The organism is Arenibaculum sp., from assembly GCF_035998295.1.
In the GTDB taxonomy this organism is placed as follows: domain Bacteria; phylum Pseudomonadota; class Alphaproteobacteria; order Azospirillales; family Azospirillaceae; genus DASYHS01.
Map to the genome: position 1 here is coordinate 1 of NZ_DASYHS010000135.1, position 54163 is coordinate 54163.

The window sequence follows — 54163 nt, forward strand, 5'->3', positions numbered from 1 at the left end:
GCCCGCGCCCATCTGCTCCAAGTCCCGTCTGCTCCAAGTCCCGTCACGCGTTGCGCGGCTGCCCGCTCGGACGCGCGATGCCTTCCTCGGCCCGGGCGACGGACCCGCCGTCATGGGACCGGTCCGCCACGTCGCCCAGCGAGACGACGCCGACCAGGCGCTTGTCGCGGTTCAGCACCGCCAGCCGCTTGATCTGCTTCTCGGCCATCAGCCGGGCCGCCTCGTCGTGCTCCTGGTCGTCGAAGCAGTAGACGACGTGCTCCGACATGGCGTCGCGCACCTTGGTCGCGTTGGGGTCGCGGCCCTCGGCGACGGCCCGGATCGCGATGTCGCGGTCGGTCAGCGTGCCGACCAGGCGGTCGTTCTCGCCGACCGGCAGGAAGCCGCTGTCGGTCTCGCGCATCTTCGCGGCCGCTTCCTTCAGCGACGTGTCCGGGGAAACCAGGACGACGTCGCGCGTCATGATGTCTCGAAGCTTCATTTCGTCCTCCGTTGCGGTCTCCAGACACCGACAACCGCGGACGCGGCGGACCATCACGGCCCGAAGTCCCGTTTCAGCCTACAAGACCCCGGCGCCTTCCGTTATCCTCTCCCGCGGCGGCAACCGCTCCGCGCCGGCCGGCCCTCCGGGCCATCGCCAGCAGGCCCTCCGGGCCGATCGATGAACACGAGCGAGGACCAGCGTGCCGTTCGAGGACACCGGACCCCCACCTTGCTGCGTCTGCGCCGCGTCCGCGGTCCAGCCCTTCCTGGTGCTGCAAGGGCTGCGGTACTGGCGCTGCGTCCGGTGCGAGGCCACCTTCCTCGACCGCGCGCACCGGCCGGCGCCGGCGCGCGAGCGCGCGCATTATCTCGGGCACGACAACGACGCCGCCGACGAGGGATACCGCCGCTTCCTGGGCAAGCTGGCGCGGCCCCTGCTCGCGCGCCTGGCGCCGGGGCGGGACGGCCTCGACTACGGCTGCGGCCCGGGCCCGGCGCTGGCCGGGATGCTGCGCGAGGCCGGCCATCGCGTCCGCCTGTACGACCCGTTCTTCTTTCCCGATCCGGAGGCGCTCGATCGCAGCTACGACTTCATCGCCTGCAGCGAGGCGGCGGAGCATTTCCACCGTCCGGCCGAGGAGTTCGTCACCCTGGACCGCCTGCTGCGGCCGGGCGGCTGGCTGGCGGTGATGACCTGCTTCCAGACCGACGACGCCCGGTTCGCCGACTGGCACTACCGGCGCGACCCGACCCATGTCGTCTTCTACCGGGCGGCGACCTTGCGGCGCATCGCCGACCGGCACGGCTGGCGGTGCGAGATCCCCGTCAAGGACGTGGCCCTGATGCGCAAGGCGCCGGCCGAGGAGCGGGACCATCAGCTTCCTTCATGAAGAGCGGATGGAGGCCGTGCTGGCGGCCTTGCGTGCATGCGGCGCCCGCTCGGTGCTCGACCTCGGCTGCGGCTCGGGGCTGCTGCTGGCGCGCCTCGTGCGCGAGCCCGATGTCCGGCGGATCGTCGGCCTCGACGCCTCGGGCGAGGCGATCCGGGCGGCCGGGGACCGGCTGAAGGCGGGCGGCGTCGGGCCGGGCGTGTCGGTGTCCCTGGTCCACGGCTCCTTCACCGAACCGGACCCGCGGCTGGTCGGGTTCGACGCGGCCGCGATGGTGGAGACGATCGAGCATGTCGACCCCGACCGGCTGTCGGCGGTCGAGAAGGCGGTGTTCGGCTGCTACCGTCCGGGAACCGTGGTCATCACCACGCCGAACCGGGAGTACAACGGCCTGCTCGGCGTGCCCGGCCACCGGCTGCGCCACCGCGACCACCGCTTCGAATGGACCCGCGCCAAGTTCCGCTCCTGGGCCGGCGGCATCGCCGCCCGGCACGGCTACGCGGCGTCCTTCCGCGACGTCGGCGACGTCCATCCCGCCCTGGGCGGGGCGACCCAGATGGCGGTGTTCGCGCGGGACGATCGGGATTCCGGGCTTGTACCGGGGGCCCCGGTCCGGTAGAACCCTCTTTATATTGCGTCGCAGCAATACCATCCCTAGGTCCTTCGAGATACCGTCCGATCCGATGTAAGCCCGGCTCACCGACATCGCTCTTCGCGTCCCGCTCCCCGACATGCCGTCGAGGGGGCTTCGCCGGCAAGCGTGCCCGGCCGTGAAGCCGGCCCCATCCGTTCCGCGACCCCTTTTCCCGTCCCGCAGCCTGCCGCGGCTTCTGCCACATGCGGCCGGCATGCGCCCGGAGCTCGTCCCTTCATGGATTTCACCCGACTGCGCGCCGAATGGTTCGGCAACGTCCGCGGCGACCTTCTCGCCGGCCTGGTCGTGGCGCTGGCCCTGATCCCCGAGGCGATCGCCTTCTCCATCATCGCCGGCGTCGATCCCAAGATCGGCCTCTACGCCTCCTTCTCGATCGCCGTCATCATCGCGTTCGCGGGCGGCCGGCCCGGCATGATCTCGGCCGCGACCGCCGCGATGGCGATCCTGATGATCGACCTCGTCAAGGAGCACGGGCTCGAATACCTGCTCGCCGCGACCGTGGTGACCGGCGTCCTTCAGGTGCTGGCGGGCTTCCTGCGCCTCGGCTTCGTGATGCGCTTCATCTCGCGCTCGGTGATGACCGGCTTCGTCAACGCGCTGGCGATCCTGATCTTCCTGGCCCAGGTGCCGGAGCTGATCGGTGTGCCGGAGCTGACCTACCTCATGGTCGCGGCCGGGCTCGCGATCATCTACCTGCTGCCGCGCCTGACGCGCGCCGTGCCCTCGCCGCTGGTGTGCATCGTGGTGCTGACCGCGGTCTCGATCGGCTTCGGCCTCGACCTGCGCACCGTCGGCGACATGGGCGAGCTGCCGTCCACCCTGCCGGTCTTCCTGCTGCCCGACGTGCCGCTCACCCTCGACACGCTGCTGATCGTGCTGCCCTACGCGGCGACCTTGACGGTGGTCGGGCTGCTGGAATCGCTGATGACGGCCTCGATCGTCGACGGCCTGACCGACACGCCGAGCGACAAGAACCGCGAATGCGTCGGCCAGGGCGTCGCCAACGTCGCGACCGGCTTCCTCGGCGGCATGGCCGGCTGCGCGATGATCGGCCAGTCCGTCATCAACGTGAAGTCCGGCGGCCGGGGGCGGCTGTCGACGCTGAGCGCCGGCCTGTTCCTGCTGTTCCTGATCCTCGTGCTCGGCGACTGGGTGCGCCAGATCCCGATGGCGGCGCTGGTCGCCGTGATGATCATGGTGTCGATCGGCACCTTCAGCTGGAGCTCGATCCGCAACCTCAAGGACCATCCCGCCAGCTCGAGCGTCGTGATGCTCGCCACCGTCGTCGTCGTCGTGGCGACGCACGACCTCGCGCAGGGCGTGCTGGTCGGCGTGCTGCTGTCGGGCCTCTTCTTCGCCTGGAAGGTCGCCCGCATCTTCCGCGTCACCTCCGCCCTGTCGCCGGACGGCCGCCACCGGACCTATGCCGTCGAGGGCGAGGTGTTCTTCGCGTCGTCCGAGGCTTTCGTCGCCGCCTTCGACTTCAGGGAATCGCTGGAGCGCGTCACGATCGACGTGACCCGCGCGCATATCTGGGACCTTTCGGGAGTGGCGGCGCTCGACACGGCCGTGCTGAAATTCCGGCGCGACGGTGCGGACGTCGATATCGTGGGCCTGAACGCGGCCAGCACGACGATCGTCGACAGGCTCGCCGTCCACGACAAGCCCGGCGCCCTCGAGCGCCTGATGGGGCACTGATGAGGGAGGCGTCGTTGACCGGGATACTCGCCTGCATCGACGGGTCGATCTATTCGCAAAGCGTGTGCGAGCACGCCGCCTGGGCCGGGCGGCGGACATCGAGGCCGGTGGAGGTCCTGCACGCGCTCGGGCGGCGCGAGGTGTCGTCGGTGCCGGCCAACCTCAGCGGCAACCTCGACGCGGGCGAAAGCGAGACGCTGCTGGCCGAGCTGTCGTCGCTCGACGCGCAGCGCGCGAAGCTCGCGCAAAAGCGCGGGCGGCTCCTTCTCGACGACGCGAAGGCGCGCATCGAGGCGGCCGGGGCGGGCGAGGTGACGGTGCGGCTGCGCAACGGCGACATCGTCGACGCGGTCGCGCAGACCGGGGCGGGGTCCCGCCTGGTCGTGATCGGCAAGCGGGGCGAGGCGGCGGACTTCGCCAGCCTCCATCTCGGCTCGAACCTGGAGCGGGTCGTGCGGGCCAGCTCGGAGCCGGTCCTGGTCGCGGCCCGCGCCTGGCGGCCGATCCGCCGCTTCCTGCTCGCCTATGACGGCGGGCCGAGCGCGTCCAGGGCGGTCGATCTCGCCCTCGGCGACCCGCTGCTGCACGGCCTGGAGTGCCACCTGCTGATGGCGGGGAACGGCGAGGGCGGCGCCGGCGCGCGGCTGGAGGCGGCGGCGGCGCGCCTGCGGGCCGGCGGCTTCGAGGTGCAGGCGCGCGTCGAGCCCGGCGATGCCGAGGACGTGATCGCGCGCGCCGTCGAGGAGCACGCGATCGACCTCCTGGTGATGGGGGCCTATGGCCACTCGCGCATCCGCGCCCTGATCATCGGCAGCACGACGACGGCGCTGGTCCGCTCCTGCAGGATCCCGGTGCTGCTGGTCCGGTGACGCGCAACCCCCGGGGGTGATTCCTGTTCTCCCGCTGGTTCGGTTGCGAACGCGAGGGGACATGCCCGACACCCCGCCCCCCGGCCGGCGCGTCATGGTCGTCGTCGCCCATCCCGACGACGAGACGATCGGCGCCGGCTCCCGGCTCGGCCGGTTCGCCGATGCGCTGGTCGTCCACGTGACCGACGGCGCGCCGCGCGCCGCCGGCTGCTCCGGCTGGAAGGACTACGCGGCGCTGCGCCGGCGCGAGCTGGAGGCCGCGATGGCCCTGGCCGGACTGGGCGCCGACCGGCTGGTCGCGCTGGGATATCCCGACCAGGCGGCGTCGCTGCACATGGAGGAGGCCGCGCGCCGGATCGCCGGGCTGGTCGCGGACTGGCGGCCCGACGCGGTGCTGACCCATCCCTACGAGGGCGGGCACCCCGACCACGACGCCACCGCCTTCGCGGTGCAGGCGGCCCTGGCGCTTCTGCGCCGTGACGGCGTTGCGCTCCTGCGCCGGGGGAGAGAGCCCGTGCCGCTCCTGACCGAGATGGCCTTCTACCACGGCGGCGGCGCGGACGGGGTCGCGACGTTCCAGGACTTCCTGCCGGGCGGGCCGGCCGTGCGCACGCGGCACCTCGATGCCGGCGCGCGGGCGCTGAAGCGGCGCATGTTCGACGCCCATGCCAGCCAGGCCGGCGTTCTGGCCCGGTTCCGCGACGACCTGGAGCGCGACCGCGAGGCGCCCGCCTACGACTTCACCCGCCCTCCGCATCCGGGCCGGCTGAACTACGAGCGCTTCGACTGGGGCATGACCGGCGCGCGCTGGCGCGCGCTGGCGGCCGCGGCCCTCGACGCCCTCGGCCTGCCCCCGGCTCCCCTTGCGGCTCCCCTTGCCGCCCCCTTCGCCGCTGACCGGCCGCCGCCGCCGTGATACGGTCCGTGCGAGAGAAGGGGGAACCTGCCGGATGCCGTCGTTCGATATCGTCTCAAAGACCGACGTCCACGAGGTGGACAACGCGCTCGCCGGCGTGCAGCGCGAGATGGCCCAGCGCTTCGACTTCAAGGGCTCGAAGAGCACGCTCGAGCGCGAGGGCGACACCATGACCCTGCTGGCCGACAACGCGGCCAAGATGAAGCAGCTCCACGAGCTGCTGACGGTGCACCTGACCCGCCGCAAGATCGACGCCGGCGCGCTGGAGTTCGGGACCGAGGAACGGGCCGCCGGCGACATGGTGCGCCAGCAGGTGACGATCCGCCAGGGCATCGACCGCGAGCTGTCGAAGCGGATCGTCAAGGCGATCAAGGACAGCAAGCTCAAGGTCCAGGCCGCGGTCCAGGGCGACGAGCTGCGGGTCAGCGGCAAGAAGCTCGACGACCTCCAGGCCGCGATCGCCCTGGTCAAGGGCCTGAAGATCGAGCAGCCGCTCCAGTACGTGAACTTCCGGGACTGAGCGCCCGGCGCCGCCCGCGCCCGCTCAGCGTTCCCCGCCCGCCGCCATGCCGAGGGGCCGGCCCCTGGTCTCGACGTCGATGCGGCTGGCGGCGACCGCCGCGGCCAGCAGCAGGACCGCGAACAGCCCGATGGCGGCCTCGAAGCCGGCGCCGACGATCAGCGCCACCGCCGACGGCGCCAGCAGGCCGCCGAAGCGCGCCGTTGCCCCGGCCAGCCCCATGCCGGTCGCGCGCAGCTCGGTCGGGTAGAGCTCGGGCGTGTAGGCGTAGAGCGCGCCCCAGGTGCCGAGCAGGGCGAAGCTCATCACCAGCAGGGCGGCGGCGATCAGCAGCGGCGGCTCGGCGACGATGAAGACGAGGCAGCCGGCGGCGCTGGCGACCAGGAAGCCGATCAGCGTGCGCCGGCGCCCGATCGTCTCGACGCCGACCGCGGCCAGCGCGTAGCCCGGCACCTGGGCCAGCGCCAGCAGGACCAGGAACCCGTAGCCGCGCACGAAGCCGTACCCCTCGGTGACGAGGCGGCTCGGCAGCCAGATGAAGATGCCGTAATAGGCGGCCGAGACCAGCAGCCACACCGTCAGCACCAGCAGGCTGCGCCGACCCAGCCCGGCCGCGAACAGGTCGCGCATCCGGCCGCGCCGGGGCGTGCTCCCGGCCAGCCGCATGTCCGGGGCCGGGCGGCCGTTGCCGTGCGCCACGCGCTCGAGCACCGCCCGCGCCTCCTCGCCCCGCCCGGCGTTGAGCAGGTAGTGCGGCGATTCCGGCAGCCAGAAGCGCAGCCAGAACCCGATCGCGGCGGGCAGCGCGGTCGCGACGAACAGCCAGCGCCAGGCACCCTCTCCGGCCCACTGCCCGGCCCCCCAGGCGGCGAGCGCGACCGCGACGGTGCCGACCGCCCAGAAGCCTTCCAGGGCGACCAGCCAGCGGCCGCGCCGCTCCGGCGGCAGGAACTCCGCCATCATCGCGTAGTCGACCGGCAGCGTGCCGCCGACCCCGATCCCGGTCAGCAGGCGCAGCACCAGCAGCATCTCGAAGCTCTGCGAGAACGCCGAGGCGAGGCCGAACACCGCGTCGATCAGCACCGTGACGATCAGCACCCGCCGCCGGCCGAAGCGGTCGGCCAGCCGGCCGCAGCCCCAGGCGCCGATCAGCATGCCCAGGAAGAAGGCGGTGCCCGCCTGCACCGCCACCGGGATCGACAGCCCGAACTCGGCCGCCAGCGACGGCGCAGCGAAGCCGATGGCCAGGACCTGCATGGCGTCGGCGGCCCAGACCAGCCCGAAGATGGCCAGCAGGCGGTAATGGAACGGCCCGATTCCGATCCGGCTCAGCGCTTGGTCGACGGTCACGATGGGTGTCCTGCTCCGTTCGTCGCGGGGAAACGACCGGTACCGCCCGGTGGATGCCCTCGGATGCGGCACAATCGATCACATTTTTCGCGGCCCGTCGACTTTCCACGGCTCACCGGCTGCCGATCCCGCTCCGGGACCGCCTTCGGGCGAGGCGCGACGGTCTTGCAAAGACCGCCGGACCGGATCTAGACCATTGGGGGTCCAATCCTGTGGAGGGCGGGGTAATGAAGTTCGTCGCCTTGCTGGTCGCGGCGGTGCTGTCCTGGGCGGCCGCGTCGGGGGCCGGCGCCGCCGAGGGGGGCGATCCCCTCTACACGTCCCAGGCCGTCATCACCGGCCAGGACAACATCCCGGAACGCGAGCGGGGCTTCCGGGAGACGCTGGCCGACGTCCTGGTCCGCCTGTCGGCGGACCCCGGCGCTCCCGAGTCGCCCGCCGGCAAGGCCCTGATCGCCGAGGCCGGGCGCTATGTCGCGGCCTTCGATCTCCTGGACCGCAAGAAGGGCATCCAGATCTCGGACGAGCAGGGGACCAGGGACCGGGCCTACATCCTCACCGTCCGTTTCGACCGCGACGCCCTGAAGCCCGCCATGGAGGCGGCCGGGATGCCGGTCTGGGAGGGCGCGCGGCCGACCACGGCCGTGTTCCTGGGCATCGACGACACGGTCCGGCGCTACGTCCTCAGCGAGACGTCGCGGCGCGGCTACGGCCAGCGCGAGACGCTGCAGTCCCTGTCCGGGCGGCTGTCGATGCCGATCGTGATCCCGCCCGAGCCGGTGCCGGTCGCCTTCGACGCCCTCGTCGACCCCGACCCGGCGGCGCTGGGCACGCTCGCCGCCGGCCTCGGCGCCGACGCGTCGCTCGCCGGCACGCTGGCGCTCGGCGAGGGGGGCTACTGGACACTGCGCTGGGTCGGCGTGCCCGGCCCCGGCGGGACGCCGGTCGAAGGCCGCGTCGAGGGCGTCACCTTCGACGTGGCACTGCGCGACGCGATGGTCTCGGCGATGCGGGCCGCCCGGCAGGCGGCGCCGTAGGGGCGGCGGGCCCTACGCCGCCCACCCTTCCGCGGCCTGCCGGACCGAGGCCATGAACAGGCGGACCAGGGGGGACGGCTCGATGTCGGCCGGCGTCGTCAGGCCGACCGGGCCGCTGGTGTCGGTGGTGTCGACCGGCAGCTCGGCCAGGGTGCCCTCCCGCAGGTCCGGTTCCGCCACCCCGCGCGAGATGATCCATACCGCGTCGGTCGAGCGCGTGAAGCTCCGCCCGAAGGCGGTCGAGACCGTCTCGACCCGGTCCGGGACGTCGCCGATGCCGTTCGAGACCAGGAACCGGTCCACCGCCGGCCGGATCAGGGCGTCGCGGTCGGGCAGGACGACGGTGAACGCCGTGATCCCCGCCGGGTCGGGCGGGGTCTCGGCCAGCAGCGGGTGCCCGGGCCGCACGACCAGCGCCACCCGCTCGGAATAGAGGTGGACGAAGGAGAAGCCGCGCATCTCGTCCGGCGGGCCGAGCCGGCCGACGACGACGTCCAGCTCGCCCAGGCGCAGCCGGTCCGTCAGGTACCGGTTCGGCCCGGTCACGAGCTGCACCACCGCGCCGGGCGCGCTCTTCTTGAAGCGCGAGACCGCGTCCGGCGCCAGCCTCGAGGCGACCGTCGGCAGCACGCCGACCCGGATCGGCATCCCCGATCCCCTGCGCGCCTGCGCGACGCCGTCGAGGCCCTGCCCGAGGGCGGCCATGCTCGCCCCGGCATGGCGCAGGAACACCTCGCCGACCCCGGTCAGGAACACCCCGCTCCGGCTGCGCTCCATCAGCGAAACCCCGAGCACGTCCTCCAGCTCCTTCAGCGTCTTCGACACCGCCGGCTGGCTCAGCGCCAGCGCCTGCGCCGCCTTGCCCACGCTGCGCCGCCGCGCGACCTCGACGAAGCACTGGACGTGGCGCCATTTGATCCTGGGATCGATCAAGGCCCGCCCTTTCATGACCAAAGGTAATGAATAGCGCATGAAAAGCCATTTTTCATAGCCGTTGAGCGAGATTAGAAAGATTGGGACGGCACAGGTGGCGGCGCGGCGGCGGCACGGGGGGCGGCATGAAGGCGGCGAGCAGCGGCGGCATCGCGATCCGCTACCGCGAGGACGGGCGCCCCGACGCGCCGGCGATGGTCTTCGCCAACTCCCTCGGGACGGACCTCCAGGTCTGGGACGCGGTCGCCGCCGTCTTCGCCGGCCGGTTCCGCGTCCTGCGCTACGACAAGCGCGGCCACGGCCTGTCGGACGCCCCCGCGGGGCCGTACTCGCTCGACGACCATGTCGGCGACCTCGCGGCGGTGATGGACGCGGCCGGGGCCCGCGACGCGGTCGTCGTCGGCGTGTCCGTCGGCGGGATGATCGCCCAGGCCCTGTCCGCCGCCCGGCCCGACCTCGTGCGCGCGCTGGTGCTCAGCAACACCGCGCACCGGATCGGCCCGCCGGACATGTGGGAGCGGCGCATCGACGCGGTGCGCGCCGCCGGCATCGCCCCGCTGGCGGACGCGATCCTGGAGCGCTGGTTCTCCCTCGCGTTCCGCGCCGCCGGCGACCTCGCGGTGGCGCCCTGGCGCAACATGCTCGTGCGCACGCCGGCGGAAGGCTACGCCGGCACCTGTGCCGCGATCCGCGACGCCGACCTGACCGCGGTCGCGGCGGCGATCGCCGTCCCGACCCTGGCGGTTGCGGGCGCGCACGACGCCGCCACGCCGCCCGACCTCGTGCGCTCGACCGCCGACCTGATCCCCGGGGCGGCCTTCGTGTCGCTGCCGGGCCTGGGCCATCTGCCCTGCGTCGAGGACCCGGGCGCGGTCGCCCGCGTCGTCGACGCCTTCCTGAAGGAGCGGCACCTTGGTTGATGATGACCGGACCGACCGGCGGCGCGACCAGGGGGAGCGGACCCGCCGCGCCGTGCTGGGCGACGCCCATGTCGACCGGGCGGCGGCGAACGTCACCGACTTCGACGCCGACTTCCAGGACTTCATCGTCGAGGGCGCCTGGGGCTCGGTGTGGAGCCGGCCGGGCCTGAGCCCGCGCGAGCGCAGCCTGATCACGATCGCGCTGCTCGCGGCCGGCGGGCACCACGACGAGGTGGCGATGCATGTCCGCGCGTGCCGCAACACCGGCGCCACGCCGGCCGACGTGAAGGAGGCGCTGCTCCACGTCGCCGTCTATGCGGGGGTGCCGGCCGCGAACCATGCGTTCAAGGTCGCCAAGGAGACCTACGCGGCCCTGGCCGCCGCCGACCGAGAGGGGGAGACCCGATGAGCGTGACGCCGCGGGACTGGACGTCCCATCCGCCCTACCTGTTCCCGGACTACAAGTCGACGGCCCTGCGCGCGCCGGCGAAGCCGCTGGTCCCGTTGCCCCACACCCTGTCCGAGCGCACCGGCCCGGTGTTCGGCCACGACGATCTGGGCGAGCTCGACGACGACCTGACGCGCAACGGCCGGCGCAACGGCGAGCCGCTGGGCGAGCGCATCGTCGTGACCGGGCGCGTCACCGACGAGGCCGGGCGTCCCGTGCGCGACACCCTGGTCGAGGTATGGCAGGCCAACGCCGCCGGCCGCTACGTCCACAAGGCCGACCGGCACGACGCGCCGCTGGACCCGAACTTCTCCGGCGGCGGGCGCTGCGTCACCGACGCCGACGGGCGCTACTGCTTCACCACGATCAGGCCCGGCGCCTATCCCTGGGGCAACCACCACAACGCCTGGCGGCCGGCCCACATCCATTTCTCGCTGTTCGGGCCGACCATCGCGACCCGGCTGGTGACCCAGATGTATTTCCCGGGCGACCCGCTGCTGGACCTCGACCCGATCTTCCTCGGCGCGCCGGAACCGGCCCGCCGGCGCCAGGTCGCCGCCTTCTCGATCGAGGCCACGCAGCCGATGTTCGCGCTCGGCTACGCGTTCGACATCGTGCTGCGCGGCGCGTCCGCCACCGCGATGGAGACCGAGCCATGAGCCGCGCACCCGGGGGGCAGACCCCGTCCTCGACCGTCGGCCCGTTCTTCGCCTACGGCCTGACGCCCCGGCAATACGGCTACGACCTCGCCAGCATCGCCCATCCCGTGATCGCGGACGACACCGTCGAGGGCGAGCGCATCCGCATCGTCGGCCGCGTGTTCGACGGCGCCGGCGCGCCGGTCTCCGACGCCATGGTCGAGCTGTGGCAGGCCGACGCGCAGGGCCGCTACCCGGGGCCGAACCCAGGAACCAACGGGGCGCCGAACACCGGCTTCCGCGGCTTCGGCCGTTGCGGCACCGGCACCGATCCCCACAGCCGGTTCGTCTTCGAGACCGTGAAGCCGGGGGCGCCGGGCGACGGCCAGGCGCCGCATGTCAGCGTGATCCTGTTCATGCGCGGCCTGCTGACGCACGCATACACCCGCCTGTACTTCTCGGACGAGGCGGAGGCGAACGGCCGCGACCCCGTCCTGGCCGGCGTGCCGGAGGAACGGCGCGCGACCCTGATCGCGACGCGCGAGGAGACGGACACCGGCATCGCCTACCTGTTCGACATCCACATGCAGGGCGAGCGCGAGACGGTATTCTTCGACGTCTGACCCGCCGGCCGGGTCCCTCCGGGAGCGACGCGCCATGTCACTGAACGTCTTCGACCGCGGCCTGTACGGCTTGCTGTTCTCCGACCCCGAGACGGCCGCGCTGCTCGACGAGGAGGCCGACATCCGGGCGATGCTCGCGGTCGAGGCGGCCCTCGCCCGGGCGGCGGCGCGTGCGGGCGCCATCCCGCTCGATGCCGGCGAGCGGATCGCGGCGGCGGCGCTCGCGTTCCGGCCCGACCCGCGGGAGCTTGCCGCCGGCACCGCCGCCGACGGCGTTCCGGTCCCGGCGCTTGTCGCCGGGCTGCGCCGCGCCGTCGGCGGGGAGGCGGCGGCCTACGTCCACTGGGGCGCCACCAGCCAGGACGTCGTCGACACGGCGCTGGTGCTGAACCTGCGCGACGCCCTCGGCGTGATGGAGCGCCGGCTGGACGCGCTCGCCGCGTCCCTGCTCGACCTCGCCGACCGCCACCGCGCGACGCCGATGGCCGCGCGCACCCGCATGCGCCAGGCGGTCGTGACCAGCTTCGGCCTCAAGGCCGCGGGCTGGGCGGCGCCGCTGCTGCGCCACCGCCGGCGCCTGGACGAGCTGCGGCCGCGCGTGCTGGCGCTGTCCTTCGGCGGGGCCGGCGGGACGCTGGACGCCCTGGGCGCGCACGCATTCGCGGTCGAGGCGGAACTGGCGGCCGAGCTTGGTCTGGCGGTGCCGCCCGTGCCCTGGCACGGCCAGCGCGACGGCATCGTCGAGTTGGGCGGCTGGCTCGCCATGCTGGCCGGCAGCCTCGGAAAGATCGGGCTCGACCTCGTCCTGCTCGCCCAGTCCGAGGTCGGCGAGGTGGCCCCGCCCGGGGGCGGCGGCTCCTCGACCATGCCCAACAAGGTCAACCCCGTCGGCCCGGAGGCGCTGGTGGCGCTGGCGCGCCATGCCGGCGCGCAGGCCGGGGCGCTGCACCAGGCCGCGCTGCAGGAGCACGAGCGCGGCGGCGCCGGCTGGCAGCTCGAATGGATGGCGCTGCCCGTCCTGACCGTGGGGACGGCCGCCGCACTGCGGATCGCGCACGCGACGGTGGACGGGCTCGCGGTCGACGCCGGCCGGATGCTGGCGAACATCGAGGCGTCGCAAGGCCTGCTCCTGGCCGAGGCGGCGGCCTTCGCGCTGTCCCGCCACATGCCGCCGCCGGACGCGCGCGGCCTGGTCGCCGACGCCTGCCGCGACGCCGTGCGCACGGGCGGGAACCTCGTCGACCTGCTCGCTGCCCGCACGCAGGCACCGGTCGACTGGGCGGCGCTGCGCGACCCGGCGCTGCGCACGGGGGCGGCGGACGCGCTGATCGACAGGTTGCTGGCCGCGGCCGGCCGGGACGGAGGAAAACGATGAGCGGAACGGGGAGGGCGCCGGGATGAGCCGGTTCGTGTCGTTGGCCGAAGCCGTCGGGACCTGCGTCGCCGACGGCGACACCGTCGCGATGGAGGGCTTCACCCACCTGATCCCCTACGCCGCCGGGCACGAGGTGATCCGCCAGGGCCGGCGCGACCTGACCCTGGTCCGCATGACCCCGGACATCCTGTACGACCAGCTGATCGGCATGGGCTGCGCGCGCAGGCTCGTGTTCTCCTGGGGCGGCAATCCCGGCGTCGGCTCCCTCCACCGCTTCCGCGACGCGGTCGAGAACGGCTGGCCGCATCCCCTGGAGGTCGAGGAGCACTCGCACGCCGCCATGGCCAACGCCTACGAGGCCGGGGCCGCCAACCTGCCCTTCGCGGTGCTGCGCGGCTACCGCGGCGTCGGCCTGCCGGCGGTGAACCCGAACATCTGCGCCATCGCCTGCCCCTTCACCGGCGAGGAGCTGGCGGCGGTCCCGGCCATCCGGCCCGACGTCGCCATCATCCACGCCCAGAGGGCCGACCGCGCCGGCAACGTCCTGATCGAGGGCATCGTCGGCGTCCAGAAGGAGGCCGTGCTGGCGGCCCGGCGCTCGATCGTCACCGTGGAGGAGGTGGTCGAGAGCTTCGCCGGCGTCCATCCCAACGCCTGCATCCTGCCGCACTGGACGGTGAGCGCGGTCGTCGAGGTGCCCGGCGGCGCGCATCCCTCCTACGCCCACGGCTACTATCCCCGCGACAACCGCTTCTACAAGGACTGGGACGCGATCGGCCGCGACCGCGACACCTTCCTCGCCTGGATGCGCGACACCGTCCTGTCCGGCGGCCCCGGGGACTTCGCCGTCCACGCCCAGCCCCGCCCGAGGTGACGCCCATGCCCGACCCTTCCGCCGCCGCACCCGCGACCCCGATCGAGACGATGACGGTGGCGGCGGCGCGCGCGCTCGGCAACGACGACGTCTGCTTCGTCGGCATCGGCGCCCCGTCCGCGGCCTGCAACCTCGCGCGCCTGACGCACGCGCCCGGCATCACGCTGATCTACGAATCCGGGACGATCGGCACCGCGCCCGCGGTCCTGCCGCTGTCGATCGGCGACGGCGAGCTGTGCGAGACGGCGCTGACGACGGTGTCGGTGCCGGAGATGTTCCGCTACTGGCTCCAGGGCGGGCGCATCACGATCGGCTTCCTGGGCGGCGCCCAGATCGACCGCTTCGCGAACCTCAACACCACGGTGGTCGGCCCCTACGACCGCCCCAAGGTCCGCCTGCCCGGCGGCGGCGGCGCGCCCGAGATCGCGACCTGCTGCGGCGAGATCTTCGTCACCATGGCGCTGGGCCTGCGCGCCTTCGTGGACACGCTCGACTTCGTGACCTCGCTCGGCCACGGCAGCGGCCCGGGCTCGCGGGCCCGGCTCGGGGTGACGACCCGGGGGCCGACGCGGGTGATCACCGACTACTGCATCCTGGAGCCGGACCCCGCCACGGCCGAGCTGACGGTCACCTCCCTGCATGCCGGCGCCACCCGCGACGACGTCGCCTCCCGGATCGCCTGGCCCGTCCGCTTCGCCGAACGCCTCGCCGAGACGCCGCCCCCCACCCCCCTCGAGCTGGAGACGCTGCGCGCGCTGCACGCCCGCACCCGGCGCGCCCACGGCGACCAGGGCTGAGGCGAGCCGTTGAAAATCTCCTCTCCCATTGCACGCCAGAGGACGCGTTCCCGCCGGTGGCGTTCCCCTCCCGCCCGAATGCGATAGCGTTGCTCCCTTGCGACGGTCCGGCAAAATGCCCATAATCACGGTGCAAGATTGCACCGGAGCGCGACGGAGGATGAGATGGCAGGCGTGACGTCGGCAGGCACGGCACCGCGCCCGGAGGGCTGGATGGGGCGCGCCGCGGCTCGGCTCGGCGGGGATTCGGCTTTCTCTACGCCGATCCGCATTCCGGCCGATCTGGTCCGCCTCGTCACGTCCGGTTTTCCGCTCGCCTCGGTCGAAGCGCTGTGCCGGACGACGCTGAGCGTGGAAGAGTTGCACCGGCTCGTCATCCCGAAGCGTACGCTGGCCCACCGCAAGGCGCGCGGCGAACCTCTCTCGCCGGAAGAGAGCGACCGCGCCCTGCGGATCGCCCGCATCGCCGCGCTCGCCGACGACGTATTCGCCGATGTGGGCGCCGCGACGCAATGGCTGCGCCGGCCGACCCGGGCGCTCGACGGGCGCGCGCCGCTCGACCTGCTGGCGAGCGAGGCGGGAGCGGCCATCGTCGAGGACCTGCTGATGCGGATCGCCCACGGCATCGCCGCCTGAACCATGCGGGCCTTCCGCATCACCAAGCGTGCCTTCGCCGATCTCCAGGGTCTCGGCGGCCGGCACGCGGACGGGCGCTGGCACGCGCGGCCGCGGCGTGTGGTCTATCTCGGCTCATCGCTCGCCCTGGCCACGCTCGAGATCCTGGTCAACCTCGACCTGACCGGCCATCTGCTGCCGCGCGACATGGTGGCCATGGGCGTCGACCTGCCGGACGACATGACCATGACGGAGGTGGCGCGCGCGGCGCTCCCGGCCGACTGGCGCTTGAAGGAGCGGTGGCCGGATTGCCAGGCGATCGGCAATGCGTGGCTGGAGGCGGGCGGGACGGCGCTGCTGAAGGTGCCCTCGGCCGTGGTCCCGCTGGAACACAACCTGTTGCTCAACCCGCTCCATCCCGAGGCGCACCGGATCCCGCCGCCGGTCGTCGAGAGCTTCTCCCTCGACCCGCGCATCCTCGCCCTGCTCGACGCGGCTTTCGGCTGAAGCGGCCCGTCAAGCCGTGCGCAGGCGGGCGCGCTCGGGCCGGTAGGAGGGCATCAGCGCCAGTGCGCCGTCGCCCAGCAGGATCAGGCTGACCTGCGCGGCCGCCAGGAAGGCCGGGTATTCCCAACCGCCGCCGGGATTGCCGAAGCCCCAGCCGTTGCCGGCATGCACGACCGTGGCGCCGAGCAGGATCGGCAGCTGCGCCAGCGCCACCCAGCGGACCTGGACGCCCAGGATCAGCAGCAGCCCGCCGCCCACCTCGGCCAGCATCGTCAGATAGGCCAGGAACGGCGGCAGCCCGAGCGAGGCGAAGAACGCCTCGGTGCCGGCGGGCGTGAACACCAGGACCTTGGTCAGGCCGTGGGCCAGGAACATGACGCCGAGCGCCAGGCGCAGCACGAGGGCGGCATAGGAAGCCGCCTGGATTTCGGGCCGGGTTTCGGACATGGGTGGGCTCCTGCTGGAGAGTGTCTGTTCCGCCGAACATCGCATATCCCCGTTCGGATATAATCGGCGTATTCTGCAACTGATTGTCGACGTAGTGTGGACAAAGGGGGGCGGGATGGACCGGCTGGGCGCGATGGAGCTGTTCGTGCGCATCGTCGACGGCGGCAGCTTCTCCGCGGCGGCGGAGCAGCTCGGCATGTCGCGCGCGCTGGCCAGCCGGGTCATCCTGCGGCTGGAGGAACGGCTGGGCACGCGCCTGCTGAACCGGACGACGCGCCGCCTCAGCCCGACCGCGGCGGGCGCCGCCTATTACCGCCGCGCCCAGCGCATCCTGAACGACGTCGCCGAGGCCGACGAGGAGGCGGCGGCCCTGCACGAGCGGCTGCGCGGCACGCTGCGGATCGCGGCGCCGATGACCTTCGGCGTGCTGCACGTGGTGCCGGTGCTCGCGGACTTCCTCGACCGCCATCCCGACGTCTCGGCCGAGCTGGCGCTCAACGACCGCCAGGTCGATCTGGTCGAGGAGGGGTTCGACGTCGCGGTGCGCGTCGGCCGGCTCGGCGATTCGGCGCTGGTCGCGCGGCGGCTCGCGACGTGCCGGGTGCTCGCCTGCGCGGCCCCGTCCTACCTGGAGGCGCGCGGGACCCCGGCCCACCCCGCGGATCTGGCCCGCCATTCCTGCCTCGGCTACGCCTACGACTCCCTGCGCGGGACCTGGAGCTTCGAGCCGGCAGGCGGGGAGGGCGGCACGGCGACGGTGCAGGTGGCCGCCCGCCTGTCCGCGAACAACGGCGACGCGCTGATGGCGGCCGTGCGGGCGGGGCTCGGCATCGCGGTCCAGCCCGACTTCATCGCCGCCGAAGACCTGCGCGCCGGCCGCGCGGTCGAGATCCTGGCGGACTGGCGCCTGCCGGACCTGCCGGTCCACGCGATCTACCCGCCGACGCGCAGCCTCTCGGCCAAGGTCCGCAGCTTCGTCGACTTCCTCGTCGAGCGCCTGCGTACCCCCGCCTGGGCGGCGTGATCGCCGGTGCCGGTGCCGGCGCCGGACCGTCCGCGCCCTCACTCCGCCCAGATCACCTCGAGGTCTTCCGGCATGCTGCCGGTCATCGAGAAGCCGCGCCTCGGGGCGAGCCGCTGGTCGAACGTGATCATGGCCATGATGTGGTCGGCCTCGCCGCCGGACGCGCTGACCGGCAGCAGCAGCCGCTCGAAGGGCATCTTGCGCCCGCTGTCGCCGAGATTGTAGATGCCCCGGTAGTAGGCGGGCATGCTCCTGGTCAGCACCGCCCGGAACATCTCGTGCCGCTGCTCGGCCATCTCCGGCGGCAGGATGTCCTCCAGGAAGCGGCCGGTCGGGTTGAGGCCGTCGATATCGACCACGTAGGTGCCGACGAGGCGGATCAGGAACTTCTCGCCCAGCCACTGGTAGATGGTGATCCGCGGCAGCCAGGCGGGCGGCATCGACGTCGGGTCGAAGGACCGCTTCAGCGGCACTCCGGAGGCGCATCTCCGCGCCTTCCAGAAATGGTAGAAATCCTTGATCCGGGGTTCTGAAATTCTTTCGACGAAAGCCGCCGGCATCGCTCGGTCCCAGGAATGGAGATCGCCAGATATATACAAAACAAGTTAAATTTTCATGAATGGAACTTGCGCCGGATCATAGGCGCGCGGAAACTATTGATCCATGTCAACTGGCGGCCGGGCCCTCTTCCGGCGTATTCGGCCGGTTCTCGTCTCGCTTCACGCGTACCAGGCCCAGCGCCTCGCGCCGGCTCCAGCGGCCGACCATCAGCGCCGCGACGGTGCCGAGCCCGGCGGCGAGCCCGATCCAGATGCCGAGGCCGCCGAGCCCGAGCGGGAAGCCCAGCACGACCCCCAGCCCGATGCCGATGCCCCAGTAGCCGATGCCGGCGAACACCATCGGCACCCGCGTGTCCTCGAGCCCGCGCAGCGCGCCGGCGCCGATCGTCTGCGCGCCGTCGACGATCTGGAACAGCCCGGCGACGGCGAGGAAGACCACCGCCAGCCGCACGACGCCGGCGTTCGCCGGGTCGGAGAGGTCGAGGAAGGCGCCGACGAGGGGCAGGGGGGCCGCGATCAGCAGCATCGCCATCGCCGCCATGAACGCGAAGCCGAGCGCCAGCGCGGTCCAGCCCGCGCGCCCCACGCCCGCCCGGTCGCCCCGGCCGGCCGCGAGGCCGACCCGTACCGTCGCCGCCTGGCCCAGCCCCATCGGCACCATGAAGGTGATCGAGGCGAGCTGGATCGCGATCGCGTGCGCGGCCAGCGCCTCGGCCCCGAGCAGGCCCATCAGGAAGGCGGCGCAGTTGAACACCGTGATCTCGAAGCCGAGCGTGACGCCGATCGGCAGGCCGACCGCCAGCAGCGTGCGGAAGCGCGGCCAGTCCGGGCGCCAGAACCGGCCCAGCAGGTGGAAGCGGCGGAACCGGCGGTCGCGGTAGACGACGGCCAGCAGGCAGCCGGCCATGAAGGCGTTCGCGGCCGTGCTCGCGATCCCGGCGCCGACCAGGCCGAGCGCCGGGAAGCCGAGCTTGCCGAAGATCAGAACCCAGTTGGCGGCGACGTTGACCGCGATGGCGATCCCGGTCACGACCAGCGCCGGTTTCGGCCGCTCCAGCGCGCCGACGAAGCAGCGCAGGACCACGAACCACAGCGCCGGCAGCAGCCCCCATTGCATCGCCCGGACGTAGCCGCCCGCCGCTTCCGCGAGGTCCGGGCGCTGCCCCATCGCCAGCAGGATCTGCTCGCCGTTCCACAGCAGCACCCAGCCCGGCACGACGAAGGCGAGCGATACCCAGAAGCCCTGGCGGATCGTGCGGCGCACCTCGCGCACGGCGTGCCGGCGCCGCCCCAGGGCCTGTGCCGCCATCGGTGCCGCCGCGAGCGCCAGGCCGAGGCCGATGATGAACAGCGCGTGGTACAGGTTCACGCCCAGCGTGCCCGCGGCCAGCGCCTCGGGGCCGAGGCGCCCGATCATCACGACGTCGGTCGTCGCGATCGCGACCTGCGCGAGGTTGGTCAGCGCCATCGGCCAGCCGAGCGCCAGCATCTCGCGGGCTTCGGCCATCCAGGGGCGCCGGCCCGGGGCGTGGAGCGTCTGGACCGTCATGGCGCCGTGGATAGCATGCGGCCGGAGGGCTGGCGACCGGCGCGGACCGCGGGGCCGTCATGCGGGGCGGGACCGTTTCCGATTCCCGGGGTTGAAGCGCTGACGAGGAGGTCGCCATGACCAGGATCGTGATCGTCCAGGGCCATCCGACGCCGGGCGGCGGGCATTACTGCCACGCGCTCGCCGACGCCTATGCCGAGGGGGCGGCCGCCGCCGGGCACGAGCTGCGCCGGATCGAGGTCGCGGAGCTCGATTTCCCGCTGCTGCGCAGCCGCCAGGAATGGGAGGCGGGCACGCCCCCGCCCGCGATCGCCCAGGCGCAGGACGCGATCGGCTGGGCCGGGCACCTGGTGATCGTCTATCCGCTCTGGCTCGGCACGATGCCGGCGCTGCTCAAGGGCTTCCTGGAGCAGACGATGCGGCCGGGCTTCGCCGTCGGCGGCGGCCGCGGCCCCGCGGGCACGGGCTGGCGCAAGGGCCTCGCCGGCCGCTCGGCCAGGATCGTCGTGACCATGGGCATGCCGGCCTTCGTCTACCGCTGGTATTTCGGCGCCCACAGCCTGCGCAGCCTGGAGCGCAACGTGCTCGCCTTCGCCGGTATCCGCCCCTGCCGCCACAGCCTCGTCGGCATGGTCGAGGGCATGGGCGACGCGAAGCGCCGCCGCTGGCTCGACCGCATGCGCGCCCTGGGCCGGGCGGCGAGGTAGGGCATCCGTCCCGGCCGCGCCCTGCCCGGCGTCCGGGCTCTTGCCCGTCACCAGCCGCCGAAGCGCGGCCACTGCGCAAGCGGTGCGCCCGGCGCGGCGGGCAGCACGCGGTAGGCTTCATGCTGGGCCGCCGTGGCGCAGGCGTGGTTCGGCAGGATGCGCAGCCGCGTGCCCACATGCAGGTCCGGCATCGCCGCCGACGTCCCGGGGCGCCGCTCGACGATGCCGTGCTCCTGGTTCGCCTGCGTGACGATCAGGTCGGGCAGGATCGTGCCCGCCTCGTCGCAGACCATCCCGTAGCCCTGGTCGACTGCCTGCGCGGCCGTGCCGCGATCGCGCGACAGCGCGGCTGTGCCGCGATCACGCGACAGCGCCATCCAGCCCGCGTCGATCAGCACCCGGCCGCGGGCCGCCTGATGCCCGATGACCGTGGTCAGGACCGACAGGGCGACGTCCTCGGGACGGCAGACGCCGATCCCCGCCATGACGAGGTCGAAGAAGACGTAGACCCCGGCGCGCAGCTCGGTGACGCCGGTCAGGTCGCGCGCCGCATGGGCGGTGGGGGTGGAGCCCACGCTGACCACCGGGCACGGCAGGTCGGCGGCGCGCAGGGCCGCGGCCGCCGCGACGGCGGCGGCGCGCTCCGTCTCGGCGAAGGCGGCGTGCGCCTCGCCTCCCGTCACGCCGTAGCTTTCGCCGGCATGGGTCATGACCCCGCGCAGTTCCGCCCCGCCGTCCCGCAGGATGCGCCCGACCGCGACGAGAGCGGGATCGTCGGGGGACAGGCCGCCCCTGTGGCCGTCGCAGTCGATCTCGATCAGCGCCGGGATCGGCCGGCCGGCCCGGCGGGAGGCGGCGGCCACCGCTTCGGCCTGCGCTGCGGAGTCGAGGATGACCGACAGGTCGCAGCCCGTGCGCCGCAGCGCGAGAACGCGGTCCAGCTTCTGCGGTGCGATGCCCACGGCATAGAGGATGTCGCGCACGCCGGCGGCGGCGAAGACTTCCGCCTCGGCGAGGGTCGAGACCGTGGCCGGGCCGTCGCCCCCCGTCAGGACGCGATGCGCGACCTCGACGGACTTCGCGGTCTTGAGGTGCGGCCGCAGGGCGACGCCCAGCCCGGCCGCGCGGGCGGCGAGGCGCCCGACGTTCTTCGTCATCTTCGCCTCGTCCAGGACGAGGCAGGGCGTCGGCAGGGCGGCAAGGCGCGGGTCCGGTGTCGGCATGGCGATCTCCTTCGGGACGGCGACGCGACGATAGGCCGGCGGGCGGAAACCCGCTATTCATGTGATCTGCATTTTCCGTTGAGGCTGGACTTAATGCTCGGCACCTCGGACCTGCGCTTCTTCGCGGCCATAGCCGCCGTCCCCTCGCTCGCCGCCGCGGCGCGGGCGCTGGACGTGACCCCGCCCGCCGTCTCGCAGCGGCTGGCGCAGATCGAGCAGCGCCTCGGCCTGCGCCTGGTGGAGCGCGACGGGAGGGGGCTCCGCCTCACCTCGGAAGGTGAGATGCTGGCCGGCCGCGCCGGCGCCATCCTCGGCGACCTCGACGCGCTGGCCGAGGATCTGGTCCAGCGCCGCGGAACGGTCGCGGGCCCGTTGCGCGTGGTCGCGCCTTTCGGCTTCGGGCGCCGGCACGTCGCACCCCTCATGGCCGTCTTCGCCCGGCTGCACCCGTCGGTGACCCTGGACCTGGTCCTGACCGAGGATCCGCGGGGCGCGATGCGGACGGACAGATGGGACATGCTGGTCCATGTGGGCCGCCTGCCGGACCTGGACGTGGTGCGGCGCAAGCTCGCCGCGAACCGCCGCCTGCTCTGCGCCGCCCCCGCCTATGCCGACCGGCACGGCTTGCCGGACGAGCCGAAGGGCCTGCGGGACCATCGCTGCGGCGTCGTGCGCGAGGACCAGGCGGACGTGTCGCTCTGGTCGCTGACCGGACGCGGCGGCGTGCGCCGGTCCATCCGCATTCGGCCGTCCTTCGCCGGCAACGACGGCGAGGTCGTTCGCGCCTGGGCGCTGGACGGGCTCGGGATCGTCGAGCGGTCGGAGTGGAGCGTGGCCGACGACCTTCGTGCCGGGCGGCTGATCGAGGTCCTGCCGGGCTGGAAGCTGCCCGACGCCGACGTGGCCGTCCTGATGAACCCGCGCACCGTCCGGGCGGCGCGGATCGAGGCCTTCGTGGAGCATCTCGCAGGCGCGCTGTCGCCGCCGCCGTGGGCGGCCCCCTGAGGGATCGGCGAAGGACGGCGCGCCCGGCACGAAAAAGGCCGCCCCGCCGGAGCGGGGCGGCCCTTTCGCCGTGCGGGTCAGACCAGCAGGTCGCCGACCGGCGCGAGGTCGGCGGGCTGGTGCCCGGCCAGCAGCGCCAGCTCGTGCTCGGCGCCGCCGGAGGTGACGATCAGCGCGGTGCCGCCGTCGCGCGCCGCGAGCGACACCGTCGCCTCGTCGAGCGTGGCGATCAGGCCGGTCAGGTCCAGCCGGTCCTCGCCGGGCACGAAGTCCAGGATCAGGTCGCCGCCATGGGTGACGTCCCCGTAGACGAACGTGTCCCGCCCGGCTCCGCCGGCCAGCAGGTCCTCGCCGGCCGCACCCTCGATCGTGTCGCCGCCCTTGCCGCCGATGATGACGTTGTCGAGCGCGTTGCCGCGGATCGCCACGTCCTCGGGCAGCCGGATCACGACGTTCTCGATGTGCTCGCCGAGCTGCGGGTAGTGCTTGGTCCAGAGATGGATCGTGTCGACGCCCTCGCCGGCGTCCTCGTCGACCGTGACGCCGCGCGACACGATGTAGAGGTCGTCGCCCTCGCCGCCGGCCAGCACGTCCTTGCCGCCGTGCCCGATCATCTCGTCGTTGCGCGCGGTCCCGGCCAGCCGCTGGCCGGCCGAGCTGCCCTCGCGCACGTCCTGGACGGCGCCGCTCAGCGCCCAGGGGCCCGCGGGGATCGACACGCCCTCCAGGACGCCGGCCGCCGGCTGCCCGCGCGCGGTGTCCGGAACGGGCACGGAGGCTTCCTCGGCCGGCGCCGGCTCGGCCTGCTCCTTGGCCGCCTGCTCATGGGCCGCGGCCTTGTTGGCGGCGCCGGGCCCGGTCTTGTTGGTCCAGCTGCCGCCGGGCTCGTTCCTGTTGAAGTCGATGTTGTTGTTGTTGCCGGACTCGACGATCAGCATCTTCTTCGCGTTCGAGATGATGTTGTCGTGGATGTCGACGTTCTTGGAGACCGGCCGCTTGGACAGGTAGGGGCTGCCGGATCCGACGTTGACCGCCGCCGAGTAGCCGGGATTGGCCTTGAAGTGGTTGCCGGTCACCTCGACGTCCTGGCCGCCCAGCACATTGAGCGCCCGCCGGGCGACGCCCTCGACGAGGTTGCCGATCACGCTGACGTCGCGGGCCTCCCAGCCATGGGTCCCGGGCCGGAAATAGGCGCTTTCCGTCCAGCCGCCGACCACGATGCCGTCGGCCTTCGAGCTCTTGACGTGGTTGTCGACGATGTCGATCCCGGTCGAGCCGCCCTTGGCGAAGATCGCGCCCGAGCTGCCGGTGATACCGGAGACGACGTTGCGCGCGATGACGCTGCCGTTCACCGCCACGAAGTCGATGCCCTGATCGCCCGCCCCGGCGATCGTGTTGTCGATGATGTGGACGTTGTTGCCCTGGCTGATCTTCACGCCGTCGGCGCGTGCGTTCACGATCGTGTTGCCCTGGACCACGAGGTTCTGGGTCAGGTCCTTGAAGCCGGATCCGGCCTGCGAGAACTGGATGCCGTTCTTGCCGCCCTCGATCCGGAAGCCCTCGACGACGATGTTGTCCTCGCCATGGGCATAGACCGTCGAGCGGCCGTTGCTCGCGGCCTTGATGACCGCCTTCTCGGCCCCGTCGGCCGAGATCAGCCAGACCGGCTTCTGCGACGTGCCTTGAACCCCTTGGAATTCGACGTTCTCGACGTAGCGCCCGGCCTTGACCATGACGGCCGTTCCCGGCCCGGCTTTGTCGACCGCGGCCTGTATGGTCCGCATCGGTGCGTCCGCACTGCCGCTGTTGCCGTCGCGCCCGTTCTGGGAGACCCAGATCAGGCGGCTCGGCTCGGCGTCGGTGAAAGGCGTTGCAACCATTTTCTTTCTTCTCCGTCGGTGTTCGACGGTGCCGCCTCTCGGGGGATGCGGCACCGTCTGCCCGCGGGAAGGTCGCAAGATGATGGTTAACGAGATATTACCAAGGGGGTGACAAGGATCGGGCACGGCACCGGCGGGCCGGACCGGGAATCCAGGGTTTCCGCGGGCTCCGGCCGGGCTGGCGGCGGGCTGTGATGGTTTTGGGCCGGGCCCTCATTCCGTCTCGCGGACGGCGACCGGGCCTTGTCGCCGCATCGCCGGGCGTCCCCGTTCCTCTTGGGCGGCCCGCATGAAGTAGCTCGCGACGAACACCCGCACCGCTGCGGCGAAGGGGGCCTCGCCCCTCTGCCGCTCGATCCGCGCGCACAGCTCGTCCACGCTCATCTCCTCGCGCGCGCAGACCTCCTCCAGCGCGGCCCAGGCCTCCTTTCCCAGGCGGACGGTGACGGGGCGTCCGGAGACGGCGACCCGGCGGGACACGGGCTCGTCGTTGGCGGGCTGTGGGCCGATTGGGCTGGCGGTGCTCGCCGCGGCCCTCGCCCCGTGCTTCGAGGTGTCGGTCATCTCGCTGGTCTCCAGGAACGGGGCCGTTCGCCGGCCATCTCGGCGGCCGGCCGCGCCGCGCAGGTCCGGCATCGGCCGGTTTCCCCTGCTTTGCATTCTAAGTATATCCACGAATAAACCTTCGCCGGTGATCGTGAGATCATATTAGTTCCGAGAGGAAATGTCATTACGGCAAAGAATCACAAGGGAAGTGACGTCGGAGTCTATGCGAATGCATGTGTACTCCTGGCGCCGGGGCGAGCACATCGATCGGATACCGGAATCTTCCGACACGCATGCTGCAATTATTGAAAATTATTCCAAGTTCCGACGAATGCAAGAGGGCATCCGAATGGAATTTGCGGACCCCGCCCGGAAATCTTCTTGCGTCCGCTGCGCCGTCAGGCGGCCGGCCGGGCTCTTTGCCGCCACTTCGCCGCGTGCCGGGCCGCATCGACGATCGTGCGGATGTCCTCCGGCCGGATCGGCTTGCGCAGGAAGCGGGCGCCGGCCGCCTCGACCTGGGCCTGGATGTTCGCCTGGACGTCGCCGGTCAGGACGCAGGCGGAGAACTCGGGACCGAAGCGGGTGCGCAGCACGGCGATGGCGCGCAGCCCGTCGGCGCCCCCGGGCAGCCGGTAGTCGGCCAGCACGAGGTGCGGCGCCACGCCCTCGGCGTCGAGCGCGGCCAGCGCCTCGACCAGCGACGGGGCGGCAAGGACGCGGCATCCCAGGTCCTCCAGCGTCATGCGCATCGCGGACTGGACCAGGGGGTCGTCCTCGATCAGCAGCACGGGGAAGCCGGGCTTGCCGGCTTCCCCGGCCTGGCCCGTGCCCGGCGCCTCGGTCTCTGCGCCGCCGGGCATGGGGCAGGCCGGCACCTCGATCGCGAAGCGCGAGCCGCGGCCGACGGCCGAGGCGACGTCCAGGCGGTGGCCGAGCAGGTCCATCGCCCGGCGCACGATCGCGAGGCCGAGCCCATGCCCTTCCCGGCGCTCGCGGGCGGGATTGCCGACCTGGTAGAACTCCTCGAAGATGTCGTCGAGCCGGTCGGCCGGGATGCCCGGCCCGCTGTCGTGGACCTCGATCCGGGCGAGGGCGCCGCGGCGCCGGCACCCCAGCAGGACGCGGCCGTGCTCGGTGTAGCGGATCGCGTTGGAGACGAGGTTGCGCAACGCGCGCTCGATCAGGGTCGGGTCGCTCCACACCGTCATGCCCGACCCCACGACCCGCAGCTCCAGCCCCTTGCTCGCCGCCGCCGCCCGGAAGTCGGTCTCGATCCGGGCGAACAGCGTCGCCGTATCGACGGGTTCGTGCCGGACGGTCGCGGCCCCCATGTCGAGGCGCGAGATGTCGAGCAGCGCGTTGAACAGCTCGACCATGGCGTCGAGCGACTGCTGCATCTGCGCGGCGACGGCGGTCGCGCGCGGATCGGTGATCTGGGGCCGCAGCACGCCCAGCAGCAGGCTCATCGCGTTCAGCGGCTGGCGCAGGTCGTGGCTCGCCGCCGCGAGGAAGCGGGACTTGGCGTCGTCGGCCCGCTCGGCCGCCTCCTTCGCCCGCCGCAGCTCCGCCTCGATCCGCTTGGTCTCGGTGATGTCGTTCACCAGGCCGAAATAGCCGGCGACCCGGCCGCCCTCGACGATGTGGGGCACGTAGAAGATCTGGCAGTGCCGCGTGCCGAGCGGGTCGTAGTCGACCGTGCCCTCGAACCGCGCGCTCTGGCCGCGCAGCGCCAGCTCCTGGAACGGCCGCAGCATCCGGGTCGCCTCCTCGCCCAGCAGGTCGGCCAGGCGCCTGCCGACGATGTCGTCGCGCCCGGAGTCGAAGCGGCGCGCATAGGCGAGGTTGGCGTAGCGGATCACGTCCTCGGTGTCGATATAGGCGATCGGCGCGGGCACGGTCTCGATGATCATGCGTATCCGCTCCCGGTTCAGCTCCAGCTCCTCCTGGGCGCGCTTGCGGTCGGTGATGTCGAGGCAGACGCCGATGATGCTGCGGTGCCGGCCCCGCCGGTCGCGCAGCGGCTGGCCCCGGTTCAGCCGCCAGCGGTAGCTGCCGTCGGCCGTGAGCGCACGGTACTCGTGCTCGAACGCCGTCCCCTCGCGCGCCGCGCGCCTCATCTTGTCGAGCAGGCCGGGACGGTCCTCGGGATGGATCACCTCCTGCCAGCGGTCGCCCTGCATGTCGTCGAAGCTGCGGCCGGTGAACTCCAGGGTGGGGCGGTTGACGAAGGTGGTCCGGCCCAGCTCGTCCATCAGGTAGACCATCGCCGGCAGGGCGTCGGCGATGTGGCGCAGGCGCCGTTCCCGCGTCTCCAGCGCCTGTTCGGCGCTCTTGCGCTCGGTGATGTCCTGGAACACGCACAGCAGGCCCCGGGCGCCGCCGAGATCGAGGGCGCGGCACGACACCAGCGCCCACAGCGAGGTCCCGTCGCTGCGCTCGATGCGGATCTCGATGCCCGCGGCCGCGCCGTCCCGGCCCACCGCCTCCACGAGCCGTGCCCGGTCGGCCGGATCGGCGTAGAGCTGCGAGCCGTGCATGGCGAGCAGCGCGTCGAGGTCGTATCCGACCGCGTCCCGCAGCAGCCGGTTGGCCGCCAGGATGCGCCCTTCCGCGGGCAGGGAGATCAGCGCCGGCACCGGCATCGCCTCGACGAAGGCGGCGAGGCCGGCCGGCGCTCCCGGAAGCTCCGGCGCCGCCCGCCGGCGGGCGAGCATGCCCAGGCGCAGCCTCAGCTCGCCCGGGTCGGCCGCGGCCGAGACGACGTCGTCCGCCCCGGCCGCGACGGCCGCCTCCATCGCGGCGGCATCCCCTGCGAGCGCCAGCACCGGGACCCCGGCGGCGCGCAGCGCCCGCACGGCCTCGATCCCCTCCCCGCAGGCTTCCCCCGGGACCCGCGCGACCGGGACGACGAAGACGCACGGCCCGGCCCCCGACGCGGCGAGCGCGTCGGTCCAGGCCGCCACCGTCCGGACCGATGCCGGCGGCGGTGCGGCGAGTTCGACCAGTTGCCGTCCGCGGTGCTCCCGTTCGGCGACGACGAGGATGTTCATGGCGGGCGCGGTTCCTGCAGCGAAGCGCCGGGATTGTAGCCGCCGGGACTGTAGCCCTTGTCGGGGGTCCGGTTCATCGGCCATCCCACCTATCCTGACGGCATAAGCCGGTCGGGGCGGAGCGAAAGGGGGCGGTGGCGCCGCTGGACCAGATAGAGGGCCGGCCGTTCGGTCATGTCCGTGACCACGAAGTCCAGCGTCGCCCGCCCGCCGGGCGGCACGTCGCCCAGCGCGAAGACCACGCTGTCGATGGGCTCGACGGTGATCGTCGCGCGCTCGAAGGCGTCGCTGCCGGTCTGCGCCTGCGCCTGGCTGCCCTGGCCGAAGCTGAGCCCGTCGCGCCATGGGCTCGGCACCCCCGGCAGCGCCTGGAGCTCGAGGTCGAAGCCGGGCCAGATCTGGTCCGTCGCGTTGATCGCGACCTTGCGCATGGCGAAGCCGACGACATGGCCGCTGAGGATGCGGTTGGTGCGCGGGTTGCGGGGCGTCGGATCGGGGCGGCCGCGGATCACCAGCACCGCGTCGGCGGGATCGGTGATCTCCTCGACGACGACGAACGGGTCGTCCTCGGTGCCGCTGCCGCTGGCCGACAGGATGCGGAACCCGCCGAGCTCGTCGCTGAACGTGACGCCGCCGACCGTCACAGGCTCGGCGAGGGCAGCCGGCGCGGCGGCCGGCTGGGCCGCCAGCGCCGCCGCGAGCCAACTGATCCGGAGAAGGCCGATCCGGAGAAGGCCGATCCGGAGAAGGCCGGCCCGGAGAATGAACGAGCGCATGTCCATTCGTTACCGGTCCGGCCGCTCCGACGCCAGTGATCATAGGAGGGCGCGGTCGGGGCAGGGCCGCGCGCGGCTCGTCAGGCGGCGCGAATCGAGGCGAGGAACCTGTCGATCTCGGTGCCGAGCGTCCCGGCCTCATGCGACAGCTCGCGCGCCGCTCCCAGCACCTGGGCGGATGCCGCTCCGGTATGGCCGGCGGCCTGCATCACCTGGGCCACGTTCCTCGACACTTCCTGCGTTCCCGCCGCGGCCTGCTGCACGTTGCGGGAGATTTCGCCGGTCGCGGCACCCTGCTCCTCGATGGCGGCGGCGATCGCGGCCGCGACTTCGTTGATCGAGGAGATCGTCCCCCCGATTCCCTGGATCGCGGCCACGGCCGTACCGGTGGCTGCCTGGATGGAGGCGATCTGGGCCGAAATCTCCTCCGTGGCTCTCGCGGTCTGGTTGGCGAGCGACTTGACCTCGCTGGCGACGACCGTGAAGCCCTTGCCCGCCTCGCCCGCGCGCGCGGCCTCGATCGTCGCGTTCAACGCCAGCAGGTTGGTCTGCCCCGCGATGCTCTGGATCATCTGCACCACGTCGCCGACCCGCCGGGCGGCTTCGGCCAGGCCGGACACGGTGGCGTTGGTCTGTTCCGCTTCCCGGACCGCCTGGGTCGCGACGGCGGTGGACGTGGCGACCTGCCGCGAGATCTCCTGGAGGGACGCGGCCATTTCCTCCGAGGCGGCGGCGACCGTCTGCACGTTGGCCGAGGTCTGCTCGGCGGCCGCGGCGGACGAGCCGGCTTCCCGGGTCGTCTCTTCGGCGATCTGGGACATGTCCTGCGCCGTCGCGTCCAGCTGCGTCGCGGCCGAGGTCACGGTGCGCAGGCTCTGGGAGACTGCCGTCTCGAAGGAGCGGACGAGCTGTTCGATGGTTTCCGCACGCCGCTCCCTGACGGCGCGCGCCTCGGCCTGCTCAGCCTCCATCCGTCGGCGGGCGATCGCGCCGTCCTTGAGGATCTGTACGGCGTCGGCGATGCCGCCGATCTCGTCGGCGCGGCCCCGGTCGGGCACCTCGACGTCGTAGTCCTGACCCGCCAGACGGGTCACCACGCCGCTCATGCGCAAGAGGGGGGTGACGATGCGTCGGCTGAGCACGCCGTAGAGGATCGCGAGGAAGGCCAGCGCCATGGCTGCGATGGCCGCGTGGGCGAAAAGGGTCATGGCGTCTGCCCGTTCGCGCGCGGACTCGACGAGACCCGAGGTCCGTTCGGCCAGCATCTCCTGGAAGCGCGCGACGGGCGCCGTGACCTCCGCCTTGCCCCGGTCGTAGTCGGGACCATACATGAGGCCCCGGGCCTGTTCGAGATCGCCCGCGGCGACGGCGTCCATCGCCGCCTCCTCGATCGCGATCAGCGTGTCCGACTTCCGCTTGGCCTCCTCGATCAGGTCGAGTTCCTGCCGGGGCGCCCCCAGTTCGGCAAGGCGTGCGACCACGCGGTCACGCGTCGCCGTCTCCTTCACCTCGCGCCAATAGTTGTCGAAGTGCTGCCTGTCACCGAAGATCGTGTAGCGTCGCGCCTCGTTCGTCAGGTGGTCGGAGGCGCTGGCGAGGTCGAGGGCCAGTTGCTGATATTCGGTGCGCTCCCGTTCCGCCTGCCGCTCGGCCTCGATCGCCCGATCGGCCAGGATCAGGCACGAGGCGGACAGGCAACTCAGCCCGATGGTGGCCGCATAAGCCGACTTGGTGATGGTGGATATCCGCATTTCTTGACCGATCATTGCTCAATTGCGCTTTGCAGAGACATGATCAGTCTCGGACGGACTAGGTTGTCATGACGTTAAGGGCCATCGCGACCATGCGGCCGGGCTGCCGTCCAGCCGGTCGCGCGGTGGCGGCGAGGGAGCCCAGGGAATGTCGAGGCTCTCGACGCCGGCTGCGAGCGCGCCCTGCGGGCCGCTCGCCCGGCGCGTCTCGGCGGTGCGGACCATGCCGCCCAGGATCATGTTGACGGTGTGCCCGTCGGACGCGAGCGGCAGGAACGCGATCTCGACCCGCCGGCCGCGATGGCCGGTCCAGGCCATGTCGCGCCGCTGGGCGACCGGCGTCGACGTCCGCGCCACCTCGCCCAGCGTGTCCAGGATCCAGTCGACATCGGCGCCGTAGTGTTCCTGCGAGACGGTCTCGCCGGTCAGGTCGCGCCCGCTCAGCTCCGCCAGCGCCGTTCCGATCAGGCGGTAGCGGTAGGCGAGGCCGCCGCCGCCGTAGCGCACCACGTCGAGCAGGAACAGGTGCGGCAGCAGGGCCCGCAGCTCCATCGGGTCGACGTCGCCCCGGCCGGGAAGCGCTCCGCCCCGGCGCTTGGCCGCCCAGTAGCGGCACAGCTCGACCAGCCTTCGATCCTTAAGAAAGTCCATCCCCCGCGACCTCTCTTCCAGACCGGCGGTCCGGCCCCACCGCTCCCGGCGGGCACGGCTCCCCCGATAGTGTGAGGTAATTAGATCGAGAACGAAATTGTTTTCGGCACGCGGCCTGCGGGACGGCCCGTCCGGGCTCCGGAAACGGTTGCGGGCGGCACGTTGGCCGCCCGCTCCAGATCAATCCAGTTCTGGATTCCGTTGGTCTTCGGTCAATGAAATTTATGTTCTGATTGCGTCATTCGTAGTGACGCGCTAGTCCTGCGCCGGTGGAGTCATGGATTTTACTCACCCTCCTGCTGCAAGGCTCTGGAGCCTTTCCTGCGGTGTTCCGCCTTTTGGGGCGGTGGCGTGCAGCGATCTATCCGGCTTACCTCCCTCGTTACTGGAGATGACTTCAGCATGCGCTCGCCTAACTGGGCTGTCAAGCGCCCCTATGACGAAAGGCGGGGCCGAAAATCGACGCGGACCGTCGCGAAAAGGCTGGACAAGGTCCCTCGCTCCGGCGTATCAAGCCGCTCCCTGAGACGCGGGTGTAGCTCAGTTGGTTAGAGCGCCGGCCTGTCACGCCGGAGGCCGCGGGTTCAAGTCCCGTCACTCGCGCCATTCTCCCTAGTCATAACGACCCTCGTTCGAGGGCCGCGTTCACCAGGAACAGCCCGGTCCCGACCAGGGCTGCGACCAGCGTGCCCGAGATGCGCACGTATTGCAGGTCGCTGCCGACGGCGAGTTCCAGGCGTTCGGTGACCGTGCGCGCGTCCCAGCTCCTCACGACGTCGGAAATGAAGCGGCCGATGCCGCGCCGCCAGGGCACGACCATGCGGACCGCCAGCGCCTCGACCGCGACGTTGAGCCGGGTGCGCATCACCGGGTCGGCCTCCAGGCTCGGCCCGAAGGAGCGCAGCGCGGCGGCCGCCGCCGCGCGCATGCGGCCGTCCGGCGCGCCGAGGTCGGCGAGGATCGCGCCGCGCATCTCGTCCCACAGCCGGCCGAGCCAGGCCTGGATCTCGGGCTGCTCGAGGAGCTGGCGCTTCGCCGCCTCGACCTTCGCCCGCATCGCGGGGTCGGAGCGCAGGTCCGTGGCCAGCTCCTCGACCGCCATCTCCAGGCGGATGCGCGCGTGGCTGGCGGGGTCGAGCAGTTCGGCCAGCAGGTCGCGCACGCCCTGCGTCACCGCCTTGGCCATGCGCCGGTCGACCGTGCGCGGGATCCACCAGCCGCTCCGCTCGCCGACCAGGGCCTCGAGCCGGCCCTCGTTGCGCTCCACGTAGTCCAGGGCCGCCGCGACCATCCGCTCGATCGCGGTCTGGTGGTGGCCGCCGGCCAGCAGCACGTCGAGGACGCGGCCGAGCAGCGGCGCCACCTCGACCGAACGCAGCTTTTCGCCCTGCGCCTGGACGAAGAAGTTCCGCAGCTCCCGGTCCTCGACCGAGCGGATCAGCCCGGGCAGGCTCGCGACCAGCCGGTCGGCGACGGCCTCGGCGTTGCCGGGCCGCGCCAGCCACGCCGCGAGCCGGGACGCCGGGTCGAGCGCGCGCAGCCGCGCGACCACCAGGTCGGGGTCGAGGAAGTTGCGCTCGACGAACCGGCCCAGGCCGTCGCCGATGCGGTCCTTGTTGCGCGGCACGATCGCCGTGTGCGGGATCGGCAGCCCCAGGGGGTGCCGGAACAGCGCCGTCACCGCGAACCAGTCGGCGAGCGCGCCGACCACCGCGGCTTCCGCCGCCGCGCGCAGCAGCAGGACCCAGAACCCGGGTTGGGGAACGAATTTCAAGGCGACGAACAGCAGCGCCATCAGCACCAGCAGCCCGGTCGCCAGCGCCCGGTTGCGATACAGCGCCCGCCGTGCGCCCGCGTCCGAATCGAGATCGAAGCTCATCCACCACCCGGCGCGTCGGCGCTCCACTACTGACGCGTCGGCGCCTCGCTACCGACGCGTCAGCGACCCACGGTCTCCAGTTGCGCGGCGATGGCCGGCCGGGCGGTTCGGTGCGCCGCGGCCACGTGGGTGGTTCCGTTCACGGCCCAATGGACCGCCTCGTCCAGCCGGTCGCCTTCGAGCACTCTCAACAGGCGAACCTCGCGCCGGTCGCGCCCGGTGCCCGCTTCTATCGCATAGACATGGGTCCAGGTTCCGTGGCGGCGATGGACCACCACGTAGAGCGCCTCGCACGCGTCGGCGCAGCGCCGGGTCGGCCGGAGCCGGGTCGCGGCGTGGACGGCGACGTCCCCGGGTTCGAGGACGAGTGCGGCGGGAGTGTTGGTTATCGATACGTCCGGCATGTTTATCGTTACCCTCCAAGGCCCTTGCCGAAGAGGGTTGACGCAGCAGGCACTGTCCCGTTTTGTTGCCGGAACGGCCACATCGTCTTCGCTGTCCGCGGAGACCACCACCTTGCCCGGGATGGCAGGTTGGTGTTGGGCGTCAACCCAAACTCAGGATGCGCTTAGACGTCTACACGCTTCCCGCCCGGCCCGCAAGCGATCTCGCCGGGGTGCATGCGACCGTCGGCGGCGTGCGGGGAGGGGTAGACCAATCCGTCTGGAACTTTCCCCGCGCGGGTGCGTTTCGGGACTGGCCCGACCGGGTTACCGCCGCCGGCCGCGCTACTCCGATGGAAGAATTGCGCCTCCATGCGTCCGTTCCGCCGCCTCGTTTCCCTCCGCCCCGGGGGCGCTCCCGGCCTCCTGCTCTTCGTCGCCGGCGGCCTCGGCCGGCTGCTGCGCCCGCGCGCGCGCTCCGCTGCCGCCGCCGGGCCGGGCTTGGCGGAGGTCGCAGACAACCTGCCCGGGCTGATGTACCGTCACGTGCTCCATGAAGACGGCAGCTCGTCATACCCGTTCCTGGCCGGCTGCCTGCCCGGCGTCGCGCCGGACCCCGGGGCCGGCGCGACGATGCCGGAGGCGCTGATGCGGCACATCGGCACGGCCCAGGCCGCCGCCTGGCAGTCCCTGGCCAGGGCCGGGACGGCGGCGCCGTTCCGACTGGAGCTGCCGGTCGGCGGGCGCTGGCTGCGCAGCGTGGCGCGGCTTCGCCGCCGCGGCGCCGGGCCGGCCGGTGCCGCGGAACTGGTCTGGGACGGGCTCGTCCTCGACGTCACCGACCTCAAGCAGGCCGAGGCGCGCCTGGCCGCCTCGGTGACCGAGAAGGAGGTCCTGCTCGGCGAGATCCATCACCGCGTCTACAACAACCTCCAGGTCGTCTGGAGCCTGCTGAAGCTCGAGGCGCGCGACGCCGGGCACGAGGAGGCGCGCACCCGGCTCGACCGCATCGCCAACCTGATCGCGGTGCTCGGCCGCATCCACCACCAGCTCTACGCCTCGCGGGACTTCACCCGGATCGACGTCGCGACGGAGCTGCGCCGGATCGCCGAGACGCTCGCCCTGGAGGCGGGCCGGCCGCCGCTTCCGGTCGAGGCGGAGCCGCTGCATTGCGACATCGACACGGCGGTGCCCCTCCTGCTCGTGGCCTGCGAGCTGGTCTCGGCGGCGCTGCGTTGCGCGCCGGAGGTCCTGCCGGGCGCGCCGCCGGAGATTGCCGCGGTCCGCTTCGCGCGCGCGGCCGGGGGCGAGGTCCGCCTGGTCGTCCGGTCCGCCGGCACGGTGTCGGAGTCGCTGTCGGCGCTCGGGCGCAACCTCGTCGAAGCTCTGTGCATGCAGATCGACGCCGTCGCCGTGTTCCGGCGCGGCGGCGAAGGTGGTGGCGAAGGCGGCGGTGAAGGCGGTGACGGTGGCGGCGACGGCGAAGTCGCCGCGGTCGCGATACCCGGTCAAAGGTTTGTCGACTGAGGGGGGTCTTCTGGCCTATTGTCTTTGGCGAAACGGGCAGACGTCCCCATCTTCGAGCGCATACGCCATGTCCGACAGAAATCCGAGGGAAGAGATGCCTTCACGCCTCGAGCAGCTATGCGTCGAGAAGGGTCTCAAGATGACCGAGCAGCGCCGCGTGATCTCGCGCGTCCTCTCGGATGCGACCGACCATCCCGATGTCGAGCAGGTGTATCGCCGGGCGGTCGAGATCGATCCGAAGATCAGCATCGCGACGGTGTACCGGACCATGCGCCTCTTCGAGGAGGCCAACGTGATCGAGCGGCTGGACTTCGGCGACGGGCGCGCGCGGTACGAGGAAAGCCGCGAGGAACACCATCACCATCTGATCGACCTCGAATCCGGCGAGGTGATCGAGTTCGCCAACGACGAGATCGAGCTGCTGAAGGAGAAGATCGCCCGGCAGCTCGGCTACGAACTGATCGGCCACCGGCTGGAGCTCTACGGCGTCAAGGTCAACCGCGCCAAGAAGGGCCCGGGCGGCGCCTGATCGGGGCGCCCGGGCCGGCCGGCCTCAGTCCTCGTCCCCGCCGTCTTCCGCGTCGGCCTCGATCTGGTCCGCGAGGTCGCGCAGCATGCCGATGACGTCCTCGTGGCTGGTGACTTCGACCGCCTGGTTGACCGCGGCCTCGATCATCGCCACCGAGACGTAGGCGGAGATCGGCCCGCCTTCCTGCATCGCCTGCTCCAGGTGCTTCTCGGCGATGTCGAGCGCCTTGTCGAACATGGCGGTAGCGGGGCTGTTGGACTGGTCGGACATGGAATATTCCATCGCAGAAGTTCGTGTCGGACAGCTATAACACCCCAACCGCGCCTACGGGTGCCAAATCACGTTCCAGCCCGAGGGAAAACCCGCATTGGACGACCCGACCGATCCCGCGGCCTACCGTTTCTGGACCGAGGAGCACGTGCGTTTCGCCGACCTCGACCCGCTGGGCCACGCCAACAACAACGCGATCGGGACCTTCTTCGAGGCGGCGCGCGTCGACCTGTTCGCGCGCTCGGGCAACCCCGTCTCGGGCGGCCCGCTCGGCGTCGTGCTCGCGCGCATCACGATCGATTTCCGGGCCGAGCTGCATTACGGCGCGCCGATCCGCATCGGCACCCGCGTCGTCCGGTTCGGCCGGACCTCGCTCGACGTGCGCAGCGCGATCTTCCGCGGCGACCTGTGCGCCGCGACCAGCGAGGGCGTGTGCGTGCTGATCGACATGGAGGGGCGCCGCCCCACCCCGTTCCCCGACGCGCTGCGCGCCCGGCTGGCCGAGATCGCGGGATGAGGCGCCAGGGACGGGGCCAGGGGCAGCGGCAGGGGCAGGGGCAGGGGCAGGGGCAGGGGCGGAGCGCGTCTCCCCACGGCACGCCGCACGGCGGCAAGCGGCAGGTCGAGCTGACGGTGGAGCGCATCGGCGGGCGCGGCGACGGGCTGGCGACGCTCGACGGCCGGCCGGTCTTCGTGCCCCAGACGGTGCCGGGCGACCGCGTGCGGGTGCGCGTCGAGGGCGAGCGCGCCGGCGGCCTCGCAGCCGAGGTGCTGGAACTGATCGAGCCGGGGCCCGAGCGGGTCGAGGCGCCGTGCGGGCTGTTCGGCCGCTGCGGCGGCTGCGCGCTCCAGCACCTGGACGACACCTCCTATGCGCGCCTCAAGCGCGGGCAGGTCGCGACCGCGCTCTCCAGGGCCGGGCTCGGCGACGTCCCGGTCGGCGAGGTGCTGCGCACCGCCCCGGCGACGCGCCGGCGCGCCACCTTCGCCGCGAAGCGGGCGGGCGGGCGGGTCGTGCTCGGCTTCAACGAGCGCCAGAGCGCCTGGATCGTCGACGTCGCGGACTGCCTGGTCGTCGCCCCCGCGATCCTGGCCGTGCTGGAGCCGCTGCGCGCCGTGCTGGACGCGGTCCTGGCCGACGGCCCGCCGCTGGACGTCTCGGTGACGGCGCTGGACGGCGGGCTGGACGTCCTCGTCACCGGCGGCGCCGAGCCGGGCCTCGCCGCGCGCGAGGCCTGGGCCGCCTTCGCCGACGCCGCCGACCTGGGCCGGCTGTCCTGGCGCGCGCAGGAGCGCTCGCCCGTGGAGCCGCTCGCCCATCGCCGGCCCCTGGCGGCGCGTTTCGGCGCCGTGGCGGTGCCGGTGCCGCCGGGCGTCTTCCTCCAGCCCAGCGCCGAGGGCGAGGCGGCGCTGGTCGCGGCCGCGCTGGCGGCGCTGGAGGGGTGCGGCCACGTCGTGGACCTGTTCGCCGGGGCGGGCACCTTCACCTTCCCCCTGGCACTCGCCTCCCGCGTCCACGCGGTCGAGGGCGACGAGGCGGCGTTCGGCGCGCTGGCGGCGGCCGCGCGCGGCGTGCCGGCCGTCAGCGCGCAGCGGCGCGACCTGTTCCGCGACCCCCTGACCGCGGCGGAGCTGCACCGCTTCGACGGCCTCCTGTTCGACCCGCCGCGCGCCGGCGCCGCCGCCCAGGCGGCGGAGATCGCGGGATCGCGCGTCCCGGTCGTGGTCGGCGTCTCCTGCAACCCCGGCACCTTCGCCCGCGACGCCCGCACCCTGGTCGACGGCGGCTACGCCCTGGAGGCCGTGACGCCGGTCGACCAGTTCCTGTGGTCGTCCCATGTCGAGCTGGTGGCGGTGTTCCGGAAGTAGCGCGCGGCCCGCTCAGGCGGCCGCGGTCGCACCGGGGCTGCTGCGGAACATCCCCTCGATCTCGGTCTGCGCCGCCTCCATCGCTTGGCTGCGCGCCTCCGGCCCGATGTTCAGGCCTTCGGCGCGGACGACCGAGACGTCGGTGATGCCGAGGAAGCCGAGGAACGCGCGCAGATAGGCCTCCTGGTGGTCCAGCGCCGCCTCGTGGGGCTGGCCGGCGTAGAAGCCGCCGCGGGTCGAGACGATCACGACCTGCTTGCCGCCGGCGAGCCCGACCGGCCCCTGCTCGGTGTAGCGGAACGTCCGGCCCGCCTGCGCGATGCGGTCCATCCACGCCTTGAGCTGGGTCGGGATCGAGAAGTTCTGCATCGGCGCCCCGATCACCACGGCGTCGGCCGCCAGGAACTCGTCGAGCAGCGCGTCGGTGAGCGCGAGTTCCCGCCGCTGCTCCTCGTTCAGCCCGTCGGTCTCGCGGGACCTGACGACCTTGAGCAGGTCGCCGGTGAGATGGCCGGGCGGGGCGGCGGCGAGGTCGCGCCGGACCACCTCGACGGCCGGCTCGGCGCGGCGCCATGCGTCGACGGCGGCGGCGGTCAGCGCGCGCGACGCCGAGGCGTCGCCGAGAGGGCTCGAGTCCAGGTGCAGCAGCTTCATGGTCTCTCTTCCGTGCAGGGAATGAAGGCGGCCGGGGCCGCGAAGGCTGCATTGAAGATATGAGAGGAACGACCTTCCGATTAGGTGGCCTGCATGGCACTCTGCGTTCCATTGATGGAACGATGCCGGAGACGGGCGATGCAGGACCTGAACGACCTCTACTACTTCGCCCAGGTCGTCGGGCATGGCGGGTTCGCGGCGGCCGGGCGCGCCCTGGGCATCCCGAAATCGACCTTGAGCCGGCGGGTCTCCGACCTCGAGCGGCGCCTGGGCGTGCGCCTGCTCCAGCGCTCGACCCGCCGCTTCGCCGTGACGGAGATCGGCAGCGAGTACCACCGCCATTGCCTGGCCGTGATCGCCGAGGCCGAGGCGGCGCAAGACGCGGTCGACCGGACCACCACCGAGCCGCGGGGCACGGTGCGGGTAAGCTGCCCGGTGCCCCTGCTGCACGGCCACGTCGCCGCCATGGTGTCGCGCTACCTGGCGGCCACTCCCCGGGTGCGGGTCGTGATCGAGCCGACGAACCGGCGAGTCGACGTCATCGAGGAAGGCTTCGACGTCGCGTTGCGGGTCCGGCTGCCGCCGATCGAGGACGAGGGCCTGGTGATGCGCGTGCTGGCGGAGAACCGCCAGGCGCTGGTGGCGAGCCCGGCCCTCCTGGACCGCGTCGGCCGGCCCGCCGCCCCCGAGGACCTGTCGCGGTTCGACAGCCTCGCCATGGCGCATCCCGACCACGCCTGGCACCTGTCCGGCCCCCCGGGGGAGGTCCGGGTGCCGCACCGGCCGCGGCTGGTGGTGGACGACATGGCGACGCTCCGCCAGGCGGCGCTGGACGGGGTCGGCGTGGTGCAGCTTCCCGGCTTCGTCGTCGCCGGCGACATCGCGCGCGGGACGCTGGAGATGCTGCTGCCGGACTGGTCGTCGCCGAGCGGCATCGTCCACGCGGTCTTCCCCTCGCGCCGGGGGCTGCTCCCCTCGGTGCGCGGGTTCATCGACTTCCTGGCGCACGAGTTCCGGATCGCGCCCACCTGCTGAGGCGGGCGCAGCCGGGCGTCAGTCCACCTGCAGCACCCAGGCCTTCAGGTAGGCGCTTTCCGGGAGCTGGGGGTGGACGGGGTGGTCGGGGGCGGCGCCGGCCATGCGCAGGATGCGCCCGGTGCGCCTGGCATCCGCCAGCCCGGCCGCGACCTGCTCGCCGAACAGCTCCGGGTTCATGTGGTGGCTGCACGAGGCCAGCAGCAGGAAGCCGCCCGGTGCCGTGACCGCCGCCGACAGGCGGGCGAGCTTGCGGTAGCCGCGCGCGCCGGCCGCCAGGTCCTTCTTCGACTTCACGAAGGCCGGCGGGTCCGAGATCACGACGTCGAAGCGCTCGCCGGCCTCGACCATGCGCTCCAGCTCGACGAAGGCGTCGGCCTTGCGGAACTCGCAGCGCCCCGCCACCCCGTTCGCCTCGGCGGCACGGCGCCCGTTGTCGAGCGCTCCCTCGCTGCGGTCGACCGCCACCACCGAGGCGGCGCCGCGCGCCGCACAGGTGACCGCGAAGCCGCCGTTGTAGGAATAGACGTCGAGCACGCGCGCACCCGCCGCCAGCCCGGCGACGAAGGCGCGGTTGTCGCGCTGGTCGTAGAACCAGCCGGTCTTCTGGCCGCCGGCGGGATCGGCGAAGAAGGCGAGCCCGTTCTCCTCCACCGCGACCGGTCCCTCGACCTCGCCCTTGGCGACCCGGACCTCCGAGGGCAGCCCCTCCAGCCCGCGGGCCGGCGTGTCATGGCGCAGCACGACCGCGCGCGGGTCCAGCACGTCGTCCAGCGCGCCCAGCAGCTCCGGCAGCAGCCGGTCCATGCCGGCGGAGTTCGCCTGGACGACCACGACGTCGCCGAAGCGGTCGACGACGAGCGCCGGCAGCCCGTCCGCCTCGGCATGGACGAGGCGGTGGAACGGCCGGCCGACCACGCGCTCGCGCAGCGCGGCCGCCCGCGCCAGCCGCCCGGCCAGGAACGCCCGGTCGACCGTCGCGTCCGGGTCCTGGTCCAGCACGCGGGCCGCGATCAGGGTGTGCGGGTTGAAGGTCGCGCAGCCCAGCGGCGCCCCGTTGTGCGTCACCAGGCGCACCACGCTGCCCGGCGGCACCGCCTTCGTCGTGGCGTCCATCTGGATCTCGTTGGAATAGGCCCAGGGATGGCCGTGCGCCACGCGCTTGTGGCGCGACGGCTGCATGCGGACGGTCGGTCGTTTCGGGGTGTCGTTCATGGCGGCGCAGCATAGCGGCTTGGCCGTGCCGCGCAATGGCGACGCGGCCCGGATACGCAGGGCACCGACTTGCGGTTTCGCCGCTCTCACCCTAAGGTGGTAACACTTTCCGGCTTTTACACAACGCCGTAATTTATCAATTGATAAGAACGCGGGTTATGGCTACATATGCTTCTGTAAAGGCCTATCTCGTTACGGTCCGCAGGTGCCTGGATGCCGGGCGCGTGGAACTGCTGTCGCGGCGGGAGAAGAATAGGGCCACCCTCCTGCGGCTGGAGTTCACGACCCGGTCCGCCGTTGCGGAACTCGCGCATCTTCGGCCGGAAGACTACATCGGCGGCCCGAAGGCGTCGGAGATCAACCCCAGGGGCGTCGTTTGGGAGTTCGTGCGGTCGATCAAGGATATTCCCGTCTACATCAAGCTGACGGTGAAGGAGTACGGCCCGAACGAGAACGTGCTGTGCATCTCGTTCCACGAGCCGGAGCGCGAATACGAGAAGCCCTATGCACGGCCCGACGCCGCGGACGGCGGGGAGGAGGAGTGAGGACATGACGCGGTCGCAGTGCCCGGTATGCGACTCGACCACGGGGTTCGACCGCCACGAAGCGTCGGAGACGGTGAGCGTCCGCGGCGAGGACTTCGAGGTGCGCTCGACGGCCTGGCGGTGCCGGGGCTGCGGCGAAGTCCTGGACGGGGAGGACGATCCCCTGGAACTCGCCTACGACCGGTACAGGGATGGTCACGGCATTCCCCGGGCGGCCGCGATCCGGCGGCGCCGCGAAGCGCTGGGCCTGACCCAGAAGGAGCTGGGCGACCTTCTCGGCTGGGGCAGCGTGACGCTCAGCCGCTACGAGAACGGCGCCCTTCCGAGCGAGGCGCACGGTCGGGCCCTGGCCCGGATGATGAGCGCGGCCGGCGTCGCCGACGCCATGGACGCCGCCCAGGACGCCGTTCCCGCCGAGAAGCGGCAGGCGCTCATGGACATGATCCACGACGACCTCGTCGCCGAAAGGGCCCGCAAGATGCTGGAGGCGGTGGCCGGCGGGTTTCCCGCGGGCATCGCTACCGGCCTGCGCGCCTTCTCGTCGGACAGGGCCGTAGCCGCGATGGTCGCCCTCACCGAAGGCGGTGAGTTCAAGACCAAGCTGAACAAGCTCCTGTTCTACGCGGACTTCAAGGCGTTCAAGGAACTCGGCACCTCCATCACCGGCATGAGGTATGCGCGGCTGGACTACGGGCCGGTCCCCAACAACTACAAGGACGTCCTCTCTTCCATGGAGATCATGGGCGTGATCTCCTGCGAGCCGCGAGAGGCCGGCTCGGTCGGCGGAGAGGTCGTGAAGCCCGCGCGCGCCGCCGATCCGTCCGTCCTGAGCGCCGGGGAGCGAGAGGTCATCCGGCAGGTCAAGGCCCGCTTCCGCGGCATGTCCGCCACCGAGATAGCGGCATTCTCGCACCGGGAGCGCGCCTGGAAGGAAGTCCCCAATTCCGGGCTCATCTCCTACGCCTACGCGCAGGACCTGCTGATCTGAACCGTCGGTCCGTTCCCGGTTCCGGGGCCGGTCCGGGCTTGACGCAGATCAATGCCGGCCCGTCCGGCCCGGCGCCATAGTCGCCCCGTTCGGCGAGGGTGCGTGCCCGCCCCCGAGCCTCGGGGAGACACACAATGACAGCAGCGACCCTGACCCTCGGCGAGGCCGCGGGTAGCGTGCGGCCGGCCGGCGAGGCCGTCGCCTATGACGAGCGGATCGTCCGCCAGTTCGCGATCGCCACCGTGTTCTGGGGCGTCGTCGGCTTCGCCGCCGGCGTCCTGATCGCGTTCCAGCTCGCCTTTCCGGCCCTGAACCTCGGCCTGGAATGGACGAGCTTCGGCCGGCTGCGGCCGCTCCACACCTCGGCCGTGGTCTTCGCCTTCGGCGGCTGCGCGCTGCTGGGCACGTCCCTCTACGTCGTGCAGCGCACCTGCCGCGCGCCGCTGTGGGGCGGCCCGGCGCTGGCGCAGTTCGTGTTCTGGGGCTACCAGTTCTTCATCGTGCTGGCGGCCAGCGGCTACGTGCTGGGCGTGACCCAGGGCAAGGAATACGCCGAGCCGGAATGGTACGTCGACCTGTGGCTGACCGTCGTCTGGGTCGCCTATCTGCTGGTCTATGTCGGCACGATCATCCGCCGCCGCGAGCCGCACATCTACGTCGCGAACTGGTTCTACCTCGCCTTCATCGTGACGATCGCGCTGCTGCACATCGTCAACAACCTGAACGTCCCGGTGTCGGTCTTCGGCACGGCGAGCTACCCGCTGTTCGGCGGCGTCCAGGGCGCGATGGTGCAGTGGTGGTACGGGCACAACGCCGTCGGCTTCTTCCTGACCGCCGGCTTCCTGGGCATGATGTACTACTTCGTGCCCAAGCGCGCCGGGCGGCCGGTCTATTCCTACCGGCTCTCGATCATCCATTTCTGGGCGCTGATCTTCCTCTACATCTGGGCCGGCCCGCACCACCTCCACTACACCGCGCTGCCGGACTGGGCGCAGACGCTGGGCATGACCTTCTCGGTGATGCTGTGGATGCCGTCGTGGGGCGGGATGATCAACGGGCTCATGACCCTGTCGGGGGCCTGGGACAAGCTGCGCACCGACCCCGTGCTGCGCTTCCTCGTCACCTCGGTCGCCTTCTACGGCATGAGCACCTTCGAAGGCCCGCTGATGTCGGTGAAGGCCGTGAACGCGCTGTCCCACTACACCGACTGGACGATCGGGCACGTCCATTCCGGCGCGCTCGGCTGGGTCGCCTTCGTCAGCTTCGGCGCGATGTACCACCTGTTCCCGGTGCTCTGGAAGCGCGAGCGGCTCTACTCGCTGCGCCTCGTCAACCTGCACTTCTGGATCTCGACGATCGGCATCGTCCTCTACATCACCTCGATGTGGGTCTCCGGGATCATGCAGGGGCTGATGTGGCGCGCCTACGACGAGCTGGGCTTCCTGCAGTACTCCTTCGTCGAGACGGTGGCCGCGATGCATCCCTTCTACGTGATCCGGGCGACGGGCGGCGTGCTGTTCCTCGCCGGCTCCCTGGTCATGGTCTACAACCTGTGGCGGACGGTCCGGGGCGACGTGCGCGTCGAGAAGCCCTACGCCCCGATGCCGATGCCCGCGGCCGCCGCGGCGGCCCGCTGAGCGCCGGGCAGTGGAGAGACATCCCATGGCGAACCACCCCGAGACCGGCCCCGCTCCCACCGGGCACGCCCGGATCGAGCGCAACGTGCTGCTGATGATGGTCCTGGTCCTGGTGACCGTGTCCATCGGCGGCCTGGTCCAGATCATCCCGCTGTTCACGATCGAGAGCACGATCGAGCGGGTCGAGGGCATGCGTCCCTACACCCCGCTGGAGCAGATGGGCCGCAACATCTACGTCCGCGAGGGCTGCTACAACTGCCACAGCCAGCAGGTGCGGCCGTTCCGCGACGAGGTCGAGCGCTACGGCCATTACAGCCTCGCGGCCGAGAGCATGTTCGACCATCCCTTCCAGTGGAGCTCCAAGCGCACCGGCCCCGACCTGGCGCGCGTCGGCGGCAAGTACTCGAACGAGTGGCACGTCGCCCATCTGGCCGAGCCACGCGCCCTCGTGCCCGAGACGGTGATGCCCGCGTATCCCTTCCTCGACCGGCCGCTCGACTACGACGACGTCGCGGCGCATCTGACGGCGCTGCGCCGGGCGGGCGTGCCCTACACCGACGACATGGTCGCCAACGCCGCCGCCGACCTGGAGGCCCAGGCCAGCCCGGACGCCGACCCGTCCGGCGTCGCCGCGCGCTACCCCAAGGCCCTGGTCGGGGACTTCGACGGCGACCCGTCCCGGGTCACGGAGATGGACGCGCTGGTGGCCTATCTCCAGATGCTCGGCACGCTGGTCGACTTCACCAGGCACCAGCCGTCCGACCTGCGGCAGTAGGAGGGGGAAATGGATCTCCAGGAAGTCCTAGGTTTCCTGCGCTCGTTCTGGGTCGTCTGGATGGTGCTGCTGTTCGCCGGCGTCCTCGCCTACGCGCTGTGGCCCAGGAACAAGGCCAAGTTCGACGCCGCATCCCGCATCCCGTTGCGCGACGGCGACGGTCACGAGAGGTAAGGCCATGCCGACCAAGATCGAGAAGGACGCCGTCTCCGGCGTCGGCAGCACGAGGGACGCCGTCTCCGGCGCCACGAAGGACGCCGTCACCGGCGTCGGCACCACCGGGCACGAATGGGACGGCATCGAGGAGCTGAACAACCCGCTGCCGAAGTGGTGGCTCTACGTCTTCTACGCCACCATCGTGTGGTCGATCGGCTACTGGGTCCTCTACCCGGCCTGGCCGACCGGCAGCGGCTACACCGCGGGCCTGCTCGGCTACGACCAGCGCCAGGTGCTGGCCGGCGACGTCGCTGCCGCGCGCGAGGCCCAGGCCGGCCTGCGCGCCCGCATCCAGGAGGCCTCCCTCGACGAGATCGAGGGCGACGCCGACCTGCTGAACTTCGCGATCACCGGCGGCCGCTTCGCCTTCGCGGAGAACTGCGCGGGCTGCCACGGCGCCGGCGGCGCCGGGGCCGAGGGCTACCCGGCGCTGGCCGACGACGACTGGCTGTGGGGCGGCACGGTTGACGACATCGCCCTGACGATCGCCCACGGCATCCGCTCGGGCACCGACGAGGCGCGCTTCTCGCAGATGCCGCGCTTCGGGGCCGACGGCATCCTCGACCGGGCCCAGATCTCCGCGGTCGCCGACCACGTGCTGTCCCTCTCGGCCCCCTCGGCCGCGACCGGCGGCGATGCGCCCGGTGCTGCGATCTACGCCGAGAACTGCGCCGCCTGCCACGGCGACGCGGGCGAGGGATCGCGCGAGATGGGCGCGCCCCGCTTCGACGACCTGATCTGGCTCTACGGCGGCGACAAGGCGGCGGTGGTCGAGAGCATCTCCAACGCCCGTTTCGGCGTGATGCCGGCCTGGGCGCAGCGCCTCGACCCGGTGACGATCAAGCAGCTCTCGGTCTACGTCCACACGCTGGGCGGCGGCGAGCGGTAGGCGGGCTCGATCTGGCGCGCCCCTTGATCCAGCGCCCCTTGATCTAGCGCAATGCGCGGCTGCGGCCGGCGGGACATCCTCGTCCCGTCGGCCGCAGCCTTTCGTGCGGCCGGTCCGCGGCATCGGGACCGAACCGGACATGACCACCGCCCAGACGACCATAGCCCAGATGACTGCCACCCAGACGGAAGCCGGGGAGCGCCCCGGCAGGACCGCCCTGTTCAAGGCCCGCGACAAGGTCTACCCGAAGGCCGTGCAGGGCCGGTTCCGGCGGCTGAAATGGACGGCGCTGTTCGTCCTGCTCGCGATCTACTACGTCGTGCCCTGGCTGCGCTGGGACCGCGGGCCCGACGCCCCGGACCAGGCGGTGCTGATCGACATGGCCGGGCAGCGCGCCTACTTCTTCTTCATCGAGATCTGGCCGCAGGAGGTCTACTACCTGACCGGCCTGCTGGTGATGGCGGCCATCGGCCTGTTCCTCGTCACCTCGCTGGCCGGGCGGCTGTGGTGCGGCTACGCCTGCCCGCAGACGGTGTGGACCGACCTCTTCATGTGGGTCGAGCGCAGGATCGAGGGCGACCGCTCCGCGCGCATCCGCCTCGATCGCAGCCCGATGTCCGCGCGCAAGGCCGCGCGCAAGCTGGCCAAGCACGCGGCCTGGCTGCTGATCGCGCTGCTGACCGGCGGCTCCTGGGTGCTCTACTTCGGCGACGCGCCGACCCTGGTCGCGGACGCCGCCCGCTTCCAGCTCTCGGGCACGGTCGTCTTCTTCGTCGGCCTGTTCACGGCGACCACGTATCTGCTGGCCGGCTGGGCGCGCGAGCAGGTCTGCACCTACATGTGCCCCTGGCCGCGCATACAGGCCGCGATGATCGACGAGGACAGCCTGATCGTGACCTATCAGGCCCATCGCGGCGAACCGCGCGGCGCCAAGCGCAAGGACCAGTCCTGGGATGCGCGCGGCGACTGCATCGACTGCGGGGAATGCGTCAAGGTCTGCCCGGTCGGCATCGACATCCGCGACGGCCAGCAGCTCGAATGCATCGGCTGCGGCCTGTGCATCGACGCCTGCGACACGATCATGGACCGCATCGGGCGGCCCGATGACCTGATCCGCTTCGACACCCTGGCCAACCAGGTCGCGCGCGCGGCGGGCCGGCCGCCCCGCGTCCGCCTGATGCGGCCGCGCACCGTCGTCTACGCCCTGCTGCTGCTGGTGGTGGCGGCGCTGATGGTGGGCATGCTGGTCCTGCGCCCGCGCCTGGAGATCGGCGTGCTGCGCGACCGCGCGCCGCTCTACGTCACGCTCGCCGACGGCTCGGTGCGCAACGCCTACACGCTCAAGATCTCCAACATGACGCGCGAGGCCAGGACCTACGCGCTCGGCGCAGGCGGCGTGCCCGCGGGCGCGCTGGAGGTGGTCGGCGCCGACCCGTCGGCCCTGTCCGCCCGGCCCGACCGGGTGTCCACATACCGCGTCTTCGTGACCGCGCCCGGCACCGGCCTGGCGCCCTCGACCCCGGTCGTGTTCGAGCTGCGCGACGCCCGCACGGGCGAGACCGCCCGCTACGACGCCGTCTTCCTCGCACCCGCCGACTGACGATACCGAGCAGGGACCCCGCCCATGACCATCACCACCTCCTCCTTCCCCGCACGCCCCTTCGCGCGCCGGGGCTCCTGGATACCCTGGGTCTTCGTCGCGATGTTCGCGGTGGTGCTGCTCGCCAACACCGCCATGGTCTACGTCGCCGCCTCGACCTGGACCGGCCTGGAGACGCGCGAGCACTACCGCAAGGGCCTGGAATACAACGCCGCCCTCGAGGCCGAGCGCGCGCAGGCCGCGCGCGGCTGGCAGGTCGCGGTCGACGCCCGCGCGGCCGGCGGCACCGCCCTGCTGCGGGTCGAGCTGAAGGACCGCGACGGCCGCGCGCTCGACGGTGCCGAGGTGACGGCGCTGCTGATCCGCCCGACCTCGGACGGGCACGACTTCGCCGTGGCGCTCGACGCGGCCGCGGCCGGCGTCTACGCCGCCGAGGCTACGATGCCGCTCCCCGGCCAGTGGGACCTGCGGATCGAGGCCCGCCATCCCGCCGGCGACTGGCAGTCGATCCGGCGCATCGTGGTGCAGCCGTGGGAGCAGCCGTCGGACCAGCCGGGGAGCCGGCCGTGACCGCCTGCCTGCATTGCGGCCAGGACGCGGCCGGGGCGCGGTTCTGCTGCCCCGGCTGCGCCGCCGCCTGGGAGACCGTGCGCGGCCTCGGCCTGGAGCGCTACTACGAGCGCCGGCGCCTCGATCCCGAGGTCCGGCCGCCGCGCCCGGAGGAGGGGGAGGCCGACGTCTCCGCCCATGTCCGCACCGCCCCCGACGGCACCGCGCGCCTCGACCTGATGGTCGACGGGCTGCAATGCGCGGCCTGCGTCTGGCTGATCGAGAGCGTGCTCAAGCGCAGCCCCGCGGTGCGCCACGCCCGGCTCAACATGACGACCCGGCGCCTGGCGCTGGTCTGGGACCCGGCCGGGGCCGACGGCAACGCGCTGGTCGCCTCGGTCGCCGGGCTCGGCTACCGGCTGGTGCCGTTCGACCCCGGCCGGCTCGCCGACGCCGGCGCCGCCGAGGAGCGCGGCCTGCTGCGCGCGATGGCCGTGGCCGGCTTCGCCTCGGCCAACGTGATGCTGCTCTCGGTCGCGGTCTGGGCCGGGCACGCCCAGGGCATGGGGCCGGCGACGCGCGACCTGATGCACTGGGTCTCGGCCCTGGTGGCGCTGCCCGCGATCGCCTATGCCGCGCGGCCGTTCTTCCGCTCGGCCTGGGCCGCGCTGTCGCGCCGGCGCACCAGCATGGACGTGCCGATCTCGCTCGGCGTCGTGCTGGTCTCGGCCGTCAGCCTGGCCGAGACGGTGCAGGGCCACGAGCACGCCTATTTCGACGGCGCGGTGATGCTGCTGTTCTTCCTGCTGGTCGGCCGCTACCTGGAGCTGCGCGCGCGCGGCCGGGCGCGCTCGGCGGCCGAGCACCTGCTGTCGCTGGGCGCGCGCGCGGTCACCGTGCTCGACGGCGCCGGGCACGGCCGCGTGCTGCCGCCCGACCGGGTCGAGGCCGGCATGACCGTCCTGGTGGCCCCCGGCGAGCGGGTGCCCGTCGACGGGCGCGTGCTGGAGGGCCGTTCCGACCTCGACACCGCGCTGCTGACCGGCGAGACGGTGCCGGCGGCGGCGAGCCCGGGCGACGCGGTCTTCGCCGGCACGCTGAACCTGACCGCCGCCCTGACCCTGCGCGTCACGGCGGTCGGCGAAGGCACCCTGCTGGCCGAGATCGTGCGCCTGATGGAGGTGGCCGAGCAGGGCCGCGCCCGCTACGTCGACCTGGCCGAGCGGGTGTCGCGCTTCTACTCGCCGGTCGTCCACCTGGCGGCGCTGCTGACCTTCGTCGGCTGGATCGGCTTGATGGAGGCACCCTGGCAGGCGGCGCTGCTGCACGCGGCGGCCGTGCTGATCATCACGTGCCCCTGCGCGCTGGCGCTCGCGGTGCCGGCGGTGCAGGTGATCGCGAGCGGCCGCCTGATGCGCCAGGGCGTCCTGCTGAAGTCGGCGACCGCGCTGGAGCGGCTGGCCGGGATCGACACCGTCGTCTTCGACAAGACCGGGACTTTGACCGAGGGACGGCCGGTGCCGGTGCTGGACGGCGTCGATCCGGCCGACCTCCGCCTCGCCGCCTCGCTCGCCGGTGCCAGCCGCCACCCGCTCGCCCGCGCGCTGGCGCGCGCCGCCGGCGACGTGCCGGTGGCGTCGGGGGTGGTCGAGCAGCCCGGCGCCGGCCTCGTGCTCGCGGCACCCGGGGGCGAGGTCCGCCTCGGCAGCCGCCGCCATGTCGGCCTGCCCGAGGACGCCGGCGGACCGGAAGGCGGGGAGGGCGGGGCCGGGCCGGAGTTCTGGCTGTCCGCGCCCGGCCGGGCCCCGGTCCGCTTCGCCTTCACCGACGCGCCGCGCGCCGATGCCGCCGCGGTGGTCGGGGCCCTGCGCGCGCGGGGCCTGCGCGTCGTGCTGCTGTCGGGCGACCGCGTCCCGGCCGTGCGCGCGGTCGCGCAGACCCTCGGCATCGCCGACTGGCACGCCGCCTGCGACCCCGCGGCCAAGGTCGCGGTGCTGGAGCGGCTGGCGGCCGGGGGGGCTCGCGTGCTGATGGTCGGCGACGGCCTCAACGACGCCCCGGCGCTCTCGGCGGCGCTGGTGTCGATGTCGCCCTCGACCGCGGCCGACGTCAGCCAGACCGCGGCCGACGTCGTGTTCCAGGGCCACCGCCTCGCCCCGGTCGCCGAGGCGGTCGAGGTCGCGGCGCGCGCCGACCGGCTGGTGCGCGGCAACTTCGCGCTGGCCCTGGTCTACAACCTGCTGACCGTGCCGCTGGCGGTGGCCGGCTTCGTGACGCCGCTGGTGGCGGCGCTCGCGATGTCCTCCTCCTCGCTGCTGGTGATCGCCAACGCCCTGCGCCTCTCCCGGCGCCGGGCCCGAACGGACGAGACCGATGGACGTTCTGCTCTACCTGATCCCGATCGCGCTGTGCCTCGGCCTGCTGGGGCTGGTGGCGTTCCTGTGGGCGCTGCGGTCCGGGCAGTTTGACGATTTGGACGGGGCGGCCCACCGCATCCTGTTCGACGAGGACGAGCCGGCCCCGGTTGCGCCCCTCCCCGCGCGCGGCGACAATGGCCGCGCGCACGAGGCAGGGGAGGGGACATGGAAGGCGCGATCGGCCCGGGGCCGCGCAACCTGATCACCGACGTCGACGGCATCGCCGTCGGCAACGCCGAGGCGGCGTCGGTGCGCTCGGGCGTCACGGTCGTGCTGCCGGACCGGCGCGCGGTTGCGGCGGTCGACGTGCGCGGCGGCGCGCCCGGCACGCGCGAGACCGACGCCCTCGACCCCGCCTGCCTGGTCGAGGCGGTGGACGCGGTCGTGCTGTCCGGCGGCTCGGCCTTCGGGCTGGACGCGGCGCAGGGCGCGATGCTGTGGCTCGCGGCGCGGGGCCGGGGCTTCCGGGTCGGCCCGGCGGTGGTGCCGATCGTCCCGGCCGCGATCCTGTTCGACCTCGCGAACGGCGGCGACAAGGCCTGGACCGGCGGTGGGACCGGCGGTGGGGCAACCGAGCCCCCTTACCGCGCCCTTGGCGGGGCGGCCTGCGACGCGGCGGGCCGGGACTTCGCGCTCGGCAATGCCGGGGCCGGGCTGGGCGCCAAGGCGGGCGGTCTGAAGGGCGGGCTCGGCAGCGTCTCGGCCGTCGCCGCCGACGGGCTCCAGGTCGGGGCGCTGGTCGCGGCCAACCCGGTCGGCCACGTCGCGATGCCGGGCACGGGGACGTTCTGGGCCTGGCCGTTCGAGATGGCGGGCGAGCTGGGCGGCCAGCGCCCGCCGGCCGCCGCACCCCCGCCGGGCGCCGGGCTGGAGCCGCCCCGGGCCTCGGCCGCGATCGGCGCCAACACGACGCTCGGCGTCGTCGCGACCAACCTGCGCCTGACCAAGGCGGAGGCGCGCCGGGTCGCGGTGATGGCCCAGGACGGCTACGCGCGCGCGATCCGCCCGGTCCACACGCCCTATGACGGCGACACGGTGTTCGTGCTTTCCACCGGCACGCTCGACCTCGACGCCCCGCGCCCCGAACTGCTCTACCGCGTCGGCGCCCTGGCCGCCGACTGCGTTGCCCGCGCCGTCGCCCGCGGCGTGTTCGAGGCCGAGGCCCTGGGCAGGTTCCCGGCCTACCGCGAGCGCTGGAGTGCGGCGTTCGGGGCGTGAATCACCGCCGAAGGCGCTCCAGGATCTGCTGCCTGTGGTCCGCGCCTCCGAAGAACACGGCCAGGACCCTGACCTCGGCCTGCGCTTCGTCGACCTCGAAGTAGAAGATGAACCGTCTGCTGGTCACGGTGCGGATGCCGGGCCGGATCTCCGGGTGCTCGGTCCCCCGATGGGGATGGACCTCGAAGCTCCGCATGTAGGCGAGGGCCTCTTCGATGCGCTCGGCCGCCCGCTCCGAAGCGCTCTCCGGGTCGTCCCCGAGGCCTTGATAGGTCCGGACGAGGTATTCCTCGACGAGATCGAGGTCGCGCGTGACCTGCGCCGCGCGGCGGACCCTATGGCGCTGCACGCGTCTTTCTCTTCCGCTCCAGCATCGCACGGGTCTCCGCCTCGCCGACGTCGAGATCGACGAAGTCCCCCGTGCGGCGCCGGTCGATCAGCGCCCGCAGGGCGGCGACCTCCGCATCGCGCATTTCGGCGTCGCGCCGCAGCATCTCCAGCCCGCGTTGGAGGACCGCGCTGAGGCTCGGGTACTGCCCGGCCTCGACGAGACTGCGCGCATAGGCCTCCTGCTCGTCGGTCAGCGAGATCGAGGTCTTCACGGTCATGGTCACCTCCTGCCGAGTCAGGTACTACTGGGTAGCACCAATATCAAGGCCCGGTAGGCGGCGGGTGCTGAAACGAAGAAAGGGCATGCCGGCCGTGCCGGCATGCCCTTGGAAATCCGCCAACCGGTCCTTGGCTACGCGATACTCCCTCCCTACGAGGTCGGCCTCGCGTCACGGCGCTTGCCCGGGCCTGTACGGCCGAAGCCGCACTTGATGTTTTCGGACCGTGAGGCGCACGCACGGTCCAGCTTGCGCTTGAAAGCATAAATGGCTCCTTCGCGGCGGAGCGTCAAGGGAAAAGCGGTCCCAGGAGAGCCAGCCCGTCCAGCCGCCGGGGTCGGAAATAGCGCCTGCAGAGATCCGCTGCACATATGATCGTCGTTCCGGATGCCAGTAGGTCGTCGACGACTATGATTTTGCTTCCGTGCGGCAAACGGGCGTCGGGATCTACGAGAACCGGGGTGAAGTACCTTCTTGCCTTGGCGTCGACATCTTTCATTGCGAAGAGCCGTGAAGGTAGTGCTCCACGTAGTTTGCCCAGGGCATGTTTGTAGGCCTGCTGGTCGCGCCTGCTTATCAAGGCGGGGTCGGGGGCTGAAGCCAGTGCTTCGGCGATGGTCGGCTTGCGAAGAATGTCGGCGATAACGGCCGTCGGGCCGAGCCGGTGCCGAAGGGATTTCGCAACCCGCCGCGGAATTCCCTTGGATGAAGGTATGGGAACGATGATGTCGTACTGGCCGGGTTCGACAGTTTTTCGGACGATCCATGCCGCGCGGCGATGCAGTTGCCGGATGTCGCCTATACCGATCGTGTAGCCGTGAGTGCCCTTCAAGGCATAGATCAGCGGATTGCCGTCGTTGCGCGCGTCCCCGATCCTGGTCCGCGAGAATACGCAATGCACCAGCGTCGGGCCGAAGCGCACGACCTGGGCCGCCTGTTCCTTGGAGGTGATGACGCGGCGTTCGTGCCGATCATTCAGCGACACGAGCTTCGTGTCCGAGACGTCGATGCCCAACGGGCGCTCCTTTTGGCGAGTTGCCGCAGGTCTACCACTTCGGGTCTTGCATTCAATAGCATTCAGATCCCGTAGTACCCGGCTCCGGTCCTTCTTTCCCCTCCGCATGACGCCCGCCCCCATTCGCCTGTTGCAGGAACGCGCCCGGCCGGGAAGGATGCGGTACGACGGCAAAGTGCTAGGGGAACGAGGATGATCAAGACGCGCGCGGCTGTGGCGTGGGAGGCGAAGCGCCCGCTGGAGATCGAGGAGGTCGAGGTCGCGGGGCCGAAGCCCGGCGAGGTGCTGGTGCGCATCGTCGCGACCGGGGTGTGCCACACCGACGCCTATACGCTGTCCGGCACCGATCCCGAAGGGATCTTCCCGGCGATCCTCGGCCACGAAGGCGGCGGCATCGTCGAGGAGGTCGGGGCGGGCGTCACCTCGGTGGCGCCGGGCGACCACGTGATCCCGCTCTATACGCCGGAATGCGGCCAGTGCAAGTTCTGCCGCTCCGGCAAGACCAATCTGTGCCAGGCGATCCGCGCGACCCAGGGCAAGGGGCTGATGCCCGACGGCACGACCCGCTTCTCCAGCAAGGGCCGGCAGGTCTTCCACTACATGGGCACCTCGACCTTCTCCGAGTACACGGTGCTGCCGGAGATCGCGGTCGCGAAGATCCCCAAGGAGGCGCCGCTCGAGAAGGTGTGCCTGCTCGGCTGCGGCGTTACGACCGGCATCGGCGCCGTGCTCAACACCGCGAAGGTCGAGCCCGGATCGACGGTCGCGATCTTCGGCCTGGGCGGCATCGGCCTGTCGGCGATCATCGGCGCCGGCATGGCCAAGGCGTCGCGCATCATCGGCATCGACGTCAACCCGTCGAAGTTCGAGATCGCGAAGCAGCTCGGCGCGACCGACTGCATCAACCCCCGCGACCACGACCGCCCGATCCAGGAGGTGCTGGTCGAGCTGACGGACGGCGGCGTCGACTATTCCTTCGAATGCATCGGCAACGTCCAGGTGATGCGCGCCGCGCTGGAGTGCTG

At 72.2% G+C, this 54163-nt stretch carries 57 protein-coding genes, 1 tRNA gene and 1 riboswitch (1 of these 59 cut by a window edge); of the genes, 37 read left to right on the forward strand and 21 right to left on the reverse strand.

Annotated features, from left to right (window positions below; genetic code table 11):
* Positions 1–43 precede the first annotated feature (43 nt).
* Positions 44–481, reverse strand: a complete 438-nt coding sequence (locus VGO20_RS13170; RefSeq protein ID WP_327502814.1) for a CBS domain-containing protein — start codon at positions 479–481, stop codon at positions 44–46.
* 202 nt (positions 482–683) lie between these two features.
* Between VGO20_RS13170 and VGO20_RS13175 the strand changes: the two genes are divergently transcribed.
* The 6 genes from VGO20_RS13175 to VGO20_RS13200 all read left to right on the forward strand — a co-directional run bounded on the left by VGO20_RS13175 (position 684) and on the right by VGO20_RS13200 (position 6031).
* Complete coding sequence (locus VGO20_RS13175) at positions 684–1373, forward strand: class I SAM-dependent methyltransferase (RefSeq protein WP_327502815.1); 690 nt, start codon at positions 684–686, stop codon at positions 1371–1373.
* A 7-nt stretch (positions 1374–1380) separates the two neighbouring features.
* Positions 1381–1992, forward strand: coding sequence for a methyltransferase domain-containing protein (locus VGO20_RS13180; RefSeq protein WP_327502816.1), 612 nt, complete (start codon positions 1381–1383; stop codon positions 1990–1992).
* A 252-nt stretch (positions 1993–2244) separates the two neighbouring features.
* Positions 2245–3726, forward strand: a complete 1482-nt coding sequence (locus tag VGO20_RS13185; protein ID WP_327502817.1) for a SulP family inorganic anion transporter — start codon at positions 2245–2247, stop codon at positions 3724–3726.
* A gap of 14 nt (positions 3727–3740) precedes the next feature.
* Positions 3741–4595 (forward strand): universal stress protein, encoded by an 855-nt coding sequence (locus VGO20_RS13190; protein WP_327502818.1) that lies wholly within the window; start codon positions 3741–3743, stop codon positions 4593–4595.
* Positions 4596–4656: 61 nt separating this feature from the next.
* Entirely contained in the window at positions 4657–5511 is an 855-nt protein-coding gene (locus tag VGO20_RS13195; RefSeq protein ID WP_327502819.1) for a PIG-L deacetylase family protein, read from the forward strand.
* A 34-nt stretch (positions 5512–5545) separates the two neighbouring features.
* Positions 5546–6031 carry a YajQ family cyclic di-GMP-binding protein gene (locus VGO20_RS13200; protein WP_327502820.1) on the forward strand — a complete coding sequence of 162 codons (486 nt, stop codon included), beginning with the start codon at positions 5546–5548 and terminating at the stop codon, positions 6029–6031.
* Positions 6032–6055: 24 nt separating this feature from the next.
* Here the strand turns inward: VGO20_RS13200 and VGO20_RS13205 are convergent, their stop codons facing one another.
* Positions 6056–7381 carry an MFS transporter gene (locus VGO20_RS13205; RefSeq protein ID WP_327502821.1) on the reverse strand — a complete coding sequence of 442 codons (1326 nt, stop codon included), beginning with the start codon at positions 7379–7381 and terminating at the stop codon, positions 6056–6058.
* A 227-nt stretch (positions 7382–7608) separates the two neighbouring features.
* Between VGO20_RS13205 and VGO20_RS13210 the strand changes: the two genes are divergently transcribed.
* Positions 7609–8418, forward strand: coding sequence for a DUF2066 domain-containing protein (locus VGO20_RS13210; RefSeq protein ID WP_327502822.1), 810 nt, complete (start codon positions 7609–7611; stop codon positions 8416–8418).
* Between the two features lie 12 nt (positions 8419–8430).
* Here VGO20_RS13210 and pcaQ read toward each other — a convergent pair whose 3' ends face one another.
* The gene (pcaQ, locus tag VGO20_RS13215) at positions 8431–9351 is read right to left on the reverse strand and encodes a pca operon transcription factor PcaQ (RefSeq protein ID WP_327502823.1); all 921 of its coding nucleotides are present in this window, start codon (positions 9349–9351) and stop codon (positions 8431–8433) included.
* Positions 9352–9431: 80 nt separating this feature from the next.
* On the opposite strand from pcaQ, the gene pcaD reads away from it, so the two are divergent.
* The 9 genes from pcaD (at position 9432) to VGO20_RS13260 (ending at position 16148) form a co-directional block, all read left to right on the forward strand.
* Positions 9432–10271 (forward strand): 3-oxoadipate enol-lactonase, encoded by an 840-nt coding sequence (gene pcaD / locus VGO20_RS13220; RefSeq protein WP_327502824.1) that lies wholly within the window; start codon positions 9432–9434, stop codon positions 10269–10271.
* Positions 10264–10680, forward strand: coding sequence for a 4-carboxymuconolactone decarboxylase (gene pcaC / locus VGO20_RS13225; RefSeq protein WP_327502825.1), 417 nt, complete (start codon positions 10264–10266; stop codon positions 10678–10680). Before pcaD ends, pcaC begins: the two co-directional genes overlap by 8 nt.
* Positions 10677–11378 (forward strand): protocatechuate 3,4-dioxygenase subunit beta, encoded by a 702-nt coding sequence (gene pcaH, locus VGO20_RS13230; RefSeq protein ID WP_327502826.1) that lies wholly within the window; start codon positions 10677–10679, stop codon positions 11376–11378. The genes pcaC and pcaH overlap by 4 nt, the downstream gene beginning before the upstream one ends.
* Entirely contained in the window at positions 11375–11980 is a 606-nt protein-coding gene (gene pcaG / locus VGO20_RS13235) for a protocatechuate 3,4-dioxygenase subunit alpha (protein WP_327502827.1), read from the forward strand. Before pcaH ends, pcaG begins: the two co-directional genes overlap by 4 nt.
* A gap of 34 nt (positions 11981–12014) precedes the next feature.
* Entirely contained in the window at positions 12015–13355 is a 1341-nt protein-coding gene (gene pcaB, locus VGO20_RS13240) for a 3-carboxy-cis,cis-muconate cycloisomerase (RefSeq protein WP_327502828.1), read from the forward strand.
* 22 nt (positions 13356–13377) lie between these two features.
* Positions 13378–14229: a CoA transferase subunit A gene (locus VGO20_RS13245; RefSeq protein WP_327502829.1), complete on the forward strand. Its 852-nt coding sequence runs from the start codon at positions 13378–13380 to the stop codon at positions 14227–14229.
* A 5-nt stretch (positions 14230–14234) separates the two neighbouring features.
* Positions 14235–15026, forward strand: coding sequence for a CoA-transferase subunit beta (locus VGO20_RS13250; protein WP_327502830.1), 792 nt, complete (start codon positions 14235–14237; stop codon positions 15024–15026).
* A 213-nt stretch (positions 15027–15239) separates the two neighbouring features.
* Positions 15240–15662 carry a type II RES/Xre toxin-antitoxin system antitoxin gene (gene parS / locus VGO20_RS13255; RefSeq protein ID WP_327502831.1) on the forward strand — a complete coding sequence of 141 codons (423 nt, stop codon included), beginning with the start codon at positions 15240–15242 and terminating at the stop codon, positions 15660–15662.
* Between the two features lie 3 nt (positions 15663–15665).
* Positions 15666–16148 carry an RES family NAD+ phosphorylase gene (locus VGO20_RS13260; RefSeq protein WP_327502832.1) on the forward strand — a complete coding sequence of 161 codons (483 nt, stop codon included), beginning with the start codon at positions 15666–15668 and terminating at the stop codon, positions 16146–16148.
* Between the two features lie 9 nt (positions 16149–16157).
* Here VGO20_RS13260 and VGO20_RS13265 read toward each other — a convergent pair whose 3' ends face one another.
* The gene (locus VGO20_RS13265) at positions 16158–16595 is read right to left on the reverse strand and encodes a DoxX family protein (RefSeq protein WP_327502833.1); all 438 of its coding nucleotides are present in this window, start codon (positions 16593–16595) and stop codon (positions 16158–16160) included.
* A 115-nt stretch (positions 16596–16710) separates the two neighbouring features.
* Between VGO20_RS13265 and VGO20_RS13270 the strand changes: the two genes are divergently transcribed.
* Positions 16711–17619 (forward strand): LysR family transcriptional regulator, encoded by a 909-nt coding sequence (locus VGO20_RS13270; RefSeq protein WP_327502834.1) that lies wholly within the window; start codon positions 16711–16713, stop codon positions 17617–17619.
* Between the two features lie 38 nt (positions 17620–17657).
* Here VGO20_RS13270 and VGO20_RS13275 read toward each other — a convergent pair whose 3' ends face one another.
* The gene (locus tag VGO20_RS13275; protein ID WP_327502835.1) at positions 17658–18179 is read right to left on the reverse strand and encodes a PAS domain-containing protein; all 522 of its coding nucleotides are present in this window, start codon (positions 18177–18179) and stop codon (positions 17658–17660) included.
* Positions 18180–18285: 106 nt separating this feature from the next.
* Positions 18286–19728, reverse strand: a complete 1443-nt coding sequence (locus tag VGO20_RS13280) for an MATE family efflux transporter (RefSeq protein ID WP_327502836.1) — start codon at positions 19726–19728, stop codon at positions 18286–18288.
* A gap of 116 nt (positions 19729–19844) precedes the next feature.
* On the opposite strand from VGO20_RS13280, the gene VGO20_RS13285 reads away from it, so the two are divergent.
* Positions 19845–20435, forward strand: coding sequence for an NAD(P)H-dependent oxidoreductase (locus VGO20_RS13285; RefSeq protein WP_327502837.1), 591 nt, complete (start codon positions 19845–19847; stop codon positions 20433–20435).
* A 47-nt stretch (positions 20436–20482) separates the two neighbouring features.
* On the opposite strand, the gene VGO20_RS13290 is transcribed toward VGO20_RS13285, so the two are convergent.
* Complete coding sequence (locus VGO20_RS13290; RefSeq protein ID WP_327502838.1) at positions 20483–21658, reverse strand: alanine racemase; 1176 nt, start codon at positions 21656–21658, stop codon at positions 20483–20485.
* 93 nt (positions 21659–21751) lie between these two features.
* Here VGO20_RS13290 and VGO20_RS13295 point away from each other — a divergent pair, with 93 nt between their 5' ends.
* Positions 21752–22663, forward strand: a complete 912-nt coding sequence (locus tag VGO20_RS13295) for a LysR family transcriptional regulator (RefSeq protein WP_327502839.1) — start codon at positions 21752–21754, stop codon at positions 22661–22663.
* Positions 22664–22740: 77 nt separating this feature from the next.
* On the opposite strand, the gene VGO20_RS13300 is transcribed toward VGO20_RS13295, so the two are convergent.
* The 6 genes from VGO20_RS13300 to VGO20_RS13325 form a co-directional block, all read right to left on the reverse strand.
* A complete protein-coding gene (locus tag VGO20_RS13300; RefSeq protein ID WP_327502840.1) occupies positions 22741–24543 on the reverse strand; it encodes a right-handed parallel beta-helix repeat-containing protein in 1803 nt (600 codons plus the stop codon).
* Positions 24544–24756: 213 nt separating this feature from the next.
* Positions 24757–25179: a ribbon-helix-helix domain-containing protein gene (locus tag VGO20_RS13305; protein ID WP_327502841.1), complete on the reverse strand. Its 423-nt coding sequence runs from the start codon at positions 25177–25179 to the stop codon at positions 24757–24759.
* A gap of 308 nt (positions 25180–25487) precedes the next feature.
* Entirely contained in the window at positions 25488–28142 is a 2655-nt protein-coding gene (locus tag VGO20_RS13310; RefSeq protein ID WP_327502842.1) for a PAS domain S-box protein, read from the reverse strand.
* 89 nt (positions 28143–28231) lie between these two features.
* Positions 28232–28924: a hypothetical protein gene (locus tag VGO20_RS13315; protein ID WP_327502843.1), complete on the reverse strand. Its 693-nt coding sequence runs from the start codon at positions 28922–28924 to the stop codon at positions 28232–28234.
* A gap of 74 nt (positions 28925–28998) precedes the next feature.
* Entirely contained in the window at positions 28999–30669 is a 1671-nt protein-coding gene (locus VGO20_RS13320; RefSeq protein WP_327502844.1) for a methyl-accepting chemotaxis protein, read from the reverse strand.
* 66 nt (positions 30670–30735) lie between these two features.
* A complete protein-coding gene (locus tag VGO20_RS13325; RefSeq protein WP_327502845.1) occupies positions 30736–31320 on the reverse strand; it encodes a PAS domain-containing protein in 585 nt (194 codons plus the stop codon).
* 529 nt (positions 31321–31849) lie between these two features.
* Here VGO20_RS13325 and VGO20_RS13330 point away from each other — a divergent pair.
* A tRNA-Asp gene (locus VGO20_RS13330) sits at positions 31850–31926 on the forward strand.
* A 10-nt stretch (positions 31927–31936) separates the two neighbouring features.
* On the opposite strand, the gene VGO20_RS13335 is transcribed toward VGO20_RS13330, so the two are convergent.
* Positions 31937–33199 (reverse strand): DUF445 domain-containing protein, encoded by a 1263-nt coding sequence (locus VGO20_RS13335; protein WP_327502846.1) that lies wholly within the window; start codon positions 33197–33199, stop codon positions 31937–31939.
* Positions 33200–33258: 59 nt separating this feature from the next.
* Positions 33259–33603 carry a hypothetical protein gene (locus VGO20_RS13340; RefSeq protein ID WP_327502847.1) on the reverse strand — a complete coding sequence of 115 codons (345 nt, stop codon included), beginning with the start codon at positions 33601–33603 and terminating at the stop codon, positions 33259–33261.
* Between the two features lie 51 nt (positions 33604–33654).
* Positions 33655–33770, reverse strand: a riboswitch (SAM-I-IV-variant riboswitch).
* Between the two features lie 184 nt (positions 33771–33954).
* Here VGO20_RS13340 and VGO20_RS13345 point away from each other — a divergent pair.
* Positions 33955–35109 carry a sensor histidine kinase gene (locus VGO20_RS13345; protein ID WP_327502848.1) on the forward strand — a complete coding sequence of 385 codons (1155 nt, stop codon included), beginning with the start codon at positions 33955–33957 and terminating at the stop codon, positions 35107–35109.
* 94 nt (positions 35110–35203) lie between these two features.
* The gene (locus VGO20_RS13350) at positions 35204–35638 is read left to right on the forward strand and encodes a Fur family transcriptional regulator (protein WP_327502849.1); all 435 of its coding nucleotides are present in this window, start codon (positions 35204–35206) and stop codon (positions 35636–35638) included.
* Positions 35639–35662: 24 nt separating this feature from the next.
* On the opposite strand, the gene VGO20_RS13355 is transcribed toward VGO20_RS13350, so the two are convergent.
* Positions 35663–35908, reverse strand: a complete 246-nt coding sequence (locus VGO20_RS13355; RefSeq protein ID WP_327502850.1) for a hypothetical protein — start codon at positions 35906–35908, stop codon at positions 35663–35665.
* Positions 35909–36005: 97 nt separating this feature from the next.
* Here VGO20_RS13355 and VGO20_RS13360 point away from each other — a divergent pair, with 97 nt between their 5' ends.
* Complete coding sequence (locus VGO20_RS13360) at positions 36006–36425, forward strand: acyl-CoA thioesterase (RefSeq protein WP_327502851.1); 420 nt, start codon at positions 36006–36008, stop codon at positions 36423–36425.
* A complete protein-coding gene (locus VGO20_RS13365) occupies positions 36422–37777 on the forward strand; it encodes a class I SAM-dependent RNA methyltransferase (protein ID WP_327502852.1) in 1356 nt (451 codons plus the stop codon). The genes VGO20_RS13360 and VGO20_RS13365 overlap by 4 nt, the downstream gene beginning before the upstream one ends.
* Positions 37778–37789: 12 nt before the next feature.
* Here the strand turns inward: VGO20_RS13365 and VGO20_RS13370 are convergent, their stop codons facing one another.
* Complete coding sequence (locus VGO20_RS13370) at positions 37790–38431, reverse strand: FMN-dependent NADH-azoreductase (RefSeq protein ID WP_327502853.1); 642 nt, start codon at positions 38429–38431, stop codon at positions 37790–37792.
* Between the two features lie 138 nt (positions 38432–38569).
* Between VGO20_RS13370 and VGO20_RS13375 the strand changes: the two genes are divergently transcribed.
* A complete protein-coding gene (locus VGO20_RS13375) occupies positions 38570–39466 on the forward strand; it encodes a LysR substrate-binding domain-containing protein (RefSeq protein ID WP_327502854.1) in 897 nt (298 codons plus the stop codon).
* A gap of 18 nt (positions 39467–39484) precedes the next feature.
* Here VGO20_RS13375 and VGO20_RS13380 read toward each other — a convergent pair whose 3' ends face one another.
* Positions 39485–40681: a class I SAM-dependent rRNA methyltransferase gene (locus tag VGO20_RS13380; protein ID WP_327502855.1), complete on the reverse strand. Its 1197-nt coding sequence runs from the start codon at positions 40679–40681 to the stop codon at positions 39485–39487.
* Between the two features lie 224 nt (positions 40682–40905).
* Between VGO20_RS13380 and VGO20_RS13385 the strand changes: the two genes are divergently transcribed.
* From VGO20_RS13385 to VGO20_RS13435, 11 genes are all read left to right on the forward strand, one after another.
* Positions 40906–41226, forward strand: coding sequence for a hypothetical protein (locus VGO20_RS13385; RefSeq protein ID WP_327502856.1), 321 nt, complete (start codon positions 40906–40908; stop codon positions 41224–41226).
* 4 nt (positions 41227–41230) lie between these two features.
* A complete protein-coding gene (locus tag VGO20_RS13390) occupies positions 41231–42214 on the forward strand; it encodes a type II TA system antitoxin MqsA family protein (protein WP_327502857.1) in 984 nt (327 codons plus the stop codon).
* Between the two features lie 134 nt (positions 42215–42348).
* Entirely contained in the window at positions 42349–43851 is a 1503-nt protein-coding gene (ccoN, locus tag VGO20_RS13395) for a cytochrome-c oxidase, cbb3-type subunit I (RefSeq protein WP_327502858.1), read from the forward strand.
* A gap of 25 nt (positions 43852–43876) precedes the next feature.
* Entirely contained in the window at positions 43877–44626 is a 750-nt protein-coding gene (gene ccoO, locus VGO20_RS13400) for a cytochrome-c oxidase, cbb3-type subunit II (protein ID WP_327502859.1), read from the forward strand.
* Positions 44627–44635: 9 nt separating this feature from the next.
* Entirely contained in the window at positions 44636–44800 is a 165-nt protein-coding gene (locus VGO20_RS13405; protein ID WP_327502860.1) for a cbb3-type cytochrome oxidase subunit 3, read from the forward strand.
* Between the two features lie 4 nt (positions 44801–44804).
* Positions 44805–45731: a cytochrome-c oxidase, cbb3-type subunit III gene (gene ccoP, locus VGO20_RS13410; protein WP_327502861.1), complete on the forward strand. Its 927-nt coding sequence runs from the start codon at positions 44805–44807 to the stop codon at positions 45729–45731.
* Between the two features lie 139 nt (positions 45732–45870).
* Positions 45871–47331 carry a cytochrome c oxidase accessory protein CcoG gene (ccoG, locus tag VGO20_RS13415; RefSeq protein WP_327502862.1) on the forward strand — a complete coding sequence of 487 codons (1461 nt, stop codon included), beginning with the start codon at positions 45871–45873 and terminating at the stop codon, positions 47329–47331.
* Between the two features lie 24 nt (positions 47332–47355).
* Positions 47356–47901 (forward strand): FixH family protein, encoded by a 546-nt coding sequence (locus VGO20_RS13420; RefSeq protein ID WP_327502863.1) that lies wholly within the window; start codon positions 47356–47358, stop codon positions 47899–47901.
* Entirely contained in the window at positions 47898–50348 is a 2451-nt protein-coding gene (locus tag VGO20_RS13425; protein WP_327502864.1) for a heavy metal translocating P-type ATPase, read from the forward strand. Before VGO20_RS13420 ends, VGO20_RS13425 begins: the two co-directional genes overlap by 4 nt.
* Positions 50254–50499: a cbb3-type cytochrome oxidase assembly protein CcoS gene (gene ccoS / locus VGO20_RS13430; RefSeq protein WP_327502865.1), complete on the forward strand. Its 246-nt coding sequence runs from the start codon at positions 50254–50256 to the stop codon at positions 50497–50499. The genes VGO20_RS13425 and ccoS overlap by 95 nt, the downstream gene beginning before the upstream one ends.
* Positions 50463–51515 (forward strand): P1 family peptidase, encoded by a 1053-nt coding sequence (locus VGO20_RS13435; protein ID WP_327502866.1) that lies wholly within the window; start codon positions 50463–50465, stop codon positions 51513–51515. The genes ccoS and VGO20_RS13435 overlap by 37 nt, the downstream gene beginning before the upstream one ends.
* Position 51516: 1 nt before the next feature.
* Here VGO20_RS13435 and VGO20_RS13440 read toward each other — a convergent pair whose 3' ends face one another.
* From VGO20_RS13440 to VGO20_RS13450, 3 genes are all read right to left on the reverse strand, one after another.
* Positions 51517–51864: a hypothetical protein gene (locus VGO20_RS13440; RefSeq protein WP_327502867.1), complete on the reverse strand. Its 348-nt coding sequence runs from the start codon at positions 51862–51864 to the stop codon at positions 51517–51519.
* Positions 51851–52123 (reverse strand): ribbon-helix-helix domain-containing protein, encoded by a 273-nt coding sequence (locus tag VGO20_RS13445; protein ID WP_327502868.1) that lies wholly within the window; start codon positions 52121–52123, stop codon positions 51851–51853. The genes VGO20_RS13440 and VGO20_RS13445 overlap by 14 nt, the downstream gene beginning before the upstream one ends.
* Positions 52124–52412: 289 nt before the next feature.
* The gene (locus VGO20_RS13450; protein ID WP_327502869.1) at positions 52413–53138 is read right to left on the reverse strand and encodes a hypothetical protein; all 726 of its coding nucleotides are present in this window, start codon (positions 53136–53138) and stop codon (positions 52413–52415) included.
* 195 nt (positions 53139–53333) lie between these two features.
* On the opposite strand from VGO20_RS13450, the gene VGO20_RS13455 reads away from it, so the two are divergent.
* Positions 53334–54163 carry the 5' portion of an S-(hydroxymethyl)glutathione dehydrogenase/class III alcohol dehydrogenase gene (locus VGO20_RS13455; protein WP_327502871.1) on the forward strand. It continues 289 nt past the right edge of the window, so the window shows 830 of its 1119 coding nt (coding positions 1–830); the start codon lies at positions 53334–53336; the stop codon falls past the right edge of the window.

What these genes read in the sequence shown, in the direction of transcription:
- VGO20_RS13380 (WP_327502855.1), bottom strand. Translation starts at nt 40,681, where the DNA reads ATGAACGACACCCCGAAACGACCGACCGTCCGCATGCAGCCGTCGCGC.
- VGO20_RS13185 (WP_327502817.1), top strand. Translation starts at nt 2,245, where the DNA reads ATGGATTTCACCCGACTGCGCGCCGAATGGTTCGGCAACGTCCGCGGC.
- VGO20_RS13355 (WP_327502850.1), bottom strand. Translation starts at nt 35,908, where the DNA reads ATGTCCGACCAGTCCAACAGCCCCGCTACCGCCATGTTCGACAAGGCG.
- VGO20_RS13200 (WP_327502820.1), top strand. Translation starts at nt 5,546, where the DNA reads ATGCCGTCGTTCGATATCGTCTCAAAGACCGACGTCCACGAGGTGGAC.
- ccoP (WP_327502861.1), top strand. Translation starts at nt 44,805, where the DNA reads ATGCCGACCAAGATCGAGAAGGACGCCGTCTCCGGCGTCGGCAGCACG.
- VGO20_RS13320 (WP_327502844.1), bottom strand. Translation starts at nt 30,669, where the DNA reads ATGCGGATATCCACCATCACCAAGTCGGCTTATGCGGCCACCATCGGG.
- pcaH (WP_327502826.1), top strand. Translation starts at nt 10,677, where the DNA reads ATGAGCGTGACGCCGCGGGACTGGACGTCCCATCCGCCCTACCTGTTC.
- VGO20_RS13280 (WP_327502836.1), bottom strand. Translation starts at nt 19,728, where the DNA reads ATGACGGTCCAGACGCTCCACGCCCCGGGCCGGCGCCCCTGGATGGCC.
- ccoN (WP_327502858.1), top strand. Translation starts at nt 42,349, where the DNA reads ATGACAGCAGCGACCCTGACCCTCGGCGAGGCCGCGGGTAGCGTGCGG.
- VGO20_RS13435 (WP_327502866.1), top strand. Translation starts at nt 50,463, where the DNA reads ATGGAAGGCGCGATCGGCCCGGGGCCGCGCAACCTGATCACCGACGTC.
- VGO20_RS13325 (WP_327502845.1), bottom strand. Translation starts at nt 31,320, where the DNA reads ATGGACTTTCTTAAGGATCGAAGGCTGGTCGAGCTGTGCCGCTACTGG.
- VGO20_RS13210 (WP_327502822.1), top strand. Translation starts at nt 7,609, where the DNA reads ATGAAGTTCGTCGCCTTGCTGGTCGCGGCGGTGCTGTCCTGGGCGGCC.
- VGO20_RS13345 (WP_327502848.1), top strand. Translation starts at nt 33,955, where the DNA reads ATGCGTCCGTTCCGCCGCCTCGTTTCCCTCCGCCCCGGGGGCGCTCCC.
- VGO20_RS13335 (WP_327502846.1), bottom strand. Translation starts at nt 33,199, where the DNA reads ATGAGCTTCGATCTCGATTCGGACGCGGGCGCACGGCGGGCGCTGTAT.
- VGO20_RS13305 (WP_327502841.1), bottom strand. Translation starts at nt 25,179, where the DNA reads ATGCCGGACCTGCGCGGCGCGGCCGGCCGCCGAGATGGCCGGCGAACG.
- VGO20_RS13275 (WP_327502835.1), bottom strand. Translation starts at nt 18,179, where the DNA reads ATGCCGGCGGCTTTCGTCGAAAGAATTTCAGAACCCCGGATCAAGGAT.
- VGO20_RS13195 (WP_327502819.1), top strand. Translation starts at nt 4,657, where the DNA reads ATGCCCGACACCCCGCCCCCCGGCCGGCGCGTCATGGTCGTCGTCGCC.
- VGO20_RS13375 (WP_327502854.1), top strand. Translation starts at nt 38,570, where the DNA reads ATGCAGGACCTGAACGACCTCTACTACTTCGCCCAGGTCGTCGGGCAT.
- VGO20_RS13245 (WP_327502829.1), top strand. Translation starts at nt 13,378, where the DNA reads ATGAGCCGGTTCGTGTCGTTGGCCGAAGCCGTCGGGACCTGCGTCGCC.
- ccoO (WP_327502859.1), top strand. Translation starts at nt 43,877, where the DNA reads ATGGCGAACCACCCCGAGACCGGCCCCGCTCCCACCGGGCACGCCCGG.
- VGO20_RS13300 (WP_327502840.1), bottom strand. Translation starts at nt 24,543, where the DNA reads ATGGTTGCAACGCCTTTCACCGACGCCGAGCCGAGCCGCCTGATCTGG.
- VGO20_RS13295 (WP_327502839.1), top strand. Translation starts at nt 21,752, where the DNA reads ATGCTCGGCACCTCGGACCTGCGCTTCTTCGCGGCCATAGCCGCCGTC.
- ccoG (WP_327502862.1), top strand. Translation starts at nt 45,871, where the DNA reads ATGACCACCGCCCAGACGACCATAGCCCAGATGACTGCCACCCAGACG.
- ccoS (WP_327502865.1), top strand. Translation starts at nt 50,254, where the DNA reads ATGGACGTTCTGCTCTACCTGATCCCGATCGCGCTGTGCCTCGGCCTG.
- pcaG (WP_327502827.1), top strand. Translation starts at nt 11,375, where the DNA reads ATGAGCCGCGCACCCGGGGGGCAGACCCCGTCCTCGACCGTCGGCCCG.
- VGO20_RS13285 (WP_327502837.1), top strand. Translation starts at nt 19,845, where the DNA reads ATGACCAGGATCGTGATCGTCCAGGGCCATCCGACGCCGGGCGGCGGG.
- VGO20_RS13270 (WP_327502834.1), top strand. Translation starts at nt 16,711, where the DNA reads ATGGACCGGCTGGGCGCGATGGAGCTGTTCGTGCGCATCGTCGACGGC.
- VGO20_RS13290 (WP_327502838.1), bottom strand. Translation starts at nt 21,658, where the DNA reads ATGCCGACACCGGACCCGCGCCTTGCCGCCCTGCCGACGCCCTGCCTC.
- VGO20_RS13250 (WP_327502830.1), top strand. Translation starts at nt 14,235, where the DNA reads ATGCCCGACCCTTCCGCCGCCGCACCCGCGACCCCGATCGAGACGATG.
- VGO20_RS13340 (WP_327502847.1), bottom strand. Translation starts at nt 33,603, where the DNA reads ATGCCGGACGTATCGATAACCAACACTCCCGCCGCACTCGTCCTCGAA.
- VGO20_RS13315 (WP_327502843.1), bottom strand. Translation starts at nt 28,924, where the DNA reads ATGGACATGCGCTCGTTCATTCTCCGGGCCGGCCTTCTCCGGATCGGC.
- VGO20_RS13445 (WP_327502868.1), bottom strand. Translation starts at nt 52,123, where the DNA reads ATGACCGTGAAGACCTCGATCTCGCTGACCGACGAGCAGGAGGCCTAT.
- VGO20_RS13265 (WP_327502833.1), bottom strand. Translation starts at nt 16,595, where the DNA reads ATGTCCGAAACCCGGCCCGAAATCCAGGCGGCTTCCTATGCCGCCCTC.
- VGO20_RS13350 (WP_327502849.1), top strand. Translation starts at nt 35,204, where the DNA reads ATGCCTTCACGCCTCGAGCAGCTATGCGTCGAGAAGGGTCTCAAGATG.
- VGO20_RS13365 (WP_327502852.1), top strand. Translation starts at nt 36,422, where the DNA reads ATGAGGCGCCAGGGACGGGGCCAGGGGCAGCGGCAGGGGCAGGGGCAG.
- VGO20_RS13420 (WP_327502863.1), top strand. Translation starts at nt 47,356, where the DNA reads ATGACCATCACCACCTCCTCCTTCCCCGCACGCCCCTTCGCGCGCCGG.
- VGO20_RS13405 (WP_327502860.1), top strand. Translation starts at nt 44,636, where the DNA reads ATGGATCTCCAGGAAGTCCTAGGTTTCCTGCGCTCGTTCTGGGTCGTC.
- VGO20_RS13370 (WP_327502853.1), bottom strand. Translation starts at nt 38,431, where the DNA reads ATGAAGCTGCTGCACCTGGACTCGAGCCCTCTCGGCGACGCCTCGGCG.
- VGO20_RS13170 (WP_327502814.1), bottom strand. Translation starts at nt 481, where the DNA reads ATGAAGCTTCGAGACATCATGACGCGCGACGTCGTCCTGGTTTCCCCG.
- VGO20_RS13310 (WP_327502842.1), bottom strand. Translation starts at nt 28,142, where the DNA reads ATGAACATCCTCGTCGTCGCCGAACGGGAGCACCGCGGACGGCAACTG.
- VGO20_RS13180 (WP_327502816.1), top strand. Translation starts at nt 1,381, where the DNA reads ATGGAGGCCGTGCTGGCGGCCTTGCGTGCATGCGGCGCCCGCTCGGTG.
- pcaB (WP_327502828.1), top strand. Translation starts at nt 12,015, where the DNA reads ATGTCACTGAACGTCTTCGACCGCGGCCTGTACGGCTTGCTGTTCTCC.
- parS (WP_327502831.1), top strand. Translation starts at nt 15,240, where the DNA reads ATGGGGCGCGCCGCGGCTCGGCTCGGCGGGGATTCGGCTTTCTCTACG.
- VGO20_RS13390 (WP_327502857.1), top strand. Translation starts at nt 41,231, where the DNA reads ATGACGCGGTCGCAGTGCCCGGTATGCGACTCGACCACGGGGTTCGAC.
- VGO20_RS13260 (WP_327502832.1), top strand. Translation starts at nt 15,666, where the DNA reads ATGCGGGCCTTCCGCATCACCAAGCGTGCCTTCGCCGATCTCCAGGGT.